The sequence below is a fragment of the Sulfitobacter faviae genome (assembly GCF_029870955.1).
Taxonomy (GTDB): Bacteria; Pseudomonadota; Alphaproteobacteria; order Rhodobacterales; family Rhodobacteraceae; genus Sulfitobacter; species Sulfitobacter faviae.
On sequence record NZ_PGFQ01000002.1, the window covers coordinates 1 to 56,951 of the forward strand.

At 62.9% G+C, this 56,951-nt stretch carries 49 protein-coding genes and 11 pseudogenes (1 of these 60 running past the window's edge); 29 read left to right on the plus strand and 31 right to left on the minus strand.

Features of this window, described 5'->3' with window-relative positions; translation table 11 throughout:
* The first annotated feature begins 13 nt into the window (after nt 1–13).
* The 5 genes and pseudogenes from CUR85_RS16540 (at nt 14) to CUR85_RS16560 (ending at nt 5,399) form a co-directional block, all read left to right on the plus strand.
* Nucleotides 14–2,363 (plus strand): annotated as a pseudogene (locus tag CUR85_RS16540) (transketolase-like TK C-terminal-containing protein).
* A gap of 5 nt (nt 2,364–2,368) precedes the next feature.
* Nucleotides 2,369–2,791: an isoaspartyl peptidase/L-asparaginase gene (locus CUR85_RS16545; RefSeq protein WP_280322903.1), complete on the plus strand. Its 423-nt coding sequence runs from the start codon at nt 2,369–2,371 to the stop codon at nt 2,789–2,791.
* A complete protein-coding gene (locus CUR85_RS16550) occupies nt 2,721–3,290 on the plus strand; it encodes an isoaspartyl peptidase/L-asparaginase family protein (RefSeq protein ID WP_280322904.1) in 570 nt (189 codons plus the stop codon). The genes CUR85_RS16545 and CUR85_RS16550 overlap by 71 nt, the downstream gene beginning before the upstream one ends.
* Nucleotides 3,291–3,541: 251 nt before the next feature.
* Nucleotides 3,542–3,853, plus strand: a pseudogene (locus CUR85_RS16555) (TRAP transporter small permease subunit); the annotation flags it as partial.
* A 154-nt stretch (nt 3,854–4,007) separates the two neighbouring features.
* A complete protein-coding gene (locus CUR85_RS16560) occupies nt 4,008–5,399 on the plus strand; it encodes a TRAP transporter large permease (RefSeq protein WP_067263664.1) in 1,392 nt (463 codons plus the stop codon).
* Between the two features lie 276 nt (nt 5,400–5,675).
* Here CUR85_RS16560 and CUR85_RS16565 read toward each other — a convergent pair whose 3' ends face one another.
* Nucleotides 5,676–6,770, minus strand: coding sequence for a TRAP transporter substrate-binding protein (locus tag CUR85_RS16565; protein ID WP_067266590.1), 1,095 nt, complete (start codon nt 6,768–6,770; stop codon nt 5,676–5,678).
* A gap of 242 nt (nt 6,771–7,012) precedes the next feature.
* On the opposite strand from CUR85_RS16565, the gene CUR85_RS16570 reads away from it, so the two are divergent.
* The 3 genes and pseudogenes from CUR85_RS16570 (at nt 7,013) to dctP (ending at nt 9,932) form a co-directional block, all read left to right on the plus strand.
* Nucleotides 7,013–7,513, plus strand: a complete 501-nt coding sequence (locus tag CUR85_RS16570) for a TRAP transporter small permease subunit (protein WP_067266598.1) — start codon at nt 7,013–7,015, stop codon at nt 7,511–7,513.
* A gap of 16 nt (nt 7,514–7,529) precedes the next feature.
* Nucleotides 7,530–8,824, plus strand: a pseudogene (locus CUR85_RS16575) (TRAP transporter large permease).
* A gap of 19 nt (nt 8,825–8,843) precedes the next feature.
* A complete protein-coding gene (gene dctP / locus CUR85_RS16580) occupies nt 8,844–9,932 on the plus strand; it encodes a TRAP transporter substrate-binding protein DctP (RefSeq protein ID WP_067266589.1) in 1,089 nt (362 codons plus the stop codon).
* Between the two features lie 249 nt (nt 9,933–10,181).
* Here dctP and CUR85_RS16585 read toward each other — a convergent pair whose 3' ends face one another.
* From CUR85_RS16585 to CUR85_RS16640, 12 genes are all read right to left on the minus strand, one after another.
* The gene (locus CUR85_RS16585; RefSeq protein ID WP_067266588.1) at nt 10,182–10,916 is read right to left on the minus strand and encodes an amino acid ABC transporter ATP-binding protein; all 735 of its coding nucleotides are present in this window, start codon (nt 10,914–10,916) and stop codon (nt 10,182–10,184) included.
* Nucleotides 10,913–11,587, minus strand: a complete 675-nt coding sequence (locus CUR85_RS16590) for an amino acid ABC transporter permease (RefSeq protein ID WP_067266587.1) — start codon at nt 11,585–11,587, stop codon at nt 10,913–10,915. Before CUR85_RS16590 ends, CUR85_RS16585 begins: the two co-directional genes overlap by 4 nt.
* Before the next feature lie 3 nt (nt 11,588–11,590).
* Nucleotides 11,591–12,349: an amino acid ABC transporter substrate-binding protein gene (locus CUR85_RS16595; RefSeq protein ID WP_067266585.1), complete on the minus strand. Its 759-nt coding sequence runs from the start codon at nt 12,347–12,349 to the stop codon at nt 11,591–11,593.
* Nucleotides 12,350–12,594: 245 nt separating this feature from the next.
* Nucleotides 12,595–13,950 (minus strand): sigma-54-dependent transcriptional regulator, encoded by a 1,356-nt coding sequence (locus tag CUR85_RS16600; RefSeq protein WP_067266584.1) that lies wholly within the window; start codon nt 13,948–13,950, stop codon nt 12,595–12,597.
* Nucleotides 13,951–13,967: 17 nt separating this feature from the next.
* Nucleotides 13,968–14,093, minus strand: coding sequence for a hypothetical protein (locus tag CUR85_RS16605; protein ID WP_259950196.1), 126 nt, complete (start codon nt 14,091–14,093; stop codon nt 13,968–13,970).
* 34 nt (nt 14,094–14,127) lie between these two features.
* A complete protein-coding gene (locus CUR85_RS16610) occupies nt 14,128–15,327 on the minus strand; it encodes a formate dehydrogenase subunit gamma (protein WP_280322905.1) in 1,200 nt (399 codons plus the stop codon).
* Nucleotides 15,328–15,394: 67 nt separating this feature from the next.
* A complete protein-coding gene (fdh3B, locus tag CUR85_RS16615) occupies nt 15,395–15,988 on the minus strand; it encodes a formate dehydrogenase FDH3 subunit beta (RefSeq protein WP_067266580.1) in 594 nt (197 codons plus the stop codon).
* 12 nt (nt 15,989–16,000) lie between these two features.
* Entirely contained in the window at nt 16,001–18,988 is a 2,988-nt protein-coding gene (locus CUR85_RS16620) for a formate dehydrogenase subunit alpha (RefSeq protein WP_067266576.1), read from the minus strand.
* A gap of 101 nt (nt 18,989–19,089) precedes the next feature.
* Complete coding sequence (locus CUR85_RS16625; RefSeq protein ID WP_067266573.1) at nt 19,090–19,302, minus strand: twin-arginine translocation pathway signal protein; 213 nt, start codon at nt 19,300–19,302, stop codon at nt 19,090–19,092.
* A 65-nt stretch (nt 19,303–19,367) separates the two neighbouring features.
* Nucleotides 19,368–19,976 carry a TorD/DmsD family molecular chaperone gene (locus tag CUR85_RS16630; protein ID WP_067266571.1) on the minus strand — a complete coding sequence of 203 codons (609 nt, stop codon included), beginning with the start codon at nt 19,974–19,976 and terminating at the stop codon, nt 19,368–19,370.
* Entirely contained in the window at nt 19,973–20,605 is a 633-nt protein-coding gene (locus CUR85_RS16635; protein ID WP_067266568.1) for a DUF3306 domain-containing protein, read from the minus strand. The genes CUR85_RS16630 and CUR85_RS16635 overlap by 4 nt, the downstream gene beginning before the upstream one ends.
* Nucleotides 20,602–21,141, minus strand: a complete 540-nt coding sequence (locus tag CUR85_RS16640; protein WP_067266595.1) for a DUF3305 domain-containing protein — start codon at nt 21,139–21,141, stop codon at nt 20,602–20,604. The genes CUR85_RS16635 and CUR85_RS16640 overlap by 4 nt, the downstream gene beginning before the upstream one ends.
* 381 nt (nt 21,142–21,522) lie before the next feature.
* On the opposite strand from CUR85_RS16640, the gene CUR85_RS16645 reads away from it, so the two are divergent.
* The 5 genes and pseudogenes from CUR85_RS16645 to CUR85_RS16665 all read left to right on the plus strand — a co-directional run bounded on the left by CUR85_RS16645 (nt 21,523) and on the right by CUR85_RS16665 (nt 25,987).
* Entirely contained in the window at nt 21,523–23,487 is a 1,965-nt protein-coding gene (locus tag CUR85_RS16645; protein WP_067266565.1) for a 4Fe-4S binding protein, read from the plus strand.
* A gap of 26 nt (nt 23,488–23,513) precedes the next feature.
* The gene (locus CUR85_RS16650; protein ID WP_067266562.1) at nt 23,514–23,717 is read left to right on the plus strand and encodes a DUF6494 family protein; all 204 of its coding nucleotides are present in this window, start codon (nt 23,514–23,516) and stop codon (nt 23,715–23,717) included.
* 5 nt (nt 23,718–23,722) lie between these two features.
* The gene (gene apbC, locus CUR85_RS16655) at nt 23,723–24,793 is read left to right on the plus strand and encodes an iron-sulfur cluster carrier protein ApbC (RefSeq protein WP_067266559.1); all 1,071 of its coding nucleotides are present in this window, start codon (nt 23,723–23,725) and stop codon (nt 24,791–24,793) included.
* A pseudogene (locus CUR85_RS16660) lies at nt 24,790–25,505 on the plus strand (biotin/lipoate--protein ligase family protein). The gene apbC and the pseudogene CUR85_RS16660 overlap by 4 nt, the downstream one beginning before the upstream one ends.
* Nucleotides 25,502–25,987: a DUF6505 family protein gene (locus CUR85_RS16665; protein ID WP_067266555.1), complete on the plus strand. Its 486-nt coding sequence runs from the start codon at nt 25,502–25,504 to the stop codon at nt 25,985–25,987. Before CUR85_RS16660 ends, CUR85_RS16665 begins: the two are co-directional and overlap by 4 nt.
* Nucleotides 25,988–26,029: 42 nt before the next feature.
* On the opposite strand, the gene CUR85_RS16670 is transcribed toward CUR85_RS16665, so the two are convergent.
* The 3 genes and pseudogenes from CUR85_RS16670 to CUR85_RS16680 all read right to left on the minus strand — a co-directional run bounded on the left by CUR85_RS16670 (nt 26,030) and on the right by CUR85_RS16680 (nt 28,252).
* The gene (locus CUR85_RS16670) at nt 26,030–26,842 is read right to left on the minus strand and encodes an ABC transporter substrate-binding protein (RefSeq protein WP_067266553.1); all 813 of its coding nucleotides are present in this window, start codon (nt 26,840–26,842) and stop codon (nt 26,030–26,032) included.
* Nucleotides 26,839–27,533 (minus strand): annotated as a pseudogene (locus tag CUR85_RS16675) (ATP-binding cassette domain-containing protein). Before CUR85_RS16675 ends, CUR85_RS16670 begins: the two are co-directional and overlap by 4 nt.
* Nucleotides 27,534–27,547: 14 nt before the next feature.
* Complete coding sequence (locus CUR85_RS16680; protein WP_067266547.1) at nt 27,548–28,252, minus strand: ABC transporter permease; 705 nt, start codon at nt 28,250–28,252, stop codon at nt 27,548–27,550.
* Between the two features lie 452 nt (nt 28,253–28,704).
* Between CUR85_RS16680 and repA the strand changes: the two genes are divergently transcribed.
* From repA to CUR85_RS16700, 4 genes and pseudogenes are all read left to right on the plus strand, one after another.
* A complete protein-coding gene (repA, locus tag CUR85_RS16685; protein WP_067266546.1) occupies nt 28,705–29,880 on the plus strand; it encodes a plasmid partitioning protein RepA in 1,176 nt (391 codons plus the stop codon).
* Entirely contained in the window at nt 29,880–30,875 is a 996-nt protein-coding gene (repB, locus tag CUR85_RS16690; RefSeq protein WP_067266545.1) for a plasmid partitioning protein RepB, read from the plus strand. Before repA ends, repB begins: the two co-directional genes overlap by 1 nt.
* 178 nt (nt 30,876–31,053) lie before the next feature.
* Entirely contained in the window at nt 31,054–32,205 is a 1,152-nt protein-coding gene (repC, locus tag CUR85_RS16695; protein WP_067266543.1) for a plasmid replication protein RepC, read from the plus strand.
* Nucleotides 32,206–32,347: 142 nt separating this feature from the next.
* Nucleotides 32,348–34,323 (plus strand): annotated as a pseudogene (locus CUR85_RS16700) (sensor histidine kinase).
* Nucleotides 34,324–34,345: 22 nt separating this feature from the next.
* Here CUR85_RS16700 and CUR85_RS16705 read toward each other — a convergent pair.
* From CUR85_RS16705 to CUR85_RS20370, 6 genes and pseudogenes are all read right to left on the minus strand, one after another.
* Nucleotides 34,346–35,397: pseudogene (locus CUR85_RS16705) on the minus strand (M42 family metallopeptidase).
* A gap of 94 nt (nt 35,398–35,491) precedes the next feature.
* Nucleotides 35,492–36,804 (minus strand): annotated as a pseudogene (locus CUR85_RS16710) (TRAP transporter large permease).
* A complete protein-coding gene (locus CUR85_RS16715) occupies nt 36,801–37,304 on the minus strand; it encodes a TRAP transporter small permease (protein WP_067266537.1) in 504 nt (167 codons plus the stop codon). Before CUR85_RS16715 ends, CUR85_RS16710 begins: the two are co-directional and overlap by 4 nt.
* Nucleotides 37,305–37,362: 58 nt before the next feature.
* A complete protein-coding gene (locus CUR85_RS20360) occupies nt 37,363–37,827 on the minus strand; it encodes a type 2 periplasmic-binding domain-containing protein (protein ID WP_343245480.1) in 465 nt (154 codons plus the stop codon).
* Nucleotides 37,767–38,381 (minus strand): type 2 periplasmic-binding domain-containing protein, encoded by a 615-nt coding sequence (locus tag CUR85_RS20365; protein WP_343245481.1) that lies wholly within the window; start codon nt 38,379–38,381, stop codon nt 37,767–37,769. Before CUR85_RS20365 ends, CUR85_RS20360 begins: the two co-directional genes overlap by 61 nt.
* A gap of 197 nt (nt 38,382–38,578) precedes the next feature.
* Complete coding sequence (locus CUR85_RS20370) at nt 38,579–39,013, minus strand: MarR family winged helix-turn-helix transcriptional regulator (RefSeq protein WP_280322906.1); 435 nt, start codon at nt 39,011–39,013, stop codon at nt 38,579–38,581.
* Nucleotides 39,014–39,150: 137 nt separating this feature from the next.
* Between CUR85_RS20370 and CUR85_RS16730 the strand changes: the two genes are divergently transcribed.
* From CUR85_RS16730 to CUR85_RS16780, 11 genes are all read left to right on the plus strand, one after another.
* Nucleotides 39,151–39,516 carry a ferredoxin reductase domain-containing protein gene (locus CUR85_RS16730; protein WP_280322907.1) on the plus strand — a complete coding sequence of 122 codons (366 nt, stop codon included), beginning with the start codon at nt 39,151–39,153 and terminating at the stop codon, nt 39,514–39,516.
* 388 nt (nt 39,517–39,904) lie between these two features.
* Nucleotides 39,905–40,099 carry a 2Fe-2S iron-sulfur cluster-binding protein gene (locus CUR85_RS16735; protein WP_280322908.1) on the plus strand — a complete coding sequence of 65 codons (195 nt, stop codon included), beginning with the start codon at nt 39,905–39,907 and terminating at the stop codon, nt 40,097–40,099.
* Nucleotides 40,100–40,110: 11 nt separating this feature from the next.
* Nucleotides 40,111–40,938, plus strand: a complete 828-nt coding sequence (locus CUR85_RS16740; RefSeq protein ID WP_280322909.1) for a Rieske 2Fe-2S domain-containing protein — start codon at nt 40,111–40,113, stop codon at nt 40,936–40,938.
* The gene (locus tag CUR85_RS16745; RefSeq protein WP_280322910.1) at nt 40,866–41,444 is read left to right on the plus strand and encodes an SRPBCC family protein; all 579 of its coding nucleotides are present in this window, start codon (nt 40,866–40,868) and stop codon (nt 41,442–41,444) included. Before CUR85_RS16740 ends, CUR85_RS16745 begins: the two co-directional genes overlap by 73 nt.
* Nucleotides 41,441–41,878 carry an aromatic-ring-hydroxylating dioxygenase subunit beta gene (locus tag CUR85_RS16750; RefSeq protein ID WP_280322911.1) on the plus strand — a complete coding sequence of 146 codons (438 nt, stop codon included), beginning with the start codon at nt 41,441–41,443 and terminating at the stop codon, nt 41,876–41,878. The genes CUR85_RS16745 and CUR85_RS16750 overlap by 4 nt, the downstream gene beginning before the upstream one ends.
* 37 nt (nt 41,879–41,915) lie before the next feature.
* The gene (locus tag CUR85_RS16755) at nt 41,916–42,866 is read left to right on the plus strand and encodes an AMP-binding protein (RefSeq protein ID WP_280322913.1); all 951 of its coding nucleotides are present in this window, start codon (nt 41,916–41,918) and stop codon (nt 42,864–42,866) included.
* A complete protein-coding gene (locus tag CUR85_RS16760; protein ID WP_280322914.1) occupies nt 42,856–43,539 on the plus strand; it encodes an AMP-binding enzyme in 684 nt (227 codons plus the stop codon). Before CUR85_RS16755 ends, CUR85_RS16760 begins: the two co-directional genes overlap by 11 nt.
* Nucleotides 43,536–44,705: a thiolase family protein gene (locus tag CUR85_RS16765; protein ID WP_067266520.1), complete on the plus strand. Its 1,170-nt coding sequence runs from the start codon at nt 43,536–43,538 to the stop codon at nt 44,703–44,705. The genes CUR85_RS16760 and CUR85_RS16765 overlap by 4 nt, the downstream gene beginning before the upstream one ends.
* Entirely contained in the window at nt 44,702–45,859 is a 1,158-nt protein-coding gene (locus CUR85_RS16770; protein ID WP_280322915.1) for an SDR family NAD(P)-dependent oxidoreductase, read from the plus strand. Before CUR85_RS16765 ends, CUR85_RS16770 begins: the two co-directional genes overlap by 4 nt.
* Before the next feature lie 84 nt (nt 45,860–45,943).
* Nucleotides 45,944–46,726: a cyclase family protein gene (locus tag CUR85_RS16775; RefSeq protein WP_067266514.1), complete on the plus strand. Its 783-nt coding sequence runs from the start codon at nt 45,944–45,946 to the stop codon at nt 46,724–46,726.
* 82 nt (nt 46,727–46,808) lie between these two features.
* Nucleotides 46,809–47,447 (plus strand): SDR family NAD(P)-dependent oxidoreductase, encoded by a 639-nt coding sequence (locus CUR85_RS16780; RefSeq protein ID WP_280322916.1) that lies wholly within the window; start codon nt 46,809–46,811, stop codon nt 47,445–47,447.
* 10 nt (nt 47,448–47,457) lie between these two features.
* Here CUR85_RS16780 and CUR85_RS16785 read toward each other — a convergent pair whose 3' ends face one another.
* The gene (locus CUR85_RS16785) at nt 47,458–48,351 is read right to left on the minus strand and encodes an NAD(P)-dependent oxidoreductase (RefSeq protein ID WP_269451600.1); all 894 of its coding nucleotides are present in this window, start codon (nt 48,349–48,351) and stop codon (nt 47,458–47,460) included.
* A gap of 158 nt (nt 48,352–48,509) precedes the next feature.
* Between CUR85_RS16785 and CUR85_RS16790 the strand changes: the two are divergent.
* Nucleotides 48,510–50,005 (plus strand): annotated as a pseudogene (locus CUR85_RS16790) (aldehyde dehydrogenase family protein).
* 67 nt (nt 50,006–50,072) lie between these two features.
* Here the strand turns inward: CUR85_RS16790 and CUR85_RS16795 are convergent.
* The 8 genes and pseudogenes from CUR85_RS16795 to phnD all read right to left on the minus strand — a co-directional run.
* The gene (locus tag CUR85_RS16795) at nt 50,073–51,356 is read right to left on the minus strand and encodes a TRAP transporter large permease (RefSeq protein WP_067266506.1); all 1,284 of its coding nucleotides are present in this window, start codon (nt 51,354–51,356) and stop codon (nt 50,073–50,075) included.
* A complete protein-coding gene (locus tag CUR85_RS16800; RefSeq protein WP_067266504.1) occupies nt 51,349–51,867 on the minus strand; it encodes a TRAP transporter small permease in 519 nt (172 codons plus the stop codon). Before CUR85_RS16800 ends, CUR85_RS16795 begins: the two co-directional genes overlap by 8 nt.
* 66 nt (nt 51,868–51,933) lie before the next feature.
* Nucleotides 51,934–52,916 (minus strand): annotated as a pseudogene (locus tag CUR85_RS16805) (TRAP transporter substrate-binding protein).
* 115 nt (nt 52,917–53,031) lie between these two features.
* Entirely contained in the window at nt 53,032–53,937 is a 906-nt protein-coding gene (locus CUR85_RS16810; protein WP_067266500.1) for an HAD-IIA family hydrolase, read from the minus strand.
* Nucleotides 53,934–54,743: a phosphonate ABC transporter, permease protein PhnE gene (gene phnE, locus CUR85_RS16815; protein ID WP_067266492.1), complete on the minus strand. Its 810-nt coding sequence runs from the start codon at nt 54,741–54,743 to the stop codon at nt 53,934–53,936. The genes CUR85_RS16810 and phnE (CUR85_RS16815) overlap by 4 nt, the downstream gene beginning before the upstream one ends.
* A complete protein-coding gene (phnE, locus tag CUR85_RS16820) occupies nt 54,740–55,534 on the minus strand; it encodes a phosphonate ABC transporter, permease protein PhnE (protein WP_067266491.1) in 795 nt (264 codons plus the stop codon). Before phnE (CUR85_RS16820) ends, phnE (CUR85_RS16815) begins: the two co-directional genes overlap by 4 nt.
* The gene (phnC, locus tag CUR85_RS16825) at nt 55,531–56,304 is read right to left on the minus strand and encodes a phosphonate ABC transporter ATP-binding protein (RefSeq protein WP_067266488.1); all 774 of its coding nucleotides are present in this window, start codon (nt 56,302–56,304) and stop codon (nt 55,531–55,533) included. Before phnC ends, phnE (CUR85_RS16820) begins: the two co-directional genes overlap by 4 nt.
* A gap of 55 nt (nt 56,305–56,359) precedes the next feature.
* Nucleotides 56,360–56,951, minus strand: a pseudogene (gene phnD, locus CUR85_RS16830) (phosphate/phosphite/phosphonate ABC transporter substrate-binding protein); it runs 388 nt beyond the window's last position.

Sequence of the window (56,951 nt, forward strand, 5' to 3'; positions counted from 1 at the left end):
CGCCCCTGCCCAGCTGAAGACCATCGAACAACGTCTGCTGTGGCTGTCGCACTGGATGATCCACAACGCGAACCACATTCGGCCAAGGTGGACGGCATCAAGGTGGGCGGGCATCAGGCGTCTTCGGCCTCGATGGTGTCGATCATGACGGCGGTTTATTTCAGCGCCCTGCGGCCAGAGGACGCGTGGCGGTGAAGCCCCATGCCTCGCCGATTTCCACGCGATGCAATACCTGATGGGCAACCAGACCCGCGAGAAGATGGAGAATTTCCGCGGGTTTCAGGGCGTGCAGAGCTACCCCAGCCGCACCAAGGACGTGGACGACGTGGATTTTTCCACCGGGTCGGTCGGGCTTGGGGTGGCGGTGACCTCCTTCGCTTCGCTGGTGCAGGATTACATCACCGCGAAAGACTGGGGCGCGGATGTCGATCTGGGCCGCATGGTCGCCTTGGTGGGCGACGCCGAGTTGGAGGGCAACATCTACGAGGCCCTGCAGGAGGGCTGGAAGAACGACCTGCGCAACACCTGGTGGATCATCGACTACAACCGCCAGTCGCTCGACGGGGTGGTGCGCGAGGGCTGTTCAAACGCATTGAGCAGATTTTCGACGCCTTCGGCTGGACGTGGTCAAGGTGAAATACGGCGCCTGCAGCGCGCCGCGTTCGAGGAGCCGGGCGGTGACAAGCTGCGCGACTGGATCGACAATTGCCCCAACCAGCTCTATTCGGCGCTGACCTATCAGGGCGGCGCGGTCTGGCGCGAGCGGTTGATGGAGGCGCTTGGCGATCAGGGTGATGTCACGGCATTGATCGACGCCCGCAGCGATGACGAACTGGCCGAGCTGATGGAGAACCTTGGCGGCAATTGCGTTGAGACCATGGCCGAGACCTTCGCCGCCATCGACCACGACCGCCCGGTCTGTTTTCTCGCCTATACCATCAAGGGCTGGGGCACGCCGATCGCAGGGCACAAGGACAACCACGGCGGTCTGATGACCAAGACCCAGATGGCCGACTGGCAGAAACACATGGGCGTGGCCGAGGGGGAGGAATGGGAGCCTTTCGCCACCGTCGAGGACCCGCAAGCGCTGCAAGCGGCGCTGGATCGCGTGCCCTTCTTCGCCAAGGGCCGCCGCCGCTACAATGATGCCACGCTGCCGGTGCCGCGGATCGAACTGTCGAGCGACCGCGAAATCTCCACGCAGATGGCCTTTGGCAAAATTCTCGACGATCTGTCGAAGGGCGACAGCGATCTCGCCTCCCGCATCGTTACCATGTCGCCGGACGTGACCGGGACCACGAACCTCGGGCCATGGGTGAACCGGCGCAAGCTCTTCGCGCGCAGCGAACAGGCCGACACTTTCATCAACGAGAAGATCCCCTCCACCGCGAAATGGGAATTCACGCCCGAGGGCCAGCACATCGAACTGGGCATCGCCGAGATGAATCTCTTCCTGCTTCTGGGCGCGGCGGGCCTGTCGCATTCGCTCTTTGGCAAGCGGGTCATTCCCATCGGCACGGTCTATGATCCCTTCGTCGCCCGCGGCTTGGATGCGCTGAACTACGCTTGTTATCAGGACGCGCGCTTCATGATCGTGGGCACCCCCTCGGGCGTGACGCTCGCGCCGAGGGCGGGGCGCATCAATCCATCGGCACGCCGCTCATCGGCATGAGCCAGGATGGCTTGGCGAGCTTTGAGCCTGCCTTCGCCGACGAGTTGGCGGTCATCATGCAGTGGGCCTTCGACTACCTGCAACGCGATGGCGAAGGCGACCCGGACGAGCGCACATGGCTGCGCGACGAGACCGGCGGCTCGGTCTATCTGCGGCTCACCACCAATCCCATCGAACAGCCCGGCAAGCGCGTCGACGAGGACTTCCGCCAAGGCGCCATCGACGGGGCCTATTGGCTGCGCAAGCCGGGGCCGAACTGCGACGTGGTGATCGCCTATCAAGGTGCCGTGGCGCCCGAGGCGATCAAGGCCGCGGGCAGCATCGCCGAGGGCCGCCGCGACGTGGTGTGCTTGCGGTGACCTCCGCCGACCGGCTGAACGCCGGCTGGACCGCGGCACAGCGCGCCCGGGCGCGCGGCAACCACGCGGCGCAGAGCCATATCGAAACGCTGCTCGGCCAATTGCCGCGCGATTGCAAGCTGGTGACGGTGATTGACGGCCATCCGGCGACACTGTCGTGGCTGGGCGCGGTCGTGGGGCATCAGACGGTGCCGCTTGGGGTCGAGCATTTCGGCCAGACCGGCACCATCGCCGACCTCTACCGGCATTTCGGGATCGACGCGCGCTCGATCGTGGAAAAGGTGCAGGGGCTCACCCCGGGCCGCCAGATGCTGCACCGGGTGGCGGGTTGATGGAAATGACCTATTCCCTTGCCATCCACGGCGGTGCCGGAACCATCCTCAAGGAAAACATGACGCCCGAGAAGGAGGCCGCCTATCACGATGGCCTCGCCCGTGCGCTGGAAGCCGGCGAAGCGGTGCTGCGCGACGGTGGCAGCGCGATGGATGCGGTGGTGGCCGCTGTCTGCGCGCTGGAGGATGAACCGCTGTTCAACGCAGGCCGCGGCGCGGTCTATACTTCCGAGGGCGTGCAGGAGATGGACGCCGCCGTGATGGATGGCGCCGACCGGCGCGCGGGCTCAGTGGCCGGGGTCTTCGGACCGAAGAACCCGGTGAAACTGGCGCGTGCGGTGATGGAGCGGACCGAGCATGTCACCTCTCATCGGCCCCAATGCGCTGGAGATCGCGCGGCAGGCGGGCCTCGAGTTCGCCGACCGTGACTATTTCTTCACCCAGTCCCGCTGGGATGCATTGCAGGAAACGCTCGAGATGCGCGCCCGCGGCGAGGTCTCGGACGATCCGGCGCGGCGGCATGGCACCGTCGGGGCCGTGGCGCGCGACGCGGCGGGCAACATCGCCGCCGCCACCTCAACGGGGGGCATGACCGCCAAGGCCCCGGGCCGGGTTGGCGACACGCCGATGATCGGCGCGGGCACCTTCGCCGACAACGCGACCTGCGCGGTCTCTGCCACCGGGCATGGCGAGATTTTCATCCGCTGGAACGCCGCCGGGGAGATCGCCGCGCGGATGCGCCACGCGGGCGAGGATCTGGCCACCGCCGCCGAACATGTGGTGATGCAGGATCTGGCACCCAACGACGGCTCGGGCGGGGTCATCGCAGTGGACGCGGCGGGCAATATCGCCATGCCGTTTAACTCGCAGGGCATGTACCGCGGCATGGTGCGTAAAGGCTGCGCGCCCGAGACCAGTATCTATTGAGCGGTGCGGCCCTTCGGTTGCCTTCCTGCCACGGGAAGGCGACAAATGCCGCCGCGAAGAGCCGCCCGCCATCTAAATCTTGACATTTTGTCCCCTCCCTTTGATTGACGGTCAAACGAACTTGACGGGAGAGGGACAAGGTGCGTTTTTTAGCAGCAATTGCCAGGGTGATCTGCGCGGTGAACTTGGTCATCGGCAATCTCTTTTCATGGCTCGCACTCGGCATCGTGTTGGTCTGTTTCACCGTGGTTGTGCAGCGCTATGTCTTCGCGATCAGCTTCGTTTGGATGCAAGACCTTTATATCTGGCTAAACGGCGCGATGTTCACGGCCGTGGCCGGTTTTGCGCTGCTGCGCGATGACCATGTGCGCGTCGACATCTTCTACCGCCCCGCCACTATGGCCCGCCGCGCACTGATTGACCTGATCGGCGTCATCGTCTTTCTGCTGCCCTTCTGCTGGATCGTCTACACCTATTCGATCCCCTTCGTGATCCGCGCTTGGGGCTATCAGGAAGGGTCGGCCAATGTGGGCGGCATGCCGGGGCTTTATATTCTCAAAGCCTTCATCATCGGCTTCGCATTTCTACTCGCAATTCAAGGGATTGCATGGATCATCCGCTCCATCCTCGTGCTCAGCGGCAATGCTGAGCTAGTGCCCAAATCCATGCAATACAGCCGGGACCAAATCCCGCAGACCATCCGCAGGGAGCCGTTTGATGGATCCGATTTTCATTGGCGAGATGCTCGCCGCGCTCATGTTCTTTGGCGTGATCGGCTTTTTGTTGCTCGGCTTTCCGGTGGCTTTCACCCTTGCTGGCGTGTCGCTGCTGTTTGGCGCCGTGGGCATGGGCTTCGGCGTGTTCGATCCCTCCAACTTCGGCTCGCTGCCGAACCGCTATATCGGCTTCATGACCAACGAAGTCTTGGTCGCCGTGCCGCTCTTTATCTTCATGGGGGTGATGCTGGAACGCAGCCAGATCGCCGAACAGCTTTTGCTGACCATGGGCAAGCTTTTCGGAAATATGCGCGGCGGTCTGGGGATTTCGGTGGTGCTTGTGGGCGCGATGCTCGCGGCATCCACCGGCGTCGTGGGGGCGACGGTTGTCACCATGGGCCTGATCTCTCTGCCCGCGATGCTGCGGGCGGGCTATGACCCCAAGCTTGCCACCGGGGTGATCTGCGCCAGCGGCACCTTGGGTCAGATCATCCCGCCCTCCACCGTGTTGATCTTCATGGGCGACATGCTTTCGGGCATTAACTCTCAGGTGCAGATGGCCAAGGGCAACTTTGCCCCCACGCCCGTCTCTGTGGGGGATCTCTTCGCTGGGGCGCTGCTGCCGGGGATTTTGCTGGTCTCGCTTTACCTGAGCTACGTTCTGTTCAAAGCCGCGACCGCGCCCGCCTCCTGCCCCGCGACGCCGGTTCCGGCGGATGAGAAAAGCCAACTGGTGCGGGATTTCTTTGTCGCCCTGATGCCGCCGCTCTTGCTGATCCTCGCCGTGCTGGGGTCGATCCTCGGCGGCATCGCCACCCCGACCGAGGCGGCCTCTGTCGGTGCTGTGGGGGCGATGGTGCTTGCGGCCATGCGCTGGCGTCTGTCCTTCCGCATCCTGCGGGAGACGATGATCGCCACGGCCACGATCACCAGCATGGTCTTTATCATTCTGCTGGGGGCTTCGGTCTTTTCCATCGTGTTCCGCATGATGGGCGGCGACAATCTGGTGCATGAGTTCCTCAGCAACCTGCCCGGCGGCCCCTTGGCGGCGGTGGCGGTGGTGATGATCATCATGTTCTTCTTGGGCTTCATCCTCGATACCTTTGAGATCATCTTTATCGTGATCCCGATCACCGCGCCGGTGCTGTTGATGCTGGACATCGATCCGATCTGGCTGGGCGTCTTGGTTGGGGTGAACTTGCAGACATCCTTCCTGACGCCGCCCTTCGGCTTTGCGCTGTTCTATCTGCGCGGGGTGGCCCCGGCGGATCTGCCGACCAGCGCGATTTACAAAGGTATCCTGCCCTTCGTGATGTTGCAGGTGGTGGCGATTGCGATCCTCTTTGCCTTCCCGCAAATCGTGACTTGGTTGCCTAAGGTGATCGCGGGGTGAGATAGCCCCCCGACGTTCAAAGGCCCGGCAGCAATGCCGGGCCTTTTTGGTTGAGCGGTAAGGGCATCGCCCTCCCTGGTGGGCGATCGAACCCGTAAATGGGGCTGCGCGGGAGCCCATTTCGCGAACCGATCCGGCTGTCGAAACGCTGCAAAATCGCCCTCCGGGGGAGGGAGGGCGATGCCCGGTGTGCCACCGGGCGGGACAGGTCTGAGACCGTCGTTTCATAGAAAAAGGCCCGGCGTTTCCACCGGGCCCTTCCAATCAGCGCGAAGCTTAGTACTTCAGGAACTTCTGACGCGCCTGCACATAGGGGCTGTCGATGTTCTCGGTCCGGGTACGGACGAGGTTCAGCGCTTCGACAAAGCTCTCGGCGGTCCTCTTGACCAGTGGGTCGTCGCTGTTGCGCAGTTCTTCGACCACTTCGACCGAGGCTTTGGCACCGGCTTCCATGATGTCGTCGGGGAAGTTGCGCACGGTCACGCCATGCTCTTCCTGTAGGGTCTTCAGCGCGCGCGGGTCGTTGGCGTAGAAGTCGGCAGCAACCTGATCGTACTCCGCTTGGCTTACGTCACGGATGATCGCCTGCAGGTTCTCGGGCAGTTCCTGATACTTCTTCTTGTCGACGACAAGCTCGGTCGCCAGACCCGATTCCACGAAGGACGGCATGTAGTAGTTTTTGGCCACCTGATGGAAGCCGAGCGCCAGATCGTTGTAGGGGCCCACGAATTCCGCAGCGTCGAGCGTGCCCGACTGAAGCGCTTGGAAGATTTCGCCCGCGGCCATGTTGGTCACGGTCGCGCCCAGTTTCTCCCACACACGGCCACCAAGGCCCGGGGTCCGGAAGCGCACACCTTTGACATCGTCGAGGCTCTTCAGCTCATCGCGGAACCAGCCGCCGGTCTGCGTGCCGGTGTTGCCCGACAGGAAGCCCTGAACGCCGAACTGGTCATAAATCTCGTCCCAGATCTCCTGACCGCCCATGTAGCGCATCCATGCCGTCAGTTCCGGCGTGGTCATGCCGTAGGGCACGCCGGTGAAGAAGGACAACGCAGGGGATTTGTTCTGCCAGTAGTAGGCGGCACCGTGGCTCATCTCGGCGGTGCCGTCGATCACGGCGTCGAGCGATTGCAGCGGCGGCACCATCTCACCGGCGGAGAAGACCTGAATGGTCAGCTCGCCACCCGAGGCGGCGGTGATCCGGTCGGCCAGACGCTGCGCGCCGACACCCAGACCGGGGAAGTTCTTGGGCCATGTGGTAACCATGCGCCATGTGATGTTGCCCTGCGCAATAGCGGGCGCTGCAAGTGTCGTGGCGGCAGCACCTGCCCCCATTACACCGGCTTTGCGGATAAATGAACGACGATCCATGTTTTTCCTCCCAAACGGATATTTGCTTAGCCTCCCCCGACGTCGACGCGGAGGGCCATGCGCAGCAGATAATCGTCGCTTTTCGAAAATGTCCATGGCTTAGGCAAATTGAAATCTCACCTTCTGGACAATCCCGCCCCAAGCCGCATACGTAGTGCTACTTAAAGCAGCATTATTAATGGTCTTTTGCCTTGTTTTCGGCAGAAAGGCAAATAATGTGCGAGCTGCCAGGGAGGGCTCAGATCTTGATAAAATTCATCGACCAGATGAACGAATTCGTCGGGCGCATCGTGTCGGTCGTCGCCGTCATTTTCGCCGCAATCATCATCTATGACGTCTTCATGCGCTATGCGCTGAATGACCCGACCCGCTGGGCCTTTGACGTCACGAAACAACTTTATGGCTTCTATTTCGTGATGCTGGGCGGCTATGCGCTGCGCCATCAGGCCCATGTGCGGGTCGATCTGATCACCGAAACCCTTGGCCCCAGCCTGCGCCGTTGGGTCGAAGCGGCGGGCTATGTGATCTTTTTCTTCCCCTTCGCGTGGATCTTCACCACCCGCTCTTATGAATTCGCCATGCGCTCCTATGCCCAAGGTGAGACGACATATGGCTCGGTCCAGCTGCCGGTCTATCCGCTGAAAATGGCCATGGCCCTCGCTGCCGGTCTTTTGCTGCTGCAAGGCGTGTCGGAATTTTTGAAACTCGTACTTAACCGTCAGGAACTGCCCCGTGACGCCTGAACTCATTGCACTCACCATGTTTGGCCTGCTTCTGCTGGGCCTCTTCATGGGCCACCCGCTGGCCTTCGTTCTGGGCGGCACCGCCGTTTTGGGCGCTGTCATCGCCGGCAAACCGATGGTGCTGGGCATCGTCATCAACCGAATTTTCGGCGATGTGCTGGACAACTTCACGCTGATCGCGATTCCGCTCTTTATCTTGATGGCAAGGTTCCTGTCCGATTCGGGCGTGACGGATAAGATGTTCGAATCACTGCGGCTTTTGATGTCGAACATTCGCGGCGGTCTGGCGTTGGCAGTGGTTTTCATCTCGATCCTGCTGGCCGCGACCACGGGTATCATCGGCGCCTCGATCACCGTGATGGGCGTGATGGCCCTGCGCCCGATGCTGCAATATGGCTATAGCCCGACCCTGACCACCGGGGTCATCGCCGCCTCGGGCTGTTTGGGCATTCTGATCCCGCCGTCGATCATGCTGATCCTCATGGCCTCTTATTCCCCCCTTTCGGTGGGGAGCTTTTCGCGGGCGCCATGGTGCCGGGCGTGGTGCTGGGGCTGCTCTATGCGGTCTGGGTTTTCGTCGTCGCTGTGGTCCGGCCCGACATGGCCCCCGCCGTCGAGCCTGATGAGAAAATCTCGAAACCCGCCCTTGTGCGCATGCTGCTGATCGAAGCCGTGCCGCCGCTGGTGCTGATCCTCGGCATTCTGGGCTCCCTGCTCGCGGGCATCGCCACGGCGACTGAAGCTTCCGCCATCGGTGCGGCGCTGGCACTGGTGATCGTTATCATGCGCGGCAAGTTCAGCTGGGCCTCTTTCTACGGCGCGATGTTGGAAACCGGGCGCACCTCGGCGATGATACTGTTTATCGTCGTGGGCGCCACCGCCTTTACCGGCGTGTTCAACATCACCGGTGGCCTGCGCGCCACGCAGGAGATCATCCGCAACCTCGACATGGCGCCTTGGCTCTTGATCGCGATGATGATGTTCATCGTCTTCATCCTCGGGGCCTTCCTCGACTGGACCGGCATCGTGCTGCTGTCCTTCCCGATCTTCCTGCCGATCGTGCAGGAGATGGACGTGAGCCTGTTGTGGTTCGTCGTCCTGATGTCGGTGGTTCTGCAAACGTCCTTTTTGACCCCGCCCTTTGGATATGCGCTCTTCTACCTGCGCGCCATTGCCCCGCGTGAGGTCAAGACGTCGCATATCATCGTCGGCGTGCTGCCTTTCATCGGTCTGATCCTGATGATGTGTGTGGCCATCGCCCTGTTCCCACAGCTTGTCACCTGGCTGCCGGAAACGCTCTATACAAAATAATCAACGGAGGAGAGAGATTATGAAATTGAAATCAACCCTTGCCGGTCTGGCACTCTGCGCGGGCGTTGCCACGCAGGCCGCGGCCCAAGACAGCTGGACCATGACCACCACATGGCCCACTTCGCTGGAACTGATCGAGATCGACAAGCATTTCGTCGATCTTGCCAACAAGCTGACCGGCGACGACCTGACAATCGAATTCTTCGAAGGTGGCTCCCTCGTGCCCGCGGGCGAAGTGTTCGGCGCGGTTGAATCCAACACCGTGCAGGCTGGCGCGGACTGGCCCGGTTACTGGGCGGGCCGCAACTCTGCCTTCTCGCCGCTGGCGACCACGGCGAGCCTGTTCAACGCGGTCGACTACGTCAACTGGATCGAGCAATGGGGCGGCAAAGAGCTTTATAACGAGATCTACGGCAAGTTCGGCATGGTCTATCTGCCCTACGGCGTGACCAACAACGAATCCGGCTTCCGCACCAACGAGCAAATCGTCACGCTGGAAGACCTCAAGGGCAAGCGTCTGCGCCTGTCGGGTCTGGAGCAGGGCCGTCTGTTGGAGAAACTGGGCGGGTCGCAGGTCTCTATGGCCGGTGGCGAAATCTATCAATCGCTTGAGCGCGGCGTGATCGATGGCGCGGAATTCTCGACCCCGAACGTCGACTTCTCGGGCGGTTTCCAGCAGGTCACCAAATACTGGGCGACACCGGGCTGGCACCAGTCCGCCTCGATCTTCGGTGTGATGATCAACAAAGGCGCATGGGACGCCCTGTCCGACGAGACCCGCGAAGCGCTTGAGATTGCAGCGCAGGCCAACCTCGTTTGGTCGCTGTCTTTCACCGAGAAGCGCGCGACCGAAGCGTACCAGCAGTTCCTCGACGCGGGCATCGAAATCAACCGCTACGATGACGAGACGCTGACCAAGGTTCAGGAGATGGCCAACGAGACCATCGAAGAGACCGCCTGCGAGAACCCCGATTCCGCAAAGGTTTACCTGAGCCAGCTGGAATATCTGAACGACTACGCGAAATGGCGTGACGCTTCGGCGCCGTTCAACCTTGGCCGCACACCGAATGGTCCGGACATCGAGAAGATCCGCGCCTGCGCGGAGTGATTTGAGAAGTCAGGTTTAAACGGATAGGCCCGCCAAATGGCGGGCCTTTTTTCCGTTTGGGGAAGAAGATCGAGGGCCATCGCCTGCCCGCGGGTCGGCGATCAAACGCTAGATGCTGCCACTTTATCCCTCAGCCATGATGTACCTTCGCGAGGTTGCACCCAGCCTCACCAAATCGCCTACCCGGGGGCGGGCAGGCGATGGCCCGGCGCCTGCGGCTTGATTCTGGGCCAGCGGCAAAATCGGCCCCTACCCCTCGACCCGTTTCAGGAACCGCTGCAACCGCGCATCCTTCGCCGCGCCAAAAATCTCCGACGGCGCTCCGCTCTCAACAATTTTCCCGCCGTCCATAAAGATCACCCGATCCGCGATCTCGCGGGCGAACTGCATCTCATGGGTCACGATCAGCATGGTCTGCTTGCGCTCCGCCACCGCGCGCATCAGGTCGAGCACCTCCCCCACCCATTCCGGATCGAGCGCCGAGGTCGGCTCGTCGAACAACATCAGTTCCGCCCCGAGCGCCATGGCGCGACCGATGCCAACACGCTGTTGCTGCCCACCGGACAACGCCGCCGGAAAACTGTCGGCCTTATCGGCCAAGCCGGTCTCAGCCAGAACCGAGAGCGCGCGTTCTTCGGCCTCGGCCTTGGGCCGTTTCTGCACCGTGACGAGCGCTTCCATGATGTTCTCTTTCGCCGTCTTGTTGGCGAAAAGCGCGTAGTTCTGGAACACCATCGCCGTCCGACGCCGCAGCGCTAAAATATCCGCCTTGCGCGCCTTGGCGGCATCGACGGTCACGTCGCCGATGCGAATGACCCCCTCTTGCGGCACGTCGAGGAAATTGAGGCAGCGCAGCAGGGTCGACTTGCCGGTGCCCGAGGGGCCAATCACGACCACCCGCTCGCCCTCGGCAATCTGCAAATCAATGCCGTTCAGAACCGGCGCGCCGCCGAAATCTTTGGTCAGGCCAGTGATATCAATCATCGCACGAACGCCTTATTCAGATAGGTTTCAAGCCGCTTTTGCACTTGGCTTAACGCTTCGACGATGACCCAATAGATCATGGCGACCACGAGATAGGCCTCGAAATAAAGGAAGCTCCCTGCGGCTTCTTTCTGGGCCGCGCCCATCATCTCGGTCACGCCGAGGGTAAAGGCGAGCGACGTGCCTTTGATCATGTCGATGAAATAATTCACCAGCGTCGGCGCGGCGATCCGGGCGGCCTGTGGCAGGATGATCCGCCACATCATCTGACCTTGGGTCATGCCGATGGACTGGGCCCCCTCCCATTGGCTGCGGTCCACCCCCATGATCGCGGCGCGGATGCTCTCGGCCATATAGGCTGCAAAATGCAGGGTCAGCCCCATGATGGCGGCAGTCACGCCGCTGATATTGGTCAGGAACGACAGCACCTGCGGCAGACCGAAGTAGAAAAGGAACAGTTGCACCAACAGCGGCGTGCCGCGAAAGAAACTGATGAAAACGATCACGAACCAGTCGAGCACGGGCACTTTCACAACCCGTTCAACCGCCAAAAGCGAGGCGAGGATGAGTGCGAACACCATCCCCGCCACCGCCATGAACAAGGTCAGCGGTACGTAGCCCAATATGACGGGCACCAGCCCCAGCATGTAGTCAAGGTCTAGCGCCCGCATGGGTTACTCCGCTTTGGTGATGTCTGTGCCGAACCACTTGTCCGAGATTTCGGCCAGTGTACCGTCTTCGCGCAGGGATTCCAGCGCAGTGTCGACACGGTCACGCAGCGCGCGGCCTTCGTCATTGTCTTGGAACGGCAGGGCGTTGCGGATCTCAGAGAAGGGCTTGCCCGCCAGTTGCAGCGGCAGGGGGCTTTCCTGAATAAGCTGCGCCGAAGAAACCCGGTCCATCACAAAGGCATCGACCCGGCCAAGCGCGGTATCTTGGGCGATGTTGGACTCATAGGTCTTGATCTCGATCTCATCGGCGAAGGCAAGTTCGTTCAAAAGCTGCTCGAAGTTCGACCCAAGGTTCACCGCCACGGTTTTGCCGCGCAGGTCTTCGACGCCGCCGATCTCTTCGTTGCCCTCTTTGGTCACGACCTGCGCACCGTCAAAGACATAAGGCGCGGTAAAGGCGAATTTTTCCTGACGCTCGGGCGTGATGGTGATCTGGTTGGCGATCGTATCAATGCGGCCTGCGTCCAGCGCGCCGATCAGGCCGGAGAAGGCCATGGTCTCGAACTCGACCTCGAAACCCGCCTCTTCGCCGACGGCGTTCATGACATCGACTTCAAAACCCTGAAGTACGTCCTGCTTCACGAAGGTGAAGGGGAAATAGCCGCCCGACATGCCGACGCGGAGCGTGTCATTGTCTTGGGCAAAGGCTGCGGTGCCGGTGACCGCGGCGAGCGCGGTTGCGGTAACGATCTGTTTCAGCATTGAATTTACTCCTCTAACGCTTGCGCTTCAGATGTCACCGGGCGCCGCCCGCTTCAACACCGTCGCTGAAACAGGAACGTTTGACGGGCAGGATCGGTTCAGATGGAATAACGGGTTTAGGGGAGTGACCCCGGCAGGGACATCCTCCCCACTACAGCGCCCGTGACAGAATGGTATTCTGCGAATCTGAAGAAGATTCCCCACATGCGGAACAGATATGCGCGTTTCGCATAGCTTTAACTCGGTCAAAGCGTCTCGATATCCAACCCTTCGGCAGCCCAAGCGGCGAGCTTGCGGTCGACGGTTTTGCGCGACACGCCCAAGCGGCGCGCGGCCTCGGCTCGGTTGCCGTTCGACAGATCAAGGATGTGCAGCATATGGCGCTGCGTGACCAGTTCGAGATCTTCGATCGCCCGTGGCCCATCGACCGCGCCATGGCCCGCAAAGGCTTCGGGCAGACTGCCGAGGATCACCGAGCGTTCGATCAGATTGCGCAATTCGCGCACATTTCCGGGCCAGTCGTAACGGCGCAGTTTCAGCAAAGTCTCCGCATCCAAACGCAGCGCGGGCATGCCAAGCGCGGTCGAAAACTGCTGCATGAACATCGCCGCCAGTTCGACGATATCCTCAGACCGGTCCTTGAGCGGCGGCATCGCGACCTCGACCACATTCATGCGGTGGTAGAGGTCGGCGCGGAAACGCCCCTCTTCCACCGCCTTGGGCAGGTCGGCGTTGGTGGCAAACAGGAACCGCAGGTTCAGCGGAATCTCCCGCTCTGCCCCGTCGGGCCGGATGCGCTGGTCTTCCAACACCCGCAAAAGCGCCGCCTGTAGCTGCTCCGGCATCTGCGCCACTTCGTCCAGAAACAACGTGCCGCCGTCAGCCAAGAGGAACAGCCCCGGTTGCAGGGTCTCATTCCCCTCCACCGCGCCAAAGAGTTCGGGCACGATCCTGTCCGGCGTGATGGCGGCGCAATTCACCGCGACGAAAGGATTGTCGGCACGGTCGGACATCTGGTGCAACTGCCGCGCGGCCAACTCCTTGCCCGTGCCGCTGGGACCGGTGAACAGCACCGGCGTCGGCACCGGGGCAAGACGGTTGAGCATGCCGCGCACCTTCGACAGCGCCTCGGACTTGCCGAGCATTTGCACCGCCGTGCCACCCTGCAACTCCCGCCTGAGCAGGGTATTGTCACGGCGCAGGTTCTTGCGGTCCAAGGTGCGCGACACCGCGCCGAGGATTTGGTTCGCGCGGAAGGGTTTCAGCACGAAATCACTCACGCCCGCCCGGAGTGCGGCAATGGCGGTTTCAAGATCGGCATAGGCGGTGATCAGGACCGTGTCGGCGTAGAACCCCTTGCGGCGCTGTTCGACGACCCATTCCAGACCGGTCTTGCCGGGCATGACATTATCCAGCACGACCACATCGAAATGTGCCTCGTCCAAGAGCTTGGTGGCCTCCGCAGGAGAAGCCGCTTGGGCCACGCGTTTGACGCGCGGCTCCAAGATCTTGGTGAGGAAATGGCGCATCCCCGGTTCATCGTCGATCACAAGGATCGACGCACCTTCGAGCGTGCCGCCGTATTCATCGCCTGCCGCCATGATATGCCTCTTTGGTGTCAGTCCAGCCGGACGTTTTCACCTGAATAGACCTCGGCGGAGGAAAAGCCTATCTCATGCAGCCCGAAATAGGCCACGACGCCGATCACCGCGACGCCCAGAAACCCTGCCAACATGGCTTTCATCGCGCGACTCCTTTGATTTGAACGCCGCCGCCCGTCATTCTGCGGGGGTCCGTTTGTCTTGTTTGACCTCATCGAGCCAGAGCGAGTGGTGCTGTTCGGCCCAACGCTCATCGACCTCGCCATTGCCCATGGCGTCAAAGGCGCCTTCCATGCCGAGCGTCCCGATGTAGATATGGCCCAAGATCACCGCCATCATCAGAAAGCCGATGATCGCGTGCCACAGCTGGGCATATTGCATTTCGGCATGCGGCGTCAGATCGCCCTGAAGCGGACCAAAGCCTGCGGCCTCGGCCATGCCGATGTCATTGATGATGTTGAACGTATGCCCGAAAAGCTGGATCTCGAAGGGAAAGAGCAGAGACAGCCCCGAGAGCGAGACCGAGAAGCCCAGCAGGATCACGGCCCAGAAGACGATCTTTTGGCCGAAGTTAAACTTCTTGGCGGGCGGGTGTTTGTCACCGATGAAACCGCCGCCCTGTTTGATCCAGAGCCAATCCGTCTTGTTCGGGATATTGTGCCAAATCCACATGACGAAGACCATGACGAGCGCAATCATGAAGGCCCATGAGACGTTATTGTGGATGAACTTCGACCCGGTCAACAGGGTCGAGTTGAACTCATGCCCCAGCAGAGGGATGACGACCTTGCGGCCAAAAAGCGTGGCCAAGCCCGTCAGCGCGAGCAGGATGAACGAGCCAGCCAGCATCCAATGCGCGAAACGCTCAACGGCTTTGAAGCGGGTGACGGTGCGCCCGACCTTGCCGCCTTCGATACGGATCCGGCCCCGCAGAAGGTAAAAGAGCAGCAGCACGGCCAGCGTCCCGGTGAGCAGCCAAGCGCCATAGGTCGCAAGTGGGCCTTCGCGGAATTGCTGCCACCACATCCCGTTGTCTTGGACAAGGACGCGGCCCGTCTTGTTCATCGTACTCACGCGCACGGGCAATTCGTTATAGCGGATACCGCGCCACAGGTCGGGGTCGGAGCGTCCGCCGAGCGGGCCAAGGCTTGGCACCGTGGCCGCATCGCCGCCCAGATTGTTGCGCCTGAACCCATCGTCGATCTCTGCGCCGTTCTGACGCCGTTCGATATCGGCCAAGTTCTGCGCGCCGCCGGTACTGGCGCGGTCGATGGCCGAGGGGGTCGCGTTCTCAGGCAGGCGCACGTCCTGCGCCGTGACGCTGACCGGCAGCGCGGCCAAGGCGAGAATGAAAAGAGCCATCAGGTGGCGCAGCATGGGAAATCCCCCGGCTAGACAGATATGGAGAAAAGGGACGGCCCGATCAGGCCGCCCCCGCAAGCCGTTACTGGCCCTTTTGCTCGTAAGCCGTGCCCCAGCCCCAAGCGCCGGAGCCGAAGCCGCGCGCGACCACGCGCTCGCGGTAGATGTCCGAGACCATGTCCCCGTCACCGGCCAGCAGCGCCTTGGTCGAGCACATCTCGGCGCAGATCGGCAGCTTGCCTTCCGCGATCCGGTTGCGACCGTACTTCTGGAACTCGGCTTGGGAGTGGTTCTCTTCCGGGCCGCCGGCGCAGAAGGTGCATTTGTCCATCTTGCCGCGGCTGCCGAAGTTGCCGGCCTGCGGGTACTGCGGCGCGCCAAAGGGGCAGGCGTAGAAGCAGTAGCCGCAGCCGATGCAGAGGTCTTTGGAGTGCAGCACGATGCCGTCGTCGGTCTGGTAGAAACAATCCACCGGGCAGACCGCCATGCAGGGCGCGTCCGAGCAGTGCATGCAGGCGACCGAGATCGAGCGTTCGCCCGGCTGGCCGTCCTGAATGGTCACCACGCGGCGGCGGTTGATGCCCCAAGGCACCTCGTGTTCGTTCTTACAAGCCGTGACGCAGGCGTTGCATTCGATGCAGCGCTCGGCATCGCAGAGAAACTTTGCTCTTGCCATTCTCTTGTCTCCTTACGCTGGCATGATCTTGCAGAGAGTCGCTTTGGTCTCCTGCATTTGCGTCACTGAATCGTAGCCGTAGGTCTGCACGGTGTTGGTGCTTTCGCCCAGCACGATCGGGTCGGCCCCATCGGGGTATTTGTCCCGCAGGCTGACGCCGCCCATGTGCCCGCCGAAGTGGAAGGGCATGAAGGCCACCCCCTCGCCCACCCGTTCGGTGACCAGGGCCATCACCTTGATCTTCCCGCCCTCCGGGCCTTCGACCCAGACATCGGACCCGTCGCGCACACCGAGGTTGTTGGCGTCACGGGTGTTGATCTCGATGAACATGTTCTGTTGCAGCTCGGCCAGCCATGGGTTCGACCGGGTCTCATCCCCGCCGCCCTCATATTCGACCAGACGGCCAGAGGTGAGGATGATCGGGAATTCCTGCGAGAAGTCGTTCTTTTGGATCGACGCATAGAGCGTTGGCACCCGCCAGAAGGTCTTGTCGTCATAGGTCGGATAATCCGCCACCAGATCACGCCGGTTGGAATAAAGCGGCTCGCGGTGTTTCGGCACCGGATCGGGGAAGGTCCAGACCACGCAGCGGGCCTTGGCGTTGCCGAAGGGGGCGCAGCCATGTGCAATCGCCACCCGCTGGATGCCGCCCGACAGGTCGGTCTTCCAGTTGATGCCGCCAACTTGAGCCACATAATCGGAATCAATCTCACCCTGTTGCGAGGTTTCACCGACTTCCGCCTGCCCGTCATCGGCGTTTTGCGGCGCTTCGTAACCGGCGACGGCTTCGATGATGCGACGCTCATCCGCTGTCAGATCACTGTCCCACCCCAGATCCATCAGCATTTGCATGGTGAATTCGGGATAGCCATCCTTGATCTCGGACCCTTTGGAATAGACGCCCTCGGCCAGCAGGTTCTCACCATCACGTTCCACACCGAAACGGGCGCGGAAGGTCAGACCGCCATCGGCCACCGGCAGCGACATGTCATAAAGGTTCGCCGTGCCCGGGTGCTTCATTTCGGGCGTGCCCCAGCAGGGCCACGGCATGCCGTAGTAATCGCCATCCGCCGGGCCGCCGACGGCGCGCAGGGTGGTTTTGTCGAAAGTATGCTGGTTCTGCATGTGCATCTTCATCCGCTCGGGCGACTGCCCGGTGTAGCCGATGGTCCACATGCCCTTGTTGAACTCGCGCGTCAGGTCTTCGATGAGCGGCTCTTCACCATTCACCTCGATGTTGCGGAACATGCGATCTTCAAAGCCGAATTTCTTGGCGAATTTATAGAGGATCGTGTGGTCGGGCAGGCTCTCAAACAGCGGCTCCACGACCTTTTCGCGCCACTGGAGCGAGCGGTTGGATGCGGTGACCGAGCCGGAGGTTTCAAACTGCGTACAGGCCGGCAGAAGATATGTGTCTTCGGTGCGGTCATGCAGAACGGCGGAAACGGTGGGATATGGGTCGACCACGACCAAAAGGTCGAGTTTCTCCATCGCCGTTTTCATCTCGCCCTGACGGGTTTGCGAGTTCGGCGCGTGGCCCCAGAGCACCATCGCTTTGGTGTTGTCGGGCTGTTCGAGGTTCTCACGATCCTCAAGCACGCCGTCGATCCAACGCGACACCGGGATGCCGGTGAGGTTGATCATGCGCTGCTCTTCGCCTGCGCCATCGGTCCAAGCGGCGAAACGGCTCTGGATCCATTCCAGATCCTCACCCCAAACGCGCGCCCAATGCGCCCAAGAGCCATCGGACAGACCGTAGTAGCCCGGCAGCGTGTCGGCCAGAACGCCAAGGTCAGTGGCGCCCTGCACGTTGTCGTGGCCGCGGAAGATGTTGGTGCCGCCGCCCGCGGTGCCCATGTTGCCAAGGGCAAGCTGCAAGATGCAGTAGGCGCGGGTGTTGTTGTTGCCGTTGGTGTGCTGCGTGCCACCCATGCACCAGATCACGGTGCCGGGACGGTGGTTGGCCAGCGTCCGCGCGACGCGGCGGAGCTGCTCGCCCGGCACGCCGGTGACGCGCTCGACCTCATCGGGCGTCCAGTTGGCGACTTCCTTGCGGATCTCATCCATGCCCCAAACGCGGGTGCGGATGAATTCCTCATCCTCCCAGCCGTTCTCGAAGATGTGGTAGAGGATGCCCCAGACCAGCGCCACATCCGAGCCGGGACGCATGCGCACATATTCGTCGGCATGGGCCGCGGTGCGGGTGAAACGCGGGTCGCAGACGATGAGCGGCGCGTTGTTTTCTTCCTTCGCCTTCAGCACGTGCTGAAGCGAGACCGGGTGCGCCTCGGCAGGGTTGCCGCCGATGATGAAGATCGCACGCGACTTGTGGATGTCGTTGTAGCTGTTGGTCATGGCGCCGTAGCCCCATGTGTTCGCCACGCCCGCCACGGTGGTGGAGTGGCAAATCCGCGCCTGGTGGTCGACGTTGTTGGTGCCCCAGTAAGCCGCGAACTTGCGGAACAGATAGGCCTGTTCGTTGGAGTGTTTCGCCGAGCCCAGCCAGTAAACCGAATCCGGGCCAGAGGTGTCGCGGATCGACAGCATCTTGTCGCCGATCTCGTTGATCGCCTGATCCCAAGAGATCCGCTGCCATTCGCCGCCGACCTTTTTCATCGGGTACTTCAGGCGGCGCTCGCCATGGGCGTGCTCACGGACCGAAGCGCCCTTGGCGCAATGCGCGCCGAGGTTGAAGGGGCTGTCCCAACCGGGTTCCTGACCCAGCCAGACACCGTCCGACACTTCGGCGATGACGGTACAACCGACCGAGCAATGGGTGCAGACGGATTTCTTGACTTCCATCTTCCCGCTGACAGCGGCGGTGGCGGCGCTGGCCTGTTGCACGCTGCCCGCGGTGCCCGCGATCGCGGCAAGCCCACCGATGGCAAGGCCCGAGCCGCGCAGGAACGCGCGCCGGTCAATACCGCTGCGCGCCACATCGGACATGATGCCTGTCCGCTGCGCAGACCGCGCGACCCCATTGGTCTTTTTCCTCAACATATCTTCACTCCCTATGCGCGGGCTGGCCCCGCCTGAGGTGGCTATTGAACGGCGGGCGTTGTCGCCCTGCCAATTTTCGGGGCCGCGCCCCGGTTATCTGGTCAGAACCGCGCAGCGGCGTAATAGGCGCGCGTGTGTTCGGTGTCTTGGATACGGTCCGACGACAGGTCGGGCGCCTTGGCCGCTTCGGCCTCGGTCCCGGTGGTGGCCACGGCGACGGCGGCCAAAGGCGCGGCGCTGCCCGCGAATTTCAGGAAGTCGCGCCGATCTTTGCGAACGGCTGTGTCGGTGGATCCCTCTGGCTTGCGTGTCATCTTCTCTCTCCTGTTACGTCTTTGGTTCAGGGGCGCGCGGCCCCGCCTGTCTCATCCCGCTCGGTCTAGTCGTCTTTGCTCAGCCGAAAGGCTTCGGCCTCGATCTGCATGAAGGCCCGTCCGATCTTGCCCACCGGAGCGTAGAAGACCGAGTTTTTCGCGCCTTCGAGGTCGGCAAAGAAATGGCCGGCCCAGGGGGCGATATGCCGGTTAAAGAATGTCTTTTGCTGTGCCACCGTGGCGGGGGCCGAGAAACGGCCTGCGATCATCGCGCCCATCATCTCCATCAATGAGGCGATGTTGTCTTCGGGCTCGAACACATTCGCCGCCCGCTCCAAGCCGCGGGCGACCATGTCTTGGCGCAGCGCCGCGAGCGGCTTTTCGTTGAGAAAGCCGGTGAGGTAGAAGCTGGCATAGGGCAACAGTTCGCCCCGGCCCAAACCGATAAAGAGCCGGTTGAACTCGCTCTCGGCGCCTGCGGGTTTGGTCTTGGCGGCCAGTTTGGAGAGCGCTTTGAACCCCTGCCCCAATTCGCTGTCGTCGCCCGACAGGGCGGCACATTGATCCAGCAGGATCTGATCCGGCGGGCCGGAAAGGATCAGCCCCATAAAGTTGTAGAGGTCCGCGCGCAGGCGGTCTTCTTCGGGCAGGGGCGTTGCGGCCAATTGGGTCATGCGCTGCTACCTTCCATGTCCTGTGCCAGATCGCTGGCAAAGTGAAACCGCATGCGGCGGTGGGTCGGCGCAGGCTGCGCCTCGGCGTCTTCTTCCGGGGCCGCGGCTTGCGCCTGATGGGGCGCGTCTTGAGCCAGAGCGGTTTCGGTCCGCCGCGGGCCCGGCACGACGACATCATGGGTCGGCGCTAGCGCAGGCGCTTCTGCCTCAGCCATCTCTTCCGGCGCGTCAGCCTCGGCGGTCAGCACCTCTTCGACCTTCGCGACCATGCCCCGGCCCACTTTGTAGATCGTGTTGACCGGCTTTCCAGCGGTGGCCGCCGCTGTGTAATCGTCGTCATAGTCGTTCAACCCGTCAAGGCAGGCCAGCACCGGGTTGGTTTTCCAAAAGCTGCGCAGCGCGCGGGTCTTGAGCCGTTGCGGCAGTTGCGCCTTGAGAAAGGCACGCAGCTGTTCGCCGCTTACCAGATCCTCAGGCGCGGGCAGGTCGAACTCGGCCAAGAGATCATCATCGCTGCGCTCGGCCAAGGCGGCCTCTTCGGCGGCAGCGGCGCGGGCTTCGTGAAGGCGCGCATCGGCCTCCGCCTCGGCGGCGACGGCGGCGCGGCGCTTTTGCCAGAAACCGCTCATGCCAGACGCTTTCGCTTTAACGCGGGCGAGGCGTAGATGTCGGCGGGCTTTTCGATGCGCGGGTCGCCGATACCGTCTTGCTTGCGATCGGTGCGCAGACGATCCCGGCGGCGTTTGACGAAGGCTTCCTCTTGGTGGAACTCTTCGACGAATTCCTGCACCCAAGCGATCAACCCCGGCGTCATCGCGACCTTTTCCACGACCTCTTCGGCGCTGTCGCAATAGTCCTGCGCCTCATAGGGCGAGGCGGTAACCAGCGCGAGTTTGAAGGGTCGGTCTGTCGCGCCGGGAATGGGGCGCATGACGACATAGACACATGGCACATCCGCGCCCAGCCCGTGCACATAGGCCTCGGTCTCGGCGCCGTGGAGCTCCAGCTTGAGGGTCGCGGCGTGGTATTCGACGGTCTCACCCTCGCGGCGCAGCTCACGCCAATCCGCTTTTTCAGCACCGGGCAGCACGGCGGTCGCTTTCCAGCTCCACTTGGCCCAACGGGTCACACCAGGCGCGCGCCGCAGTACAATGCCCAAGGGCATCGTCCGATACATTGTCGGGTTGTGAATCAAGTCGCTCCTCCGTTTCGAAGACCTTCGCCGGAAAGCCCGGTCCGGGGGAAGCGCTAATCCGCGCCGAGGCCCGAAAAACCCGGCTTTCGAGACAAGATGGCCCGCCGGGTCTGCCCGTCAATGGCGCCTCGGCCTATTTGTCTAACTTGAGTATTTTGATCGGAAAACAGTCGAATCGCCGATATCGAATCACCCGGGCGGCAAGGAGCCGCGCCGCCCCGCCGATCGCCCCTGTCGCGGGGCGGGCGCGGCGCGAATTTCGGTTGTAGGGGGTGGCAAATCCCGTCTAGCTTGGGGCCTCAGCCGCCGCCGGAGAGGCCGCGGATTGACGGGCGAGATAAGGGAAAATTCATGGCCAAGACATTGATAACATGCGATTGCGCAGGGTCGCAGCGTATCGATTCCGATGCATTGGCCGAGCGTAGCGGTTTGGCGGTCTCCCCCCCCTGTTCGGCCCTTTGCACCACCCAGATCGACCGCGCGGCCAAGGCGCTCACCGCGGGCGATGCGATTTTATGCTGCACCCAAGAAGAGCGGGTCTTTACCGAATTGGCCGAGGAATTGGGCCTGCCCCCTGCCCCCCTCTTGGACCTGCGCGACCGGGCCGGATGGTCCGATGACCCCCGGGACAAACTACCCAAAATGTCCGCCCTCGCGACGGAAGCGCTGCTGGACGTTCCGGCTGAAAAAACCATCGACGTCGCCTCGGGAGGTCTGTGCCTGATCGTCGGTCGAGGCCCGGCGGCTCTGGAAGCAGCGGCGCAACTCAAGGACCACCTCAGCGTCACGCTGTTGATGGACGACGCGGTGACCGAGGCCGAGGACAATCTGCCCGAGGTCCGCGATTTCGATCTCATCTCCGGCAAGCTGCGCCGCGCCAAGGGTGCGCTTGGCCAGTTCGAGGTGGTGATCGACGCGCTGCGGCAGGTCGACCCGCGCGGCCGTGGCCCGCTGACCTGGACCGCGCCGCGCGACGGCGCGCGCAGCCAGTGCGACATCATCCTCGACCTGCGCGGCGAAACGCCGCTTTTCCCCGCGCATGAGAAACGCGAAGGCTACCTGCGCGCTGATCCGGGCCACCCGCCCGCCGTGGCCGCTGCCGTGCTCGCCGCCTCGCATCTCACCGGCACCTTCGAGCAACCGCTCTACGTCCGTATCGAGCCGCTTCTTTGCGCCCATTCCCGCGCCGGGCAGACCGGCTGCACCGCCTGTCTCGACCTCTGCCCTACCGGCGCGATCACCCCCGACGGCGATCACGTCACTGTCGATCCGATGATCTGCGCGGGCTGCGGCGCCTGTTCCTCGGCCTGCCCCTCGGGCGCGATCAGCTATGACGCGCCGCCCGTAGATTTCACGATGCGCCGAGTGCAGACATTGGCCCGCGCCTATCTCGAAGCTGGCGGCGACGCACCGCGCCTGCTGGTCCACGACGCCCACGGCGCCGAGATGATCCGCCTCGCCGCGCGGCACGGGCGCGGGCTGCCTGCGGACGTGGTGCCGATGGAACTCGACGCGCTCGCCGCCTTCGGCCATGCCGAGGCACTCGCCGCCCTCTCCGCCGGTTTCGCCCATGTCTCGCTACTCCTCGGCCCCAAGGCCGACCGCGACGCCATCGAGACCCAGACCGCGCTGGCCCGCGCCATCGCGGGCGAGGCGCGGATGTCCCTCATCGACACGCCCGATCCCGAGGCGCTGACCGATCTCCTCTACGATGGCGCGGCCCCTGCCCCCGTCGCCCAGCCGGTGCGCCCCATGGGCAGCCGCCGCCAGATCGCCCGCCAATCCGCCCGCGCGCTGAACCCCGAGGCGGAGGTGCTCGACCTGCCCGCCGGTGCTCCCTACGGTGCCGTGCTCGTGGACAAGGACGCCTGCACGCTCTGCCTCTCCTGCGTCTCGCTCTGCCCCTCAGGGGCGCTTGGCGACAACCCGGACCTCCCGCAACTGCGCTTTCAAGAGGACGCCTGCCTGCAATGCGGCCTCTGCGCCAATGTCTGCCCCGAGGATGCCATCACCCTCGCGCCGCGCCTCGACCTGACCGAGGCGGCGCTGAGCCAGCGCGTGCTGAACGAGGAAGAACCCTTTGCCTGCGTGGAATGCGGCAGCCTCTTCGGCGTGAAATCCACCGTCGAGCGGATCACCGACAAGCTGCGCAGCCATTCCATGTTTGCCGACGAGGCCAAGCTGCGGATGATCCAGATGTGCGATGACTGCCGCATCAATGCGCAGTATCACAGCACGAACAACCCGATGACGGGCGGCGAACGCCCCCGTCCCCGCACCACCGACGATTACCTCTCCAAACGGCGCGACCACTAGGCCGCCCCCAAGCACAGGAGCCACCCATGAGCGAAGACTTCAACATGTCGATGCGCAAGTTTCTCAAACAGGTCGGCGTGACCTCGCAGCAGGCCATCGAGAAAGCCATGCGCGAGCATGACACCGCCGGCAAAAATTTCCCGGTGAAGGCCGTGATCTCGATCCCGGAACTGGGACTGGAACATACCATCGACGGCACCATCGCCGGCGCGGATAAGGGCGAGGCATAAGCGACGTGACTGCCAGCAGAGACGCGGTCCTGACCGCCTTGAAGACCGTGACCGATCCGGCCACGGGCACCGATATCGTGGCCAGCGGCGTGATGCGCGCGCTCAACGTGGATGACGCAGGCGCGGTGCGTTTCGTGATGGAAATCCCGCCCGCGCAGGCCAAGGCCTACGAGGAAGCCAAGGCGCAGGCCGAAGCCGCACTGGCAAAGGTCGAGGGGGTCTCGAAAGTCTCCATCGTGCTGACCGGCCACAGCGAGAAGGCTCCGCCCCCGGACCTCAAGCCGCAGCGCAAAACGGAGCCTTCGGGCCCGCAGAAGATCCCCGGTGTTGACCGGATCATCGCCGTGGCCTCGGGCAAGGGCGGTGTCGGCAAATCGACCGTTTCGGCGAACCTCGCCTGTGCGCTGGCCGCGCAAGGGCGCCGCGTGGGCCTGCTGGACGCGGATGTCTACGGCCCCAGCCAACCGCGGATGCTCGGCGTCACGGGCCGCCCGGCCTCGCCCGATGGCAAGACCATCCTGCCGATGCGCAACCACGGCGTCACCATGATGTCGATCGGGCTCATGACCAACGAGGATCAGGCCGTGGTCTGGCGCGGGCCGATGCTGATGGGCGCGTTGCAGCAGATGATGACGCAGGTGCAATGGGGCGCGCTCGACGTGCTGATCGTGGACCTGCCGCCGGGCACCGGCGACGTGCAGATGACACTGGCGCAAAAGGCGCGGGTCGATGGCGCGATAATCGTCTCTACGCCGCAGGATGTGGCCCTGATCGATGCGCGCAAGGGCATCGACATGTTCAACCAGCTGAAGGTCCCGATCCTCGGCATGATCGAGAACATGTCGACCCATGTCTGCTCGAACTGTGGCCACGAAGAGCATGTCTTCGGTCACGGCGGTGTCGCCTCGGAAGCGGAGAAATGGGGCGTGCCGCTGCTCGCCGAAGTGCCGCTCGACCTGCAGATCCGCCTCGCCTCCGACGGTGGCGCGCCGATCACCGTGAGCCAGCCCGACAGCAAGCAGGCCGCGGCCTTCCATGCCATCGCCAAGACATTGGTCGACAGCGGCGCGGCATGAGCGAGACCCTGTCCTTTCCCCCGTTGATGTCGGGCGAGGCGGTGACGGGCGATGCCCTCGCCGCCGCCTGCGCCCGCGCGGCCGAGGGCTGCGACGCGGGGCTGATTTGCTACCGGCTGGACGGGGCCGAGATCGAGGCCGCACTGGTCTTTGCCCCGAGGTGCCGCTGGCGCGCGCCGTGGCGATGCTGCCGCTCTGCGGCGTCGGATTTCAAAACGCCCTCGGCGCGCTGTCGCCGCCTGAGGTGGCGGTGCAGCTCGACTGGGACGGCGGCATCCGCCTCAACGGCGCCTCCTGTGGCCGCTTTCGCATGGCGGCCTCCACGACTGACGCTCAGGCGGTCCCCGACTGGCTCGTCGTGGGCTTCACCCTGCCTCTCTACCCCGCCGACGATCCCGAGATGACCCGGACCGGCCTCACCCCCGATCAAACCGCGCTCTATGCCGAAGGCTGTGCCGAGGTCCAGCCCCCTGCCCTCGTGGAATCCTGGGCGCGGCACAGCTTGCATTGGATCAACCGCTGGGAAGACCTCGGCCCGAAAGCGCTTCATAGTGAATGGCGCGGGTTGGTCTTCAACCTCGACACACAGGTGACCGTGCAGGGCCAAAGCAGTAGATTCATCGGTGTCGACGAGGATTTCGGCATGTTACTGCGGGACGGAGAGACCACCCGCCTGATCCCGCTCACCACCCTAATGGAGCCCGCCCCATGACCCTCAAACTCGCCCGCGCGATCCATTTCGACGAAAGCGACCGCAACGTCTTTGCCTCCCCCGCCCGCACCGGCGAATGGTGCATCTCGGGCGGCTTCGAGTTCTCGGACTGGACCGAGGGTGACCTGACCGGCAAGGCGCGCCAAGCCTTTGCCAACGGGTGGCTGGGGCTGGAAACCTTTGGCCGCGTCACCTTCGCGGCCGTCACCCAGATCGAAGAGGCCGAGGTCGAAGCGCTCACGGCCCTGCTGGCGCAGCATTTCGTGACCTACTACGGCGCACCCTCGGTCGATGCCGCGCGCCCCGTGGCGAAAGAGGAGCTGGCGCAGATGGTCGATCTCTGCGCCGACCACGCGCCCAATTGCCTGCTCACCGTGGCGCGCGAACTGACCGAGGCGGGCGTGCGCGAGAGCTTCCGCATGATCCAGCCGCAGGACGCAGGCCTCGAGCAATTCGCCATCCACGGCGACCTGCCCGACTGAACCACCCGCGCCCCGGCGGGCGCGGATGGTCTCTAACAAAGGCTATTCAGCCTCTGCCGCGTTGAAGACAAAGAGCGTCTCACCGTTGATCTTGTAGTCATTGATCAGGGTTTTCGCGCGGTCTGATGTCAGCCAAACCTCCAACTTCAAGGCCAGTTCGTTTTTCACATGGCCATGCATTTCAGGGTTCACCGGCAGATAGGCATACTGGTTAAACAGAACCGGATCGCCCGCGTAGAGCAGCGCCAGATCGCCCTTATTGCCGAAGTTCAGCCAGCTCGCGCGGTCCGACATGACATAGGCGGGCATCCCCGACGCGGTGTTGAGCGCGGCGCCCATGCCCGCGCCGACAGCGTTGTACCAATCCCCGAATGTCGCCGGGTCAAGGCCCGCTTCGTCCCAGAGGGACAGTTCCTTCTTATGGGTGCCGCTGTCGTCCCCCCGGCTCACGAAGGCAGATTCCGCCTCGGCAATTGCGCCCAAGGCAGCCGTGGCCGCCTCTGACCCTTCGATGCCCGCCGGATCGTCTTTCGGCCCGATGAAGACGAAATCGTTATACATGATCTCGGTCCGGTGGCTGCCATAGCCGCCTTCGACAAAGGCTTCTTCTGCTTTGCGCGAATGGACGAGGATCGCATCCACGTCGCCCGCCTCGCCCAGTTTGATCGCTTGGCCGGTGCCGACGACCAGCAGTTGCACGTCCAGATCAAGGTCCGCAGCGATCTCGGGCAGGAGCACATCAGCAAGGCCCGAGTTGTTGAACGAGGTGGTCACCGCCATCTTCATCACATCCGCGGCCTGCGCGGCACTGCTCATCGCCAGCGCGGAAATTGCGCCGATCATCCAATGTTTCATTCTACGATATCTCCTCTTAGAAATGCCTGAGCCTCTGCGGTCACAGGTTGGTTGAAAAACTCAGCCGCGGGACCGGCCTCATGCAGACGGCCCCCAGCAGAAACAAAACGTCATCGGCCAAACGGCGGGCTTGGCCAAGGTCATGTGTCGATAGGATCAGCCGCGTGCCGGTCGATTTCGCCGATTGCAAAATCGCCTCGATCTCTCGCGTGGCACGCCCGTCCAATGCGGCACAGGGCTCATCCAGAAACAGCAATTTGGGTTTGCAGATTAGCGCACGCGCAAGGGCCAACTTTTGCTGCTCACCGCCCGAGAGCACCGGGGCCGCGCGGCTCAAAAGCGGCTCTAACCCGACGCGGTTGGCCCATTCCTTGGCTTCTTTTCGCGCGTGGGCCTTTGACACCCCGCGCAGGCGCAAGGGGTAGATGAGGTTCTCAAGCACCGTCCGCCGCAGCATAACAGGGCGCTGAAAGACAAATGCTTGGTGATGCCGCGCCTCCTCGGTCGAGCAGGCCCACTCAATCTCTCCCGCCGAGAGCCGGGCGGTGCCGTGCAGCAATTGCAACAGCGTGGTCTTCCCCGCGCCGTTCGGCCCCATCACCACCGTAGCGCCCTGACCGTCCAGCGTCAGATCAATCGGCCCCACCAGCCGCTGCCCCCGCCTGCGGCTTTCGATCGCTTTGGCCCGCATCGGGAAAAGTTGCGTCACCACCGGCCCTCCCGCTCTGTCCGGCCCAGCCAATGGATGGCGAGGTTCACCGCCACCGCCAGCCCGATGAGCACGAACCCGAGGGCGAGCGCCAAGGCGAACTCCCCCTTCCCAGTTTCAAGCGCGATGGCCGTGGTCAACACGCGCGTTGCATGGTCGATGTTGCCGCCGACGATCATGATCGCTCCGACCTCGCCAATCGCGCGGCCAAACCCCGCAAGTGCCGCAGTCAGCAATGCGCGGCGCGAGTCCCAGAGCAGAGTTCGTATCTTCTGGCCCTGCGTGACATTCATCGAAATCAGAAGGTCATGATATTCCTGCCAAAGCTCACGGATCGACTGATGCGCGATGGAAGCAATCAGGGGCACGATAATGATCACCTGCGCGATGATCATCGCCGTCGGCGTGAAGAGCAACCCAAACACCCCAAGCGGCCCGGAGCGGGAGAGAACTACATAGACGATCAGCCCCACCACGACCGGCGGCAGCCCCATGAGCGCGTTCAACATGGCAATGACCAACCGCCTTGCGCGGAAGCGTTTGACGGCGACCAAAGCGGCGAGGGGCAGCGCGATCAGGCAGGCGAAAGCCAAAGCAGAGAGGGTCACACGAAGGGACCGGCCGGCGATCTCCACCAGCTCGGCATCGAAGGTGAAGACAAGCCAAAAGGCCTGCGTGATACCGCTCCAAATATCGACCATCTCGCGGAGGCCTCCTCCGAATAGGAGCCCGCGGCCCCATCGCCCGCGCAGAGTGTCAGGACTATCCTTCGGACGCCAGAGCCTGTGGGCGTGAAAATACCTAGTAAGACAGGCTGGGTTTGATTTTACCTCGCTCAGAAGGACGGAAGGTCAACTTGACCCACCTGCGATTCCCGCAAAAGGAAGGATGTGGCTCTAACAAGGGCAAGCGAACTCGCCCGTGGGGCCAACTCGTGGCTGGCAAGTGCCTCTAGCCGCAAGAATAGTTTTACTGTTTATTTACAATCTATTATGCAGAATACGGCATTCTATCTTTGCGTCTGGCCCAGATAATTAATGCCGTCTTGCCCTCTCCTTCCGCAAGAATCTATTGCAAGCTTCGCTCCAATCGCATTAAGTAACGGAAACAAAAGCGCTACCGAATAATAGCGTTACTGAGAGCGAGGGCAGATGTGACGGACACGGTACACATCAATACACGGATCCGCCGTAATGCGGAAACGCTTTCCGAGGCGTTGGAAAGTCACATGCTGAAGGTCTTTGCGCCCGACGCGCGCAAGGAGTTGCGCCGGTTCTCCGCCGGGGAAGCGGCTGAATTGCTTGGCATTTCCACGAGCTTCCTTCGCAAACTCCACTTCGATAATAAGATCGTCGATGTCCAGACCAGCCCCGGCGGGAGGCGGCACTACAGTGCGGACGATCTGCTCTCGATCCGGCGGACATTGGAATCCACCGCCAAAACCCGCGGCGCCTATCAACGCGGCCGTCGTGAAGGGGATAAACTGCAAGTATTGTCCTTTCTGAACTTCAAGGGCGGTAGCGGCAAAACCACGAGCGCGATCCACGCGGCACAGCGGTTGGCCCTCAAAGGCTATCGCGTGCTTTGTGTCGATATCGACCCGCAAGCGTCTCTAACAACGCTGTTTGGCTATCGGCCTGAGTATGATTTCCTGAACTCCGGCACCATTTACGATGCGATCCGCTATGATGATCCCGTCCCCTTGGCCGATGTGATCCAAAACACCTTCTTTACGGGCATTGATTTGGCCCCCGGCGGGTTGATGCTGCAGGAGTTCGAGCACGAAACGCCTCAGGCACTGCTCAACAATACGCAACCACCGTTTTTCGCGCGTTTGGCGACATCTTTGCAGGATGTAGAGCAGAATTACGACGTGGTGATCTTCGATTGCCCGCCGCAATTGGGCTATTTGACCATGTCCGCGCTTTGCGCCTCGACGGGTGTGTTGATCACGGTGGTTCCGAACATGCTTGACGTTGCATCGATGTCGCAATTTCTTCAGATGAGCGCCGATCTGCTTGATGTCGTCTCTAATGCGGGGGCAAGCATGGAGTTCGACTTCCTGCGCTTCCTTATCAATCGCTATGAGCCGAATGACGGGCCGCAGCAGCAGGTTCTATCCTTCTTGCGGCAACTCTTTGACGAGGAAGTCATGGTGGCCCCGATGCTGAAATCCACTGCGATTTCTGACGCGGGGCTGACCCATCAGACCATTTATGAGGTTGACCGGTCGCAGTTTCATCGAACGACCTATGACCGTGCGGTGGATTCACTCAATCTTGTGAATGATGAGATCGAAAGCATGATCCAGAAAGCATGGGGGCGATAATGGCACGCAAAGGTATTCTGTCATCTGCGCCGACGAAGTCTCCAAAGACGGAGCTGCCGAAACAGCCTGCGTTAGAGCCGAATAAGAGCCGGAGCAAGCCTAGCCTCATGCCCCGCGGGGCAGTTGGGGCGCTTCAGTCGTCGTTGAACCGGATGCAAGAGAATGCAGTTCAAGAATTGGACGGCAGCCTGATTGATATGGCTGGCGTCGAAGACCGGTTAGGGACTGATACGCAGGCTCAGAAACAGCTTCACGATAGTCTGAAGACCTATGGCCAGCAGGTCCCGGTTCTGGTTCGGCCGCATCCGGAATCCCCGGGACGGTTCGAGATTGTCTACGGGCGGCGGCGACTTCAGGCACTGAAAGCGCTTGGGATGCCGGTTAAAGCGATGGTGCGTCAGTTGGATGACCACGCTTTGGTAATGGCGCAGGGCCAAGAGAATACGGCCCGCCAAGATCTTTCTTTCATCGAGAAAGCGAGTTTTGCGGCTCAGCTCGATGCGGGGGGGCATGACCGGCAGACAATCGCGGATGCGCTTTCGATCGACCTGCCAATGGTCAGCAGGATGCTCAAGGTTGGCCATGCGTTCGATCTGCCCTTTCTGCGGCAGATCGGGTCAGCGCCATCCATCGGGCGGGATCGCTGGATGGCGCTGGTCAAATTGTTTGAACAACCGGGCGCGAAAGAACGGGCAGAAAAACGAATGGCGCGGGCCGATTGGGAAGGATTCACCTCGGATGAGCGGTTTGAGGCGATTTTCGCCGAGGCCTCGGCGACCCCTGAAAAGTCTACCACCTCCCCTGCCCCATCGGCCAAGCCCCGCACGCTGCGGAGCCGGGATGGCAAGGCGCTGGCGGACATTCGCAGCGGCAAACGCGGTATCACGGTCACCGTTCCCGCGCGCGCAGCGGAGGGTTTTGATAAATGGCTCGATGCACATGCAGAAGAGCTTTTGCAGGAGATTCACGACCGCTGGCAGAAGACCCGCGCGTGAGACATTGAGGAAGTAGCAACAGGAGGCACATCCAAGACCACAAAAGAAAAGCCCCCCAGGATAAATCCCGGAAGGCCCTTCTCAAACTTTGCACCTTCGAGATAGCCCCAAAGATTTATCGATGTCAACTCTACCCGATGGGATAGGGCCGGTATTTTGTTGTCTTTCGTGATTTCAAATGAAAAACACGTTCCGAACTGCGTTCGGGCGGCCGAAATCGGCTGCCCAAGTGGAATGCGAGGGGCCGGACAAATGGGCTTTGCTCGACCGGCTGACAACCGCGGCAGAGGCTTTCGAGCTGTCGCACCGCACTCTCACCGTATTGAAGGCTTTGCTGAGTTTTCTGCCAAGCCGGCATATTCCAGATGGCGCGGCGGGCATTGTATTCGCCTCAAACGCCCGGCTCTCAGAACGGCTTCACGGTATGCCGGAGAGCACTCTGAGGCGGCATCTGGCACAGTTGGTCCGCGTGGGCCTGATTGCGCGACATGATAGCCCCAACCGAAAGCGTTTTGCACGGAACCACGGGGGCGCCATTGCGCTGGCCTTTGGCTTTGACCTCGCCCCCCTCGTGGTGCAGGCAGCGATGATTGAGACGGCAGCTCAGGCAGCCGAGGCAGAGCAGGAGCGCTTGCAGGCGCTGAGGGATCGCGTTCTGGTCCTCCGCCATGGGCTGATCAGGAAGGGTTGCGGCGAGGGATTGGCTGATGAGGCGGGCCGGATTCTGCGGCGCAAACCGAATGAAATAGCATTGTCTCAGCTTGAGACGGCGCTCCGTATGACACTTGAAAATGCCCGTGGAGAAGAACCTGTGGGCGAAACAGCACCCCTCTCCCCTGCCCCGCTTACCGGTCAAATGAGCGTAACTGACGGCGAAAATGAGCGGCACATACAGGATTCAGATAAATCCTATTTTGGCTCTGAAGAACGCGATCACGGTGATGTGGCCCCGCGTACGCCTGACAAAGCCGAACCTGATTATTCTGCGAAAGAAGAAGGCGTATCATTCGCGGATGTCGTGGATGCCTGCACAGAGGTTCGCAGCTTTTTCCCGGATGTGATGCGAAACTGGGGAGACGTTGTTCGGGTCGGAGACCAGATTGCTCCAATGCTGGGGATTGACCCGCCTGTGCTAAATGAGGCAAAACGAGACATGGGCCCGGAGAGCGCTGCTGTGACGGTCCTTTGCTTGCTTGAGAAAGCCGCGACGATCCGTAGCCCCGGAGCTTATCTAAGGCGTTTGACGCAGATGGCTCGAAATGGTGCCTTTTCCCTTGGTCCGATGGTCTCAGCCTTGGCAAACCGGCGAAATTGTCAGCTGACAATTTGAAAATCATAGTTTTTACAGTGACTTAGGTTAAATGACGCCTGGCAATTTCCGAAATTGGGCTTTCTAGCGGGCAAAATCTCTCCATATGCTTCACCCTCCTCGGTTCAACCGCTAACTTAGGTGAAGCTCTCCGGGAAAACCCATGACCTCTGTCCGCCTCCGCCTGCTTGTCCTCGCGCTCACACCGCTCATTGTGCTGATGCCGCTTCTCTTGGTTCTGGGCATGTCACGCTGGACGGCGGATTATGACGAAGTCCTCATCGCGAATGTTGAAAGCGAGCTGAGGATCGCCAACCAATATCTCGCGCGGTTGTTGGCGCAGACGGGCAATGAGTTGGACGCCGTCGCCGGGTCCGTCGAATTCGCCCAGCAGTTGGACGACCCGAACGCAGACCGGGGCGCGTTCTTCGCCGAGATACAGGACCGGCTGGGTTTGGATTTTCTACAATTCCTCCCCATCGACGTCGCCGTCGGAGACGGTGAGAACTGGCCGGTGATCGCCCGCGCCGCGCGGGGTCAAAGCGGCGCGGAGATCGACGTATTCAGCAACGCACGGCTGACAAGATTGAACGACGCCCTCGCGGTCCGCGCGCAGGTTCCGGTGATCGATACCCCCGCCGCCGTGCCCACGGACCGAAAGATCGAAGACCGCGGCATGGTGGTTCACGCTGCGAGCCCGGTTGATTTGGACGGCAGGCAGGGGGTCTTGGTCGGCGGGATGCTGTTGAACCGCAACCTCAACTTTATCGATACGATCAATGACCTCGTCTATCTCAACGCGGTGACCGGTGGCGACAGGCAGGGCACAGCGACGCTTTTCCTAGATGACCTGCGCATCTCGACCAATGTGCGTCTTTTCGAAGATGTGCGCGCCCTTGGCACGCGGGTCTCGGCAGAGGTGCGGGAGGCCGTGTTGATTGATGGGCGCACTTGGCTCGACCGGGCCTTCGTGGTGAACGATTGGTACATCTCTGGCTACCAGCCGATCACGGACAGTTTCGGCGAGCGGGTGGGGATGCTTTACGTCGGCTTCCTCGAAGCACCTTTCGCGCAGGCAAAGCGGGAGGCGTTCTGGTGGATGTTGGCCGCGTTCTTTGCCGTGCTGGCGCTGTCGGCGCCGGTGTTCCTTTGGCTGGCCCGCGGTATCTTCTCGCCGCTTGAACGGATGACAAAAGTCATGCACCGGGTCGGCAAGGGGGAACTTTCGGCGCGGATCGGCGCGGTCCCTGCGCGGGATGAGATCGGGGCGGTGGCGCATCACCTCGATTGGTTGCTGGAGCAGGTGCAGGAACGCGACCGGCAGCTGCGCAGCTGGAATGATGCGTTGAACCAGCGGGTTGATCAGCGCACTGCTGAACTGCGCGAGGCGAACGAGAAGCTGGAGCAGACCTTTCGCCAATTGGTGATGAGCGAGAAACTCGCCTCCATCGGGGAAATCACCGCGGGGGTGGCGCATGAAATCAACAACCCCGTCGCGGTCATCATGGGCAATGTCGATGTCATCCGGGAGACGCTCGGCCCGGATGCAGAGCTGGTGGCGACGGAACTCGGCCTGATCGATCGGCAGCTGTCACGGATCGAGGTCATCGTCGGCAAATTGCTCAAGTTCGCCGCGCCATCCGAGTTTTCTGATTGTGAACATAATATTGCGCTCCGGCCTCTGGTGCAGGACTGTCTCGTGCTGGTCGATCACCTCATCAGCCGGGGCGGGATCGAGGTGCATTGCGATCTGGAAGTGGTGCCGCCAGTGCGTGCGGACTCCGGAGAGATTCAGCAGGTCGTGGTGAACCTTGTGGTCAATGCGGTGCAGGCGATGCAGGGGGCAGGGCGGTTGGCATTGTACCTTAGCCCTGAAGACCGCGACGGCGTGGCCGGTGTGGCGTTGTCGGTGCATGACAGCGGTCCGGGAGTGCCTGAGGCGTTGCTCGGCTCGCTTTTCGATCCCTTCTTTACCACCAAACCGGGGGAGGGGACGGGATTGGGCCTGTCGATCTCTCAGACGCTGATCCAGCGGGCCGGGGGATCATCACGGTCCGCAATCGGGCGGAAGGGGGCGCGGCCTTTACCGTTTGGCTGCCGCAAGCCCCCGAGGATGCGGCCCCCCCTGAACACGCGTGATGCGCAGGGGGGGCAGGGGGCTTTAGGCTGCCTTGCCGTCGAAGCCCTCAAGATAGGCCACGAGGATGTCGAGTGCGGCTTGCAGGTCGCCTTTCGACACCATCTCGGTCACCGTATGGATGTAGCGGGTGCCGACCACGATCCCCACGGCCCGCGCGCCAGCGGCAGCTTGCTGCGCCGCAGCACCGTCTTGTCCCCCTGCGGCAAGCATGGTGCGTTGGAAGGGGATGTCGCGCGCCTCGGCCAGTTTTTCGATGTCGCGCACGAGGTCCACATCGGCGATGAAGCTGCTGTCGCGGACGTGCAGGCCAAAGCCTTTACCGAGCCGCGTGGTAGAGAGATGCTCGGGCACGCCGGGCGTGTCACAGGCCAGCGTCGTGTCGATGCCAAGGCCGATGTCGGGCTGCACCTTATAGGCCGCCGTGCGCGCGCCCCGCAGGCCAACTTCTTCCTGACAGGTGAAGGCCACATGAATCTCCGCGCCACGCCCCTTATCGGCCAGCTTGCGGATCGCCTCGATCCCCAGCCAGCAGGCCACGCGGTTGTCGAGCGCTTTGGAGACGAACTGCTCACCCATCTCAAGAAAAGGCTCGTCCATGACGACGAAGTCGCCGACCTTGACGATCTCCTTCGCCTTCTCGCCCAGCCCGAGGTCGACGAAGAATTCCGAGACTTCGGGATCTTCTTGCGGTCTTCGGGGGAGGAGATGTGAATGGGCTTGCCGCCGGGGTTCATCACGCCCTTCAGATCGCCCTGATCGGTGCAGACCAGCACCCGGCGCGAGAAGAGGTTGCGCGGATCGAAACCGCCGACGGGCTGGAGGTATAGGAACCCGTCTTTCGACACATGGCTGACCAGAAAGCCGATCTCGTCCATATGGCAGAGCAGCATGATCTTGGGCGCCTTGCCGTCGCCCGCCGTCGCATCCCGGCGGCAGAGGAGGGAGCCCATGGCGTCGGTCTCCACATGGTCGAACAGCCCTTCGATCTCACGGGTGATCAGATCGCGCACGCGGTGTTCGCGCCCCGGAACGCCGGGGGTTTCGCAAAGGTCTTTGAGTAGGTCGATGTTCATGCTGGCCTCATCCTTGGTGATTTGGCCGCACTATCGCGCCGCGCCTGTCGAAGTGCAAACAGGCGCGGCGCGATGAGGCTGAGAGGGCAGGGGGTTACATCTGACCCGGCAGGAACAGCACCAGCGCGGGAAAGACGAGCAGCAGGATCAGCCGCAGGATATCGACAAGCCAGAACGGGGTGACCCCGCGAAAGATCGTGCCGGTGGAAACATCGCCGACCACCCCTTTAAGGACAAAGACATTGAGGCCGACCGGCGGGGTGATCAGGCTGATCTCGGTCACGACGACGACGATGATGCCGAACCAGACCGGATCGAAGCCAAGGCTCGTGACCAGCGGAAAGAAGATCGGCACCGTCAGCAGCAGCATCGACATGCTCTCGAAAATGCAGCCGAGCGCGATGTAGATTAGAAGGATCAGCCCCATCACCACCCAAGGCCCGAGGTCGAGCGCGGTGACGGTGGCCAGCAGCCCTTCGGGCAGCCCCGCGAGGTTCACGAAGTTGGAGAAGATCCACGCCCCGATCAACACCGAGAAGAGCGAGGCCGAGGTGAGCGTCGTCTCCTCCAGCACTTCACGCAGGCCCCGCCAGCTGAGCCCGCCGCGCGCCCAAGCGATGAGGAAGGCCCCCGCCGCCCCCATGCCCGCGGCCTCGGTCGGGGAGAAGGCGAGGTGGATCGGCCAGAAGTCCAAGACCCCATAGAGCCCGCCGATGACCAGCGCAAAAAGCGCCAGCACCGACCAGACGTGATTGAGCGCGCGCAGCCGCTCTCCCCATGTCGCGCGGGGGCCGGCGGGGCCGGCTTCGGGGTTCATGGCGACGGAAAAGCGCACCGCGCAGAGATAGAGCAGGATGCCCAATGCCCCCGGCACGATGCCCGCGATGAACAGCGCGCCGATGGAGGTCTCGGTCAGCAAGCCATAGATCACGAGGATCACCGACGGCGGGATCAGGATCCCGAGCGTGCCCCGGCGGCGATGGAGGCGGTCGAGAGGCTGTCGGAATAGCCGTATTTGCGCATCTCCGGCATGGCGACCTTGGACATCGTGGCGGCGGTGGCGAGCGATGAGCCGCAGATCGCGGCGAAGCCCCCGCAAGCGACGATGGTGGCCATCGCCAGACCGCCCCGGAAGTGGCCCAAAAAGGCGTTAGAGACTTGGTAAAGCTCGCGGCTGATCCCGCCTTTGTTGACGAAAAGCCCCATCAGGATGAAGAGCGGGATCACCGACAGCCCGTAGTCTTGGCTGGTGTCGATGATCAGCCGCGACACCATGGAGATCGATGCGCGGTAGCTGGTCTCATAGACCAGCCCGATCATCCCGACGAGGCCCATGGCAAAGGCAATCGGCAAGCGCAGCAAGACGAGGACGAAAACGGCGGCAAAGCCGATGGCAGAGGCGATCATGTGGCAGGGTCCAGAAGTTGCGGCGCAAAGAGGCGCAGAAGCCCGCGCAGGATCAGCACGACAGCGGTGAGATAGGTCATCACCGCGATGAACATGCCGATGTAGAAGGTCGGGATTTCAAGATATTCGGTCACGTCGCCATAGCTGAGCGCGCGGTAGGCGAGGTCGACGACCCGCCCCGCCGGAAACCACAGCATCACCCCGCAGCCCAAAGTCACCAGCCCGTCGCGCCAGCGTTGCAGCCCCCAGTTTTCAAAGGGGCGGTCCAAAAGATCGGCGGCGATATGCCCCTCGCGGCCCGACAGGACCGGCAGGGCAGAGAAAACGATCAGCGCGATGCCGATACGGATCAGCTCGGTCGCAGCTTCGATGGGCGCGTTGAAGACCGACCGCATGATGACATCGGCAAAGGTCAGCACCATCAGCGCGAAGAGCGCGAGAGAGGCCATCGTCATCGGCAGGGCCGAGAGGGCGGTGGTTAGGCGGATTAAAGAGCGCATGGCGGTTCCCTGGCTGGGGGCCGACCGCGTTTGCGCCCGGCCCCTTTGGCGGTGGGGGTTACTGGCTGGCCTTCGCCATTTCCTCACGCATCATCTCATAGGCGGCCTGTCCATCGACACCGGCCTCGTCGAGCTCTGCGATCACCTTGTCGCGCACCTTGGCGGCCATCTCGGCAAAGCGGGCTTGATCCTCTTCCGAGGCGGTGACGATCTTGTTGTCGCCCGCGGCCTCGGTCGCCTCACGCGCGTCAACGTCGCTCTGGTCCCAGACGGCACCCATCATGCGGCTCGCCGTCTCGCCAAAGACTTCGCTGTCGAGCTTTTGCTGCACGTCTTCGGGCAGGCTGTCGAAGGTCTCTTGGCTCATGATGACCGAGAAGGAACCGCGGTAGAAGCCGCCGGGCATCTCATAGACGTTCTTGGCCACTTCGTTGAGCTTGAAGCTGATCCGCTCGCCCATGTTCATGGCCACGGCATCGGCGGCCCCGGAATCGAGTGTTTCGTAAACCTTGGGCGCGGGCACCTGAATGCCGACGAGGCCAAGCTCCGCCCCACATCCGCCGAGACACCACCGCCGAGGCGGGTTTTCAGCCCTTGCAGATCGTCGAGGGTGTTGACCTCTTTGTTGGAGTGGATTTGCCCCGGCCCGTGGGTTGTGAGCGCGATCACCTTCACGCCGCGGTGCTCGTCCAATTCAGACAGCATCGCCTCATGCAGGCGCCAATGGGCGACCGATGCGGCCTCGGCGTTGCCTTCGTAGCCGGGGATTTCGACCAGTTTCGTGCCGACGAAACGACCGGGCGTGTAGCCGTGGAACAGAATGGCGATATCGGCGGCACCGTCCAGCAGCAGGTCCATCTGCGCGGGCGGCGGGGCGAGGCCGTTTTTCAACTCGGTCTCGATCAGCCCATCGCTGGCCTCGGCCATCATGTCGGTCAATTGGGTGAACATGCCGGTGTTGACCGGGTGGCTTGGCGGCAGCCATGTGGAAATGGTCAGCGTCTCGGCGGCGAAAGCGCCGGTCGCGGTGCAGAGCGCAAGCGCACTCGTCGTGAGAAACTTGGTGAATTTGGTCATTTTGGGCTCCTCCCCATACCGTTCGATATGCCTTGGCGGGGTTCTCCCAAACCCGTATAGCCAAGTATATGCTTTTTCATGTATTCACATTTACAGCACGATTGGAACCATTTTTTGCGCCCGGGGCAAGGGCGCTGATCAGCCGCGAAGATCGCCCGTGTCGTCCAAGGCGGCGAGGAGCGATTTCAGCGCCGGTTTCAACTGCGCCCCTCGTTGCCCTTCAGCATTTCCATCAAGGCCGCCTCATGGCGGCGCGCTTGCGGCACCAGTTCGGCGGCCAGCGCGCGGCCCGCGTCGGTCAGATACACCCGCACGCGGCGGCCATCGGCTGGATCGCTGCGGCGAAGCAGCAGGCCGCGTTCTTCCATCTGGGCGATGATCCGCGTGAGGCGGGATTGTTCGGCCAGCGCCCGGCGCGCGAGTTGCGTGATCATCGCGCCATCAGTGTCCGACAGGCAGGCCAACACGCGCCATTCCGGCACCCGCAGCCCCGCCTTGCGCACCTGCGCGTGGAACTGCGCGCTCGCCACATCGCTGGCCGCCGCCAACAGATACAGCAGGTAATCCGAGACGAATCCCCCCTCCTGACCCGTCTCCTTTTGGGCGGTTGCGTCGGTCTTTTGCTGCGTCACACCAATTAACCCTTTGATGGAAAGAGGGCTCCTTGCGCCTCGGCCTCTCTAAATGGCGGGCAAATTCGCGCTTGGCAAGAAAACCCTTGACCAAAACTATATGAAAAATCATATTGTTTGGCAGGGGAGGACATCACATGTCGAAGATCAACGCCATCGTGCGCAGGGTCACAGCGCTGACCGATCGCATCAGCGAATTCGAGATTGCAGCCGCCGACAGCAACCCGTTGCCGCATTGGGACGCCGGGGCGCATGTGCTTTTCGATCTGCCCGATGGCGACAGCCGCGCCTATTCCCTGATCACCTTCGATCCGATCCCCGAGGCCCCCGAAAGCTACCGCATCGCCGTTCAGCGCGAGCCCGAGGGCAAGGGCGGCTCGACCCATATGCACGGGCTGAAACCGGGGGCAGAGATCACCTGCGCCGCGCCAAAGAACGATTTCCCCCTGTCCCCGGACGCGCCCGCCGTGCTGCTGGCGGGGGGATTGGCATCACGCCGATGATCTCGATGGCGGCGACGCTCAAGGCCGCGGGGCAGGACTTCACCTTTCACTATACGGGCCGCAGCGCGCCCGTTATGGCCTACCGCGATGCCCTGCGCGAGAGTTTCGGCGAGGCGCTGCATCTGCATTGCGATGATGACGCGACGGCGCTCGACCTCGGCGCGGTGATCGACAGCCTTGGGCCCCAAGCGCATCTCTATGTCTGCGGCCCCAAAGGGTTGATCGAAGCGACCAAGGCGAAAGCCGAAGCCGCGGGCGTCGCCGCCGAGCGCATCCATTTCGAACTCTTCGACGCGCCGCAGGAGCAAGAGGGCGACAGCGCCTTTGAGGTTGAGGTTGCCTCAAGCGGGGAGGTTTTCACCATCCCCCCGGCCAGTCGATCATCGACGTGCTGGAGGCGGGCGGTGTCGATGTCATGTACGACTGCCAGCGCGGCGACTGCGGCATCTGCCAATGCGATGTGCTCAGCGGCACCCCCGATCACCGCGACGTGGTCCTGTCCGAGGCCGAGCGCGCGGCGGGCAATGTCATGCAAATCTGCGTCAGCCGCGCGAAATCTCCGCGCCTTGTGCTCGACATCTGAGGGAGGAACTCATGGGACGTTACGACAGCCCGGCGGCCTTGGCCGCCCTCGTGCAGCCACATCAGGTGCACCGCGATATCTACACCGACCCAGAGGTGTTCCAGCAGGAGATGAAGCATCTCTTCGCCAATGCCTGGGTCTTTGTCGGCCATGAAAGCCAGACCCCGAACAAGGGCGATTATTTCAGCACCCATATCGGCACCCAGCCCGTCATTCAGGTGCGCCATTCCACGGGCGACATCCATGTCCTGCTGAACCGCTGCCCCCACAAAGGCACCAAGATCGTGATCGACCGGCAGGGCAACACCGGCAAATTCTTCCGCTGCCCCTATCACGCATGGAGCTTCAAGACCGATGGCTGCCTCTTGGCGATCCCGCTTAAGAAGGGCTACCAGAACACCGGGCTGGAAGAGACCGACAGCGGCAAGGGGATGCGCAGCGTCGGCGATGTGAAAAACTACCGCGGCTTCATCTTTGCGCGGCTGGCCGAAGAGGGTATGAGCTTTGAAGAGTTCTTTGGCGAAAGCCTGTCCTCGCTCGACAATATGGTTGACCGCTCCCCCGCCGGACGGCTCGAAGTGGTCGGCCCGCCGCTGCGCTACATGCATCATTGCAACTGGAAGATGCTGGTCGAAAACCAGACCGACACCTGTCACCCGATGGTGGCGCATGAAAGCTCTGCCGGGACAGCGGTGAAGCTCTACGAAGAACTGGGCCTGCCCGAGGACGCGCCTAAACCCCCGCGATGGAGATCATCGCCCCCTTCATGTCGCCTTACGATTTCTTCGAAGGCATGGGCATCCGCACATGGCCCAACGGGCATGGGCACACTGGCGTAAACCACTCTATCCACTCGGATTATTCCGCCATCCCCGGTTATTTCGAAGCGCTCTGCGACAGCTATGGAGAGGAGAAGGCCAAGGCGATCCTCGATGAGAACCGCCACAACACGGTCTATTTCCCCAACATCATGATCAAGGGGCCGATCCAGCAATTGCGGGTCTTCATCCCCATCGCCGCCGACCGGACCGTGGTGGAAAGCTACATCTACCGCCTCGTCGACGCGCCCGATGAGCTGACCGCACGCACCGCGATGTACAACCGCATGATCAACGCGCCCACCTCCATCGTCGGCCATGACGATCTGGAGATGTACGAGCGCGCGCAGGAAGGGCTGATGGTCGACGGGCTGGAATGGGTGAACATCCAGCGCCTGATCGAAGAGGACGAAGACTTCGAGGTCGAAGCAGTCGAGAACGGCACAACCGAACGCCAGATGCGCAACCAATTCCACGCGTGGGTCAAGTTCATGACCATGGGCCAAAAGACGGAGGCGGCGGAATGACTGTGACGCGCGAAAGCCTGATCGACTTCATCTATGGTGAAGTCCGCATGTTGGACGAGGGGCGCTATACCGAATGGCTCAACCTCTGGCTGCCGGATGGGCATTATTGGATGCCGTTGGACTATCAGCAAAAAGACCCGATCAACGAGACCTCGTTGATGTATGAGGATATGTTCATGCTCAAGCTGCGCGTCGAACGTCTGAACGGCGCGCGCACCTTCAGCCAGAAACCCAAAAGCCGCTGCCACCATGTGATCCAGCGCCCTTTCGTGGATGAGATGGACACGGAGGCAGGGCGTTTCGTCACGACCACCTTCATGCATTACGTCGAAACCCGTTTGGACAAGCAGCAATTGCTCGCCGTCACCGCGCGGCATGAGTTGGCGCTGGTCGAGGGCGGCTCCGCATCGCCAACAAACGGGTCGATATCGTGAATTGCGACGCGGCCTTCCGCAACATCCAGTTGCTGCCATGATCGGGGCAGAGACTGGAACGGTCCACGCGGCCTTTGAAGACACCGCCGCGCGGCACCCCGAACGGGGCTTTCTGAATGTCCTGCCGGAAACGGCGGATATCTACGGCATCGCGGCGGGGGAGGTGAGTTATGCCGAAGCCGCGCGCGAGGTTGCCGCCCTGCGCAAGCGCATTTCGGCGGCGGGTTATCTGCCCGGCCAACGTGTCATGCTGCTGATGGAGAACCGCCCGGTCTTCTTCCTCTGGTGGCTGGCGCTGAACGGTCTGGGACTGTCGGTCGTGCCGGTGAACCCCGATCTGCGCGCGGCAGAGCTGAGCTATATGATCGACCATGCCGAGCCGGTCTTGGCCGTGGCGATCCCCGCGCGGGGTGAGGATCTGCGCGCGGCGGCACGGCAAGCGGGGCGCGACATGCCGGTGATCGCACCGGGGGATCCCTTGCCCGCGCCCGCAACGCGTGAGACCATCGCGACACGGCAAGGCGGGGCAGAGGAGGCCGAGGCCGCATTGCTCTACACCTCAGGCACCACCGGCCAGCCCAAGGGCTGCATCCTGACGAACACCTATTTCCTCGACGCCGGGCGGTGGTACGCTGACACCGGCGGGCTTTGCGCCCTCTCGCAAGACGGCGAGCGGATGATCACGCCGCTGCCGATCTTTCACATGAACGCGATGGCCTATTCCTTCATGGCGATGATCGCCGTGGGCGGCTGCCTGACCGCGCTCGACCGCTTCCACCCCCGCAGCTGGTGGGCCTCGGTCCGGGCCTCGGGGGCGACCTGTCTGCACTACCTTGGCGTGATGCCCTCGATGCTCATGGGGGCCGAAGCAAGCGAAGCCGACCGCGACCATGCCGTGCGCTTTGGCTTCGGCGCGGGGTGGACCCGAAACTGCACGCCGCCTTCGAGGCGCGTTTCGGTTTTCCATTGGTCGAGGCTTGGGCCATGACCGAAACCGGCGCGGGGGCCGTGATCTGCGCCAACCGCGAACCGCGCCGCGTGGGCGAAAGCTGCCTCGGCGCGCCCGAAGGGGGCTGGAGGTCCGGCTGCTCGACGATGCCGGGCAAGAGGCCGATCAAGGCGAATTGCTGGTGCGCCGCGCCGGTGCCGAACCCCGGCGCGGGTTCTTTGCGGGCTACTTCAAAAATGCCGAGGCCACGGATGAGGTTTGGGCGGGCGGTTGGTTCCACACCGGCGACATCGTGCGCCGCGCGCCGGATGGTGCGATGTATTTCGTCGACCGCAAGAAAAACGTGATCCGCCGCTCGGGCGAGAACATCGCGGCGGTCGAGGTGGAATCGACCCTGATGCGCCACCCCGCCGTGGCCAGCGCCGCCGTGGCCGCCGTGCCTGACGCGGTGCGCGGGGATGAGGTTTTCGCCTGTATCGTGCCAAAGGACGCCGGTGCTGACCCTGCCGTCTTGGCCCGTGAAATCACCGAATGGTGCCTGACCCAACTTGCCTATTACAAAGCCCCCGGCTTCATCGCCTTTGTTGAGGCGCTGCCGCTGACGGCGACGCAGAAACTCCAACGCGGGGTGTTGAAAACGCTGGCCGCCGACCTGCTGGACGATCCCGCCACGCAAGACCTGCGCGGGCTAAAGAAACGGACGGCGGCATGAGGCGCAGGGGCTATGACGGCGTCGTCCTCGCGGCGCCCACCTCGGTGCCCTATGCCCGCTACAGCAATGAGACCGCCCATTGGTGGATCGCCCGCGCGCTGCGCGCGATGCTGGGCAAGGCGGGGATCGCGCCGGGCGAACTGGACGGGTTCTCGGTCTCCAGCTTCTCGCTTGCGCCGGACACGCCGGTCGGGCTGACCCAGCATTTGGGGCTCAGCCCGCGTTGGCTTGATACCGTGCCGACGGGCGGGGCCAGCGGGCTCATCGCGCTGCGCCGCGCGGCGCGGGCGGTGCAGGCGGGCGACGTGGATCTGGTGGCCTGCGTGGCGGGGGACGCGAACCGGATCGACAGCTTTCGCAGCCTGCTCAGCGGCTTTTCGCGCTTTTCGATGGACGCAACCTTTCCCTATGGTTTCGGCGGCCCGAACGCGAGTTTCGCCCTGCTGATGGACCGCTACATGCAGGAATACGGCGCCACGCGAGAGGACTTTGGCCAAATTGCCGTGGCGCAACGCGCCAATGCGCTTTGCTATCCCGATGCGCTGATGAAAACCCCGCTGACGCTTGACCAATACCTGAATGCGCGCATGATCTCAGACCCCATCGCGCTGTTCGACTGCGTCATGCCCTGCGCCGGGGCCGAGGCGTTTTTGGTCATGCGCGAGGATGAGGCCCTGCGCCGCGACCTGCCCTTCGCGCGGATCAGCGGCACCATCGAGGGGCACAACGCCTACCCCGAAGACCCGATGCAACTGCGCGGCGGCTGGGGCGTGGATATCGGTGAGCTCTACGAGATGGCGGGCCATGGGCCGGAGGGGGTCGATCTGCTGCAAACCTATGACGACTACCCAGTGATCTCCATGATGCAGTTCGAAGACCTCGGGTTCTGCGCCAAGGGGGAGGGGGCCGCCTTTGCCCGGCGGCGGGATCTGACGATCCACGGCGATTTCCCCCACAACACCTCGGGCGGGCAGTTGTCGGTCGGCCAAGCCGGGGCCGCGGGCGGCTATCTGGGGCTGGTCGAGGCGATCCGGCAGGTGACCGGTCAGGCCGAGGGCACACAGGTGGCCAACGCCCGGCGGGCCTTGGTCTCGGGCTTTGGTATGATCAACTATGACCGGGGCGTCTGTTCTGCCGCGGCGATCATCGAAGGGGGCGCGCCATGACTGACCCACTGACCCCGCCCCGAAAGAAGAACCCGCAAAAGCGCAGCAGGGTGCCGACGCTGCCGCCCGCGCAGCGGTCGCGCGCGGCCCTCGGCCTTGCCATCGCCGCCGGGCGCGGCACCTTCGCCTTGCAACACTGCGCCGATTGTGGGGCGGTGCAATACCCCCCGCGCGATGCCTGCTGCAAATGCCTGTCCGTCGCGCTGGATTGGCGCGAGACGGACCGCGCGGGCGAGGTCTTGGCCGAAACCACGATCCGCGTCTCGCCCGACCCGTATTTTCGCGAGCGGCTGCCCTGGCGCATCGGCACGGTGCAACTGGCCGCGGGGCCGGTGGCGGTGTGCCATTTGCATGGCGAAGTCGGGCGCGGTGATGCGGTGCGGCTGGCGTTGAAACTGGACCGGGCCGGGCAGGGGGTCATGGTGGCCCTGCCGCGAGAGGGAAGCGAATTGATGCAAGACGATCCAATGCTGCGCGAAATGTCGAGCGATCCGAAACATCGGCGGGTGTTGATCACCGATGCCCGTTCGCCCTTGGCCCTGGCGCTGGCCCAAGCGCTTTTGAGCGCTGGCGCGGCGGAGATATTCCTGGGCGAGCCGGAACATTGGCGCCGGTGGGAAGGCCGCGCGGCCTTCGAGGGGATGGAGAGCGTCAGCCTCATGCCGCTTGATGTCACCGATGGGGCCTCCGTCTCGCGCCTCGCGGCAGAGATCGGTGGCAAGGTCGACATCCTGATCAACACCGCCCAATTCATCCGCCCCGGCGGGGTGCTGGGCAGTGACACGATCTTTGCCCGCGAGGGGATGGAGACCAATGTGCTGGGCCTGATGCGATTGGCGCAGGGCTTTGGCCCCGCGATGGCCGCGCGCACGGCAGATGGGGTGAACTCGGCGGTGGCTTGGGTCAATCTCTTGTCGGTCGGGGCCTTGGCACCCGAGGCGGGTTTCGGCGGTTTCGATGCCTCACAAGCGGCGGCGCGGTCGCTCAGCCAGACGATGCGGGCGGAATTTGCCGGATCGGGGCTGCGGGTGATGAATGTCTACACCGGCCCCGTTGATGACGAATGGCACCAACCTCTGCCGCCGCCCAAAGTCGCCCCCGCGCGCTGGCGCGGACAGTGGTTCGCGGGCTGGTCGATGGGTTGGAAGAGGTAGCCTGCGGTGACGTGGCCAAAGATGCGCTGGCCCGCTGGCTGGACGATCCGGCCTTGATGGAACGCGAAACGCGGGGGGCGGCGCATGAGCGATGCAATTACGACACTGGCCGAAGCACTGGCAAGCGGTGCGGCAAAGGTCGTCGATCTGACCCATCGGCTCGACCCGGACTTCCCGGTCATCGTCCTGCCGCCAGAGTTCGGCCAATGTGCGCGGTTCCGGATGGAGGAGGTTTCGGCCTATGATCACCGTGGACCGGCGTGGAAGTGGCATAACCTCACGCTGAACGAACACACCGGCACCCATTTCGATGCGCCCATTCACTGGGTCTCGGGCAAGGACGTGGCCCATGGCGCGGTGGATGAAATCCCGCCCGAAGCCTTCATCGGCCCTGTCGTGGTGGTCGACTGCTCGGCGGGGGCGGCGCAGAACGACGACTTTGAGCTGACGCCCGAGATCATCCGCGATTGGGAGGCCCAGCACGGGCCGATCCCCGCCGACGTTTGGGTGTTGATGCGCACCGATTGGTCGAAACGCAGCGGCGCGGATTACCTCAACATGCGCGAAGATGGCGCCCATTCGCCCGGCCCCACCCCCGCCGCCATCGAACTGCTGCTAGAGCGCGGCATTCGCGGCTTTGGCACGGAAACGGTCGGCACCGACGCGGGGCAGGGGATGCATTACGACCCGCCCTTCCCGGCGCATTACCTGCTGCATGGGGCGGGGAAATATGGGCTGCAATGCCTGTGCAACCTCGACCAACTGCCGCCCACCGGGGCCATGCTGATCGCACCGCCGCTTAAGATCAAAGGCGGCACCGGCAGCCCCTTGCGGGTACTGGCGCTGATACCGGGAGAAAGAGTATGACCGAATACACCGCCGTCATCACCGGGGCAGCAAGGGCATCGGCGCCGATCTGGCGCAGCGCCTGCTGGAACGCGGCTATCGCGTGATCTCGATCGCCCGAGGCAAGTCGGAATGGGAGGCGGAAGGCTGCGAGCATATCGAAGCCGACCTGCTCGACCCCGCCTCCGTCGCCGCCGTTGCTACGGATATCGCCGCGCGCCATGAGGTGACCCATCTGGTGCATAACGCGGGGCTGATCTGGCCCAATCTGGTTGAGGAGGCCAAGCCCGAAGACATCACCGGCCTTGCCCAACTGCACCTCGGTTCGGCCCTGACACTGCTGCAAGCCTTCCTGCCCGCGATGAAAGAAGGCGGCTTTGGCCGGGTGATGTTCAACGCCTCTCGCGCCGCCTTGGGTGCGCCGACGCGTACGGCCTATTCAGCCTCTAAAGCGGGGATGATCGGCATGGCGCGCACTTGGGCGCTGGAGCTTGCGCCGCATGGCATCACCGTCAATGTGGTGGCCCCCGGCCCGGTGCAGACGGATAACTTTTGGGGCATCATCCCGAAAGAAAGCGAACGCGAAGCGGCGCTGGCCAAGCGCATCCCCGTGGGGCGGTTGGGGCAGGTGGAGGACGTGACCAACGCCTTCCTCTTCTTCTGCGATCCGGCCAATAGTTTCGTCACCGGCCAGACGCTCTTCGTCTGCGGCGGGTCGAGCATCGGGACGCTGACGCTCTGACCCCTCAAGCTTAACCCTTGCGGAAATGTTGCACCAATTCAGGGACATAGGCATCGCCCGCGCCCTTTTCGACGACTTGGGATAGGGCGCGATAGACCCCATCGGCAATCTCGACCTGCGCGCCCGCTTGGGCGGACATCTGGCGGTAATAGTCGAAATCCTTCAGCGCATTGCTGATCGCGAAGGGCAGCGCCTCGCGGTCGCCGCTGGTGATGAAGGGCGACAGCCGATCAAGCGCGACACTGGCACCGCCGCCGCCCGCCAAGACATCCACGAAACTCTGCGGATCGATCCCCGCATCTGCCGATTGCGCAGCCGCCTCGGCCAGCAGGGACATGAAGCCGACCGAGACATAGTTGTGCAGCAGTTTCAGCCGATGGCCCGCGCTGACCGCGCCCACATGTTTGACCTCTTCGGTGAAGGCGGCGAGCACCGGAGAGACCTTTTCGACCGTGGCCGCGTCACCGCCGACGAGCAGGTTCAGCTTGCCCTCATGGGCAAACTGCGCGGTGCGGGTCATCGGCGCATCGACAAAATCGCCCCCCGCCGCCTTGACCGCCTCGGCCATCTTCAACGTCGAGGCGGGCAGGGAGGTCGAGCAATCGACGACCACAGCACCCGGCTTCAACCCCACGATGACGCCGCCCTCTCCGGTCAGGATCCCTTCGACCTGCGGCGAGCCGGTAACGCAGAGGATGATCACGTCGGATGCGGCCGCCAGATCGCTCAGACTGTCAAAGGCGGTGGCCCCCAGCCCGTCCAACTCATCGGTCGGCTGGTTGCCGGGGTGGTCGAAATAGCCAAGCGCAAAACCCCCGCGCCGCATCACGTTGCGGGCAATTCCGTGGCCCATCAGGCCGACACCGATCATACCGATTTTCATGGATTTTCCTTCGCTTGCCACCGCCACACTTGCGGCGGTTCCCTTGGGGAAAGTTCTAGCGATCCGCCCGGCACGGTGCAACGCGGCAGGGCCGGATTTTCTTGGTCAAACAGGGCTTTGTATATTTGAAACCGACAATTCGATTGATAGGAATGGCGCATTAATGGAATGAGGCTGAAATGACTTTGACCCGCGACCCCCACCAGATTGCCGAAACGCTTTACCACGGGCAGTTCTGCCCGATGTTCATCGACGGTCAGGACGTGCCCGCGTACTCCGGCGCGGTGATCGAGGTGAAAGATCCCGCCTCTGGCCGCAAGCTGGCGGAAGTGCCGCGCGGCGGGGCGCGGGATGTCGATCTGGCCGTGGATGCCGCGCGCCGGGCCTTCGAAGGCGTCTGGTCCACCTTCACCCCCTACGACCGGCAGGAGGTGCTGTTGCGCATCGCCGATGTGATGGAGCGAGATTGGGAGAAGCTCTGTGTCTCCGACACCGCCGACATGGGGCTGCCGCTGGCACGGACGCTCGGGAATAAGCGGCGGGTGATCGGGATGCTGCGCTTCTACGCAGGTCAGGCGGTGGCGCTGCATGGTGACGTGATCGAAAACTCGATCTCGCAGTCTATGCTGTCCTTCACCACCCGCGAGCCGGTCGGCGTGGTGGGCGCGATCATCCCGTGGAACGCCCCGACCGCCGCCTCGATCTGGAAAATCGCCCCGGCGCTGGCCACCGGCTGCACCGTGGTTCTGAAACCCTCCGAAGATGCGCCGCTGACGCCCTTGATGATCGCGCGGCTAATGCAAGAGGCGGGCGTGCCAGATGGCGTGGTCAATGTGGTCACCGGCACGGGCCGCGAGGCCGGGGCGCGGCTGGCCGAGCATCCGGACGTGAACAAGGTGGTCTTCACCGGCTCGACCGCGACCGGCAAGACCATCGCCCGGGCCGGGGTGGAGAACCTCAAGCGGATCACGTTGGAACTTGGGGGCAAGTCGCCGCTGATCATCTGCAAGGATGCCGACCTCGACAAGGCGGTGCCGGTGGCGGCGATGGCGGTCTATGCGCATTCGGGCCAGATCTGCATCGCGGGCTCGCGGCTCTTCGTGGCGCGGGAGATTCAGGATGAGTTTATCGAGAAGCTCACCGCCTTCGCGCGGGGGCTGAGGATCGGGCATGGCCTTGACGAAGGCACCGATCTCGGCCCGCTCATCAATGCCGTGCAGACCGAGAAGGTCGAAGACTATATCGCCAAGGGCGAGGCCGAGGGCGCGCGGCTGGTCACCGGCGGTGGTCGGCCCGAGGGGGCGGGCTACGCGGGCGGCAACTTCCTCGAACCGGTGATCTTTGCCGATGTGAAAGACGAGATGACCATCGCGCGGGAGGAGATTTTCGGCCCCGTGATCTCGGTCCTGCCCTTCGACACGATGGAGGAGGTCGTGACCCGCGCCAATGCCACGCCCTACGGGCTGGCGGCGGGATCTTCACCCGCGATCTCGGGGTGGCGCATCGGTCGGTGAAGAAGCTGAAGGCCGGATCGGTCTGGGTGAACATGTACCACGCGATCGACCCGGCGGTGCCCTTTGGCGGGCTGAAGATGTCGGGCTACGGCAAGGAGGGTGGCGTGGAGCACCTGCAGGCGTATCTGGATACCAAGGCGGTTTGGATTCAGACGGAGTGATTGAACGCTGAGGGCAGCGCCGGCCCGCGGGGTGGTGCTGCCCGGCTTTTAGCCGGGCGGAACCTAGTTAGAAGCCGCTGATGCTCGGTAGCCAAGTGCTCAAAGCTGGCACAAACGTCAGCAACATCAACACGACGAAATTCGCCAAAAAGAACGGCGGCATCTCGCGGATCAGTGCGGCGGGCTTCAGGTTCACCGCCGAGGAGACCACGAAGATCAGGCTCCCCACCGGCGGCGTCGTCAGCCCCAGCGTCAGATTCACGATCACCACGATGGCAAAATGATCCGGCGCGATGCCGAGCGCGTGACTGATCGGCGCGAGGATCGGGACGAGGATCATCACCCCCGGCAGCGGATCCATGAAGAGGCCGAAGAGCAGCAACAGCACATTGACCGCCAAGAGAAACAGGATCGGCGAAAGCTCCCACGCGATGATCGTCTCGGCCAGAAACTGCGGCACGCCTTCGATCACCAAGACCCATGCGAAAGCCCGCGCGGCCCCAAGGATCAGCAACACCGCGGATGAGATCAGCGCCGCGCGTAGGATCAACCCCGGCAAATCGCGCAGGCGCAAAGCGCGGTAGACGAAGAACCCGCAAAACAGCGCATAGAACACGGCGATGACCGACGCTTCGGTCGGGGTGAAAATGCCACCCCGGATACCGCCAACGATCAGCACGATCAGCCCAAGCGCGGGCAGCGCCATCAGGCTGTTGCGCCACATCTGCGCACGCTCGGGCCGGGCCTCATCGCTGCGGTAATCGCGTTTCCAACTGACCCAACCGTTGGCCGCAAGGCTCCCTCCGGCGAGCAGCAGCCCCGGAATGACACCCGCCATGAACAGGGACCCGACCGAGACTTCCTGATCCTGCAAGGCATAGATAATCATCACGATCGAAGGCGGGATGATCGGCCCCACCACGGCGGAAGAGATCGTTAACGCCCCGGCGTAGGAGCGGTCGTAGCCGCCTTTCTCCATCATGCGGATCATCATCGCGCCGGGGCCCGCCGCATCGGCCAGGGCCGAGCCGGAGATGCCTGCGAACATGGTCGAAGAGATCACATTGGCATAGCCCAGCCCCCCGCGCAGATGGCCCACGAATTGCGCCGCGAAACGCAAAAGCGTGTGGGTGATCGCCCCGCCGGTCATGATCTCGGCGGCGAGGATGAAGAAGGGCACGGCCAGCAGTGGAAAACTGTCGAGGCCCGAGAACATCTCCTTCACCACCACGATCTGCGGGTAGGAACTGCCCAGACCGATGGCGGCAAAGACGGAAATGGCCATGGCAAAGGCGACGGGCAGCCCCAGCACCATGAGCACGAAAAGCGAGATGAAGAGGATCTCAGCCATTGGCGGCTCCCGGCATGTTTTCGGTCTGACCTTCGGGCTGGTGATAGCGGCCCGCCATGATGAAGGGCCGTGCGATCAGCAACAGATGTACGATCAGCAGCGTGAATCCGACCGGCATGGCGGCATAGACATAGCGGAACGACAGGCGCATCGCCGGGGTCATCTGATACTGTGCGCGCTGCATATAGTCCCAGCCGACTTTGACCATGAAGGCAAAGAAGAACAGCAAAATCAAAATGATGACCCCGCGCAGGATGCGCTGCATCCGCGTGTTCATCACATCATGCAGATTGGTGATGGCCACATGGCCGCCCTGCCGCAGGGCAAGGCCAGCCCCCAGAAAGGCCATCCAAATCATCAGGTAACGGGCGGATTCATCGGACCACGACAGCGAATGGTTGGTGCTGAACCGCAGGGCGACATTGGCCCCCACGACCAAGACCATCCCCGTCAAACAGGCGATCACCACGGCGGCGTTCACCTTGACGAATAGCTGTTCCAATCTGCGCATGGTTTCCCTCCCGTGCAAAACGGCCGGAAGCACTGCTCCCGGCCGTCCGTCTTTCCGTCGCGGCGCTTACTCGGTCGCGGCGATCTGGTCGATCAGCTCTTTGCCGTAGGTCTCGTAGTACCCCTCATAGGCGCTCTCGATGGAGGCGCGGAAAGCGGCCTTCTGCTCTTCGCTCAGTTCGTTCACTTCCATGCCGCGCTCTTTCAGCGTCTCGACACCGCTTTGCTCCACGTCATCGACGAAGGCGCGCATGGCGGAGACGGCCTCGGTCGCGCCTTTCTCGAAGGCGGCTTTGTCTTCATCAGACAGACCCTCCCAGAAGGGTTTGGAGACCAGCAGCATGGCGGGCGAATAGACGTGGCCCGAGAGGGTCAGGTACTTCTGCACCTCGTCGAGCTTCACGGAGACGATCACCGAGAGCGGATTTTCTTGCCCGTCGATGGTGCCCTGTTGCAGCGAGCTGATCACCTCGGGCCAGGCCATCGGCGTGGGGGCGGCACCAGCGGCGTTGAAGGCTTCGAGGTGCACCGGGTTTTCCATGGTGCGCAGCTTCATGCCCGCGATGTCTTCGGGTGTCTCAATGGCGTTGCGGTTGTTGGTGATGTGGCGGAAACCCTGTTCGCCCCAAGCCAAGGCCACCATGCCCGCGCCGTCGAACTCAGCCAAGATGTCCTGACCGATCGGCCCGTCAAGCACGCGGCGCGCGTGGTCGAGGCTGCGGAACAGGAAGGGGATGTCGGTCACACCGGTGGCGGGGACGAAGTTGCTCAGCGTGCCGGTGGAGACGATGGTCGCCTCGACGGTGCCCAGTTGCAGGCCTTCGACGACCTCGCGCTCACCGCCCAGACCGGAGGAGGGGAAATGGCGGAAGCTGAACTTGCCGTCGGTCTCGGCCTCGACGACCTTTTGCCACTTCTGCGCCGCGACGCCGTAGTGGCTGTCGGGGCAAGGGCGTAGCCGATCTTGACTTCGGTCTCGGCGCTCAGGGCTCCTCCGGTGAGCGCGCCCAAAGTGGCGAAAATTGCGGTGGGCTTGGTGATTTTGAACATTTTGTATCCTCCAGCGATCTTATTAACAAGGTCACGAAAACTGCTAGCGGCGGATGTTCAGAATGGCAATGGGGGTGGGGCGCTTTGTGGACAATGAATCCACAGCAAAGCGCCGCTAAATTTCCGTGACGATATGATCGGGCGCGATGCCCGAGCTTTGGATCGCCGCAGCAACCTCCAACCCCAAGAGGGAGCCGTGGCCGGTGACCAGTGCCGTGGCGAAACCCGCCTGCGCGCCGCCGAGGATGTCGGTGTGCAGCGTGTCGCCGACCATCAGCACGCGCGCCGGATCGACGGGCTTTGCCCGAGCGAGGGCCAGATCGAAGATATCGGGGAAGGGCTTGCCGCAGAAATGCACCGCCACACCGGTCGCGTCGATCAGACGATGCGCGAACCAGCCGGGTTCGAGCGAAAGACCATCCTCACGCGGGGCGACGAGATCGGGGTTGCCGACGAAGACGGGCCGGGGCTGGCGTTTCAGACTGGCCTCCAACAGGGCCTGCCGCGCCTCAGTCCACCCATCCGCCCCGACGAGGAGGAACCCTTCGGCCCGGTCATAGACTGCCGGATCATCCGCCAGAACGGTCGCGCCGAGGTCGGCGATCTCTCCCATGTCCTTATCGGGATTCAGCATCACGCCCCATCGGCGCGCGGGCTCTTCGGCGACGCGGTGCAGCAGCGCCTCGCGGCTGGTGACCACCTCGTCGGCTGCGAAATCAAAGCCAAGCCGCGCGTAGCGGTCCATCATATGCCCCTTGGGATAGGCGGCGGAGTTGCTGACGACCATGACCGATTTGCCCATCTCGCGCAGAGCGGCGATGGTCTGCGCGGCCCCCGTGATCGCGGTTTCGCCGACGTTCAGCACGCCATAGGCGTCGAACAGGATCAACTCATAGGGCGCGACGATATCGAGGAAACGGGCGGCCTCCGCCCCATGGCCAAGCTTGTCGCAGGCGGGCAGGCGGGGGCGCAGGCGCTGGTATTCGGCCAGCGCCTGCGCAGAGTCTATGGCGAGACTCACAGGATGCGGCGGCGCAGGAAGGCCGAGATCACCTCACCGATGATCACCAACACGATGATCGCGATGAGGATCGTGGCGACCTCGGGCCAGTTGAAGGTGTCGATGGCACCTTGCAGGATGATCCCGATGCCGCCCGCGCCGACGAGGCCCAGAACGGTTGATTCGCGCAGGTTGATGTCCCACCGCAGGATCGAGACAGCCCAGAAGGTCGGCATGACCTGCGGCACGATGGCATAGGCGATGACCTTGAAGCGTGATGCGCCGGTGGCCTCCAGAGCCTCCACGGGGCGGCGGTCGATCTCCTCGATCGCCTCGCCCAGAAGCTTGCCGATGAAGCCAATGGAGCGGAACATGATCGCGAGGATCCCCGCCACTACGCCGGGGCCGAAGATCGCCACGAAGAGAAGCGCCCAGATGATCGTGTTCACCGACCGCGAGGTCACGAGAATGAGCCGCCCGAGCCAGAGCGTGGCCCGATTGGGCGTGGTGTTTTGGGCCGCGATATAGGCCACCGGCAGTGACAGCAGCACCGCAAAGGTGGTCGCGAAAGTGGCGATGTTCACCGTGTCCCAAAGCACCTTGAGGATGGTGTCGAGGTTGCTGGGGTCGGGCGGATACATGCGACCGAAAAGGTCGCCAATCTGCTCGGGCGCGCCCCAGACCCAGGCCCAAATGACCTCGATCGAAGTGAGCGCCCATGCGATGGCGAGGGCGCAGCCCAGAAGCACGCCGTAGCGCGTGAGGCGTTGGCGCAGGGTGAAACGGGTCCAGTCGTCGCGGCCGAATTTCTCTGCAATCGTCGTCATTGGATGCGCTTTCTGATCACGCCGCTGACGGCTTCGGAAACAAGGATGACACCGACGATGACCATAGTGATCGCCAGCGCGAAGTCATAGTCGTAGCGGCCAAAGGCATTGGCGAGCGTCGCCCCGATGCCGCCCGCGCCGACGATGCCCACCACCGCTGAGGCGCGCAGGTTGCTGTCGAGCTGATAGATCGTGAGACCGATTTGCCGCGGCATGATCTGGGGAAAGATCGCGTAGACGAGGGTCGAGAAATAGGGCGCACCGGCGGCCCGCATTGCCTCCACCTGACCGAAGTCGATCTCCTCGATCCGTTCGGCCAGCATCTTGGCGACGAAGCCGATGGAATAGACGATCAGCGTCAGCACACCCGCAAAGGGGCCAAAGCCCACGGCCTTGACGAAGAGGATCGCCACGATCACCGGGTGAAAGCTGCGCGCCACGATGATGATGGCGCGGCCAAGGTAGAAGATCGGCTTGGGTGCCACGTTGCGCGCGGACATGAAAGCGATGGGGATCGACAAAAGCACGCCGCCCGCGGTGGCGAGGATGGCGATCTTGAGGCTCTCAAGAAAACCGTCGATCAACAGGCCCGAGCGTTCGAAACTGGGCGGGAAGGCCCCGCCGAAGATGCGCCCGGCGCGCCCCAGCCCTTCGGCGACGCGGTTCCAGTCAATCGGCATGGTCAGACCGACCCAACCGAAATAGGCCACCGCGCCCAAGATCACCGCCCACCGCAGCACCGGGTTGGCGATGAAGGGTGGTTTTTTCCAACTGTCCCGCGGCGCGCTCATGCCGCGGCCCCATCTTTGGCGCGGTCCGCATGGGGGCTGCCCGCGTAGATCTGATCCATCGCCGCTTGGTCGAGCTTGCTCGGCTTGTCGTCGAAGATGATCCGGCCATAGCGCATGCCGACGATACGGTCGGTGTATTCCTTGGCCTCGGTCACGTTGTGGATGTTGATCAGCACCGGCAGTTTCAGCTCCCCGGCCAGATCGCGCAGCAGGCCCATGATCTGCTCTGACGTTTTGGGGTCGAGCGAGGCGGTCGGCTCATCCGCCAGCAGAATGTCCGGGTCTTGCATCAGCGCGCGGACCACGCCGACGCGCTGGCGTTCACCGCCCGAAAGCTGGTCGGCGCGGGTGTTGGCATATTGCGCGATGCCGACACGCTCCATCAGCTCATAGGCGCGGCGGATGTCGGCTTTGGGATAGCGGCGGGTCACGGCGGACCATGTCGAGATGTAGCCCAAGCGACCGGACTGGACGTTCTCCATCACCGTGAGGCGGTCGACGAGGTTGAAGCCCTGAAACACCATGCCGATCTTGCGCCGCGCGGCGCGCAGGTTTTTGCCGCGCAGGTTGGTCAGTTCGGTGCCGTTGAGCATGATCGACCCCGAGGTCGGCTCCACCAGTCGGTTGATGCAGCGCAGCAGCGTCGATTTGCCCGCGCCGGAGGAACCGATGATCGAAACGACGCTTTCGCCCTCGATCGTCAGGTCGAGGTTCTTCAGCACCGGATCACCGCTGCCATAGCGTTTCACGAGGTCGGAGATTTTCAGCATTTAATGTACCTTAAACGTGGGGCCGACCGCTTGGTCGGCCCCCGGTGTTGAACGATTATTCAGCCGCGAGGCCCTGCGGCGTGTACTCGACGCCGTTCGCCTTCTGGATCTGACGGATCACCGCCCACTGGTCCTTGTAGGTGATCGGGACGAACTTGCTCACGCCCGCGAATTCCTCACCCAGGGCTGTGCCTTCGAAGTCGAAGGAGAAGAAGGCTTCCTTGATCTTTTCCTTCAGCTCGGGCGCGAGGTCATGCGCGACACCGTAGGAGGTTGTCGGGAAGGGATCGCTTTCCCAGACGATGCGCACGTCCTCGGGGTCGTAGAGACCACGCTCGGCCATACGGTCGACCACTTCGGAGGCCACCGGGGCCGCGTCATAGTCACCCGCGACGACGCCCAGCATGGACTGGTCGTGGCTGCCCGAATAGGTCACTTCGTAATCCTCACCCGGCACGACGCCCAGATCGGGGAAGAGCGCGCGCGGCGCTTGGTTGCCGGAGTTCGAGGTCGGCGAGGTATGCGCGATGCGCTTGCCGGCCAGATCCTTCATCTCCTTGATGTCGCTGTCGGCCTGTGTGTAGACCTGCAGCTTGTAGCCGAACTGACCGTCCTCGGCACCCATGATGGCAAAGGGCTCAACGCCT

Excerpts from the sequence above, each read along its gene's own strand:
- CUR85_RS16560 (WP_067263664.1), top strand. The coding sequence starts at position 4,008 with ATGGATCCGATTTTCATTGGCGAGATGCTCGCCGCGCTCATGTTCTTT.
- CUR85_RS16770 (WP_280322915.1), top strand. The coding sequence starts at position 44,702 with ATGACTGACCCACTGACCCCGCCCCGAAAGAAGAACCCGCAAAAGCGC.
- CUR85_RS16635 (WP_067266568.1), bottom strand. The coding sequence starts at position 20,605 with ATGAGCGGTTTCTGGCAAAAGCGCCGCGCCGCCGTCGCCGCCGAGGCG.
- CUR85_RS16730 (WP_280322907.1), top strand. The coding sequence starts at position 39,151 with ATGTCGAAGATCAACGCCATCGTGCGCAGGGTCACAGCGCTGACCGAT.
- CUR85_RS16550 (WP_280322904.1), top strand. The coding sequence starts at position 2,721 with ATGTCACCTCTCATCGGCCCCAATGCGCTGGAGATCGCGCGGCAGGCG.
- CUR85_RS20365 (WP_343245481.1), bottom strand. The coding sequence starts at position 38,381 with ATGACCAAATTCACCAAGTTTCTCACGACGAGTGCGCTTGCGCTCTGC.
- CUR85_RS16585 (WP_067266588.1), bottom strand. The coding sequence starts at position 10,916 with ATGATTGATATCACTGGCCTGACCAAAGATTTCGGCGGCGCGCCGGTT.
- CUR85_RS16595 (WP_067266585.1), bottom strand. The coding sequence starts at position 12,349 with ATGCTGAAACAGATCGTTACCGCAACCGCGCTCGCCGCGGTCACCGGC.
- CUR85_RS16715 (WP_067266537.1), bottom strand. The coding sequence starts at position 37,304 with ATGCGCTCTTTAATCCGCCTAACCACCGCCCTCTCGGCCCTGCCGATG.
- CUR85_RS16645 (WP_067266565.1), top strand. The coding sequence starts at position 21,523 with ATGGCCAAGACATTGATAACATGCGATTGCGCAGGGTCGCAGCGTATC.
- fdh3B (WP_067266580.1), bottom strand. The coding sequence starts at position 15,988 with ATGGCAAGAGCAAAGTTTCTCTGCGATGCCGAGCGCTGCATCGAATGC.
- CUR85_RS16750 (WP_280322911.1), top strand. The coding sequence starts at position 41,441 with ATGACTGTGACGCGCGAAAGCCTGATCGACTTCATCTATGGTGAAGTC.
- CUR85_RS16610 (WP_280322905.1), bottom strand. The coding sequence starts at position 15,327 with ATGCTGCGCCACCTGATGGCTCTTTTCATTCTCGCCTTGGCCGCGCTG.
- CUR85_RS16745 (WP_280322910.1), top strand. The coding sequence starts at position 40,866 with ATGTCGCCTTACGATTTCTTCGAAGGCATGGGCATCCGCACATGGCCC.
- repB (WP_067266545.1), top strand. The coding sequence starts at position 29,880 with ATGGCACGCAAAGGTATTCTGTCATCTGCGCCGACGAAGTCTCCAAAG.
- phnC (WP_067266488.1), bottom strand. The coding sequence starts at position 56,304 with ATGCTGAAAATCTCCGACCTCGTGAAACGCTATGGCAGCGGTGATCCG.
- CUR85_RS16650 (WP_067266562.1), top strand. The coding sequence starts at position 23,514 with ATGAGCGAAGACTTCAACATGTCGATGCGCAAGTTTCTCAAACAGGTC.
- CUR85_RS16590 (WP_067266587.1), bottom strand. The coding sequence starts at position 11,587 with ATGCGGGCGCTAGACCTTGACTACATGCTGGGGCTGGTGCCCGTCATA.
- CUR85_RS16600 (WP_067266584.1), bottom strand. The coding sequence starts at position 13,950 with ATGGCGGCAGGCGATGAATACGGCGGCACGCTCGAAGGTGCGTCGATC.
- CUR85_RS16640 (WP_067266595.1), bottom strand. The coding sequence starts at position 21,141 with ATGCCCTTGGGCATTGTACTGCGGCGCGCGCCTGGTGTGACCCGTTGG.
- CUR85_RS16670 (WP_067266553.1), bottom strand. The coding sequence starts at position 26,842 with ATGAAACATTGGATGATCGGCGCAATTTCCGCGCTGGCGATGAGCAGT.
- CUR85_RS16755 (WP_280322913.1), top strand. The coding sequence starts at position 41,916 with ATGATCGGGGCAGAGACTGGAACGGTCCACGCGGCCTTTGAAGACACC.
- CUR85_RS16800 (WP_067266504.1), bottom strand. The coding sequence starts at position 51,867 with ATGCGCAGATTGGAACAGCTATTCGTCAAGGTGAACGCCGCCGTGGTG.
- CUR85_RS16665 (WP_067266555.1), top strand. The coding sequence starts at position 25,502 with ATGACCCTCAAACTCGCCCGCGCGATCCATTTCGACGAAAGCGACCGC.
- dctP (WP_067266589.1), top strand. The coding sequence starts at position 8,844 with ATGAAATTGAAATCAACCCTTGCCGGTCTGGCACTCTGCGCGGGCGTT.
- CUR85_RS16545 (WP_280322903.1), top strand. The coding sequence starts at position 2,369 with ATGACCTATTCCCTTGCCATCCACGGCGGTGCCGGAACCATCCTCAAG.
- CUR85_RS16680 (WP_067266547.1), bottom strand. The coding sequence starts at position 28,252 with ATGGTCGATATTTGGAGCGGTATCACGCAGGCCTTTTGGCTTGTCTTC.
- phnE (WP_067266491.1), bottom strand. The coding sequence starts at position 55,534 with ATGAGCGCGCCGCGGGACAGTTGGAAAAAACCACCCTTCATCGCCAAC.
- phnE (WP_067266492.1), bottom strand. The coding sequence starts at position 54,743 with ATGACGACGATTGCAGAGAAATTCGGCCGCGACGACTGGACCCGTTTC.
- CUR85_RS16620 (WP_067266576.1), bottom strand. The coding sequence starts at position 18,988 with ATGTTGAGGAAAAAGACCAATGGGGTCGCGCGGTCTGCGCAGCGGACA.
- CUR85_RS16565 (WP_067266590.1), bottom strand. The coding sequence starts at position 6,770 with ATGGATCGTCGTTCATTTATCCGCAAAGCCGGTGTAATGGGGGCAGGT.
- CUR85_RS16605 (WP_259950196.1), bottom strand. The coding sequence starts at position 14,093 with ATGAAAGCCATGTTGGCAGGGTTTCTGGGCGTCGCGGTGATCGGCGTC.
- CUR85_RS16795 (WP_067266506.1), bottom strand. The coding sequence starts at position 51,356 with ATGGCTGAGATCCTCTTCATCTCGCTTTTCGTGCTCATGGTGCTGGGG.
- CUR85_RS16740 (WP_280322909.1), top strand. The coding sequence starts at position 40,111 with ATGGGACGTTACGACAGCCCGGCGGCCTTGGCCGCCCTCGTGCAGCCA.
- CUR85_RS16775 (WP_067266514.1), top strand. The coding sequence starts at position 45,944 with ATGAGCGATGCAATTACGACACTGGCCGAAGCACTGGCAAGCGGTGCG.
- CUR85_RS16630 (WP_067266571.1), bottom strand. The coding sequence starts at position 19,976 with ATGACCCAATTGGCCGCAACGCCCCTGCCCGAAGAAGACCGCCTGCGC.
- CUR85_RS16625 (WP_067266573.1), bottom strand. The coding sequence starts at position 19,302 with ATGACACGCAAGCCAGAGGGATCCACCGACACAGCCGTTCGCAAAGAT.
- CUR85_RS16765 (WP_067266520.1), top strand. The coding sequence starts at position 43,536 with ATGAGGCGCAGGGGCTATGACGGCGTCGTCCTCGCGGCGCCCACCTCG.
- repC (WP_067266543.1), top strand. The coding sequence starts at position 31,054 with ATGAAAAACACGTTCCGAACTGCGTTCGGGCGGCCGAAATCGGCTGCC.